The sequence below is a fragment of the Marinobacter sp. C7 genome, from assembly GCF_022343555.1.
Classification (GTDB): Bacteria; Pseudomonadota; Gammaproteobacteria; order Pseudomonadales; family Oleiphilaceae; genus Marinobacter.
The window spans coordinates 1,264,434-1,322,104 of record NZ_JAKQZH010000001.1 but is presented as its reverse complement, the minus strand read 5'-3'; the positions used below and the strand labels follow the sequence as shown (position 1 = coordinate 1,322,104).

49 protein-coding genes and 2 tRNA genes (2 of these 51 cut by a window edge) are annotated in these 57,671 nt (G+C 59.1%); 19 read left to right on the top strand and 32 right to left on the bottom strand.

The genetic code is table 11. The annotated features are described in order from the left end of the window. Window positions 1-1,677, top strand: partial view of a bifunctional aconitate hydratase 2/2-methylisocitrate dehydratase gene (gene acnB / locus MD273_RS06060; protein WP_239036856.1) — the 3' portion only. It extends 918 nt beyond the left edge of the window; 1,677 of the gene's 2,595 nt are visible here — the last part of the coding sequence; its start codon lies off the left edge, out of view; its stop codon occupies window positions 1,675-1,677. Between the two features lie 78 nt (window positions 1,678-1,755). Here acnB and MD273_RS06055 read toward each other — a convergent pair whose 3' ends face one another. The 16 genes from MD273_RS06055 to MD273_RS05980 all read right to left on the bottom strand — a co-directional run bounded on the left by MD273_RS06055 (window position 1,756) and on the right by MD273_RS05980 (window position 19,712). After that, a complete protein-coding gene (locus MD273_RS06055) occupies window positions 1,756-2,502 on the bottom strand; it encodes a sulfite exporter TauE/SafE family protein (RefSeq protein ID WP_239036855.1) in 747 nt (248 codons plus the stop codon). Between the two features lie 13 nt (window positions 2,503-2,515). Continuing rightward, a complete protein-coding gene (locus tag MD273_RS06050) occupies window positions 2,516-4,666 on the bottom strand; it encodes a TRAP transporter permease (RefSeq protein ID WP_239036854.1) in 2,151 nt (716 codons plus the stop codon). 2 nt (window positions 4,667-4,668) lie between these two features. Continuing rightward, on the bottom strand, window positions 4,669-5,679 hold the full coding sequence (locus MD273_RS06045; RefSeq protein WP_239036853.1) for a TAXI family TRAP transporter solute-binding subunit: 1,011 nt from the start codon (window positions 5,677-5,679) through the stop codon (window positions 4,669-4,671). Between the two features lie 187 nt (window positions 5,680-5,866). Next, on the bottom strand, window positions 5,867-7,357 hold the full coding sequence (gene putP / locus MD273_RS06040) for a sodium/proline symporter PutP (RefSeq protein WP_502846047.1): 1,491 nt from the start codon (window positions 7,355-7,357) through the stop codon (window positions 5,867-5,869). Window positions 7,358-7,518: 161 nt separating this feature from the next. Beyond that, window positions 7,519-10,698 carry a bifunctional proline dehydrogenase/L-glutamate gamma-semialdehyde dehydrogenase PutA gene (putA, locus tag MD273_RS06035; RefSeq protein WP_239036851.1) on the bottom strand — a complete coding sequence of 1,060 codons (3,180 nt, stop codon included), beginning with the start codon at window positions 10,696-10,698 and terminating at the stop codon, window positions 7,519-7,521. 184 nt (window positions 10,699-10,882) lie between these two features. Then, window positions 10,883-11,662 (bottom strand): AraC family transcriptional regulator, encoded by a 780-nt coding sequence (locus tag MD273_RS06030; RefSeq protein ID WP_239036850.1) that lies wholly within the window; start codon window positions 11,660-11,662, stop codon window positions 10,883-10,885. Window positions 11,663-11,767: 105 nt separating this feature from the next. Next, window positions 11,768-12,400 (bottom strand): dTMP kinase, encoded by a 633-nt coding sequence (gene tmk / locus MD273_RS06025; protein WP_239036849.1) that lies wholly within the window; start codon window positions 12,398-12,400, stop codon window positions 11,768-11,770. Continuing rightward, window positions 12,397-13,467 (bottom strand): endolytic transglycosylase MltG, encoded by a 1,071-nt coding sequence (mltG, locus tag MD273_RS06020; RefSeq protein ID WP_239036848.1) that lies wholly within the window; start codon window positions 13,465-13,467, stop codon window positions 12,397-12,399. Before mltG ends, tmk begins: the two co-directional genes overlap by 4 nt. Window positions 13,468-13,472: 5 nt before the next feature. Next, the gene (locus MD273_RS06015) at window positions 13,473-14,291 is read right to left on the bottom strand and encodes an aminotransferase class IV (protein ID WP_239036847.1); all 819 of its coding nucleotides are present in this window, start codon (window positions 14,289-14,291) and stop codon (window positions 13,473-13,475) included. A gap of 6 nt (window positions 14,292-14,297) precedes the next feature. After that, window positions 14,298-15,545 carry a beta-ketoacyl-ACP synthase II gene (fabF, locus tag MD273_RS06010; RefSeq protein WP_239036846.1) on the bottom strand — a complete coding sequence of 416 codons (1,248 nt, stop codon included), beginning with the start codon at window positions 15,543-15,545 and terminating at the stop codon, window positions 14,298-14,300. Window positions 15,546-15,676: 131 nt separating this feature from the next. Then, entirely contained in the window at window positions 15,677-15,910 is a 234-nt protein-coding gene (gene acpP / locus MD273_RS06005) for an acyl carrier protein (protein ID WP_008938713.1), read from the bottom strand. A gap of 135 nt (window positions 15,911-16,045) precedes the next feature. Beyond that, on the bottom strand, window positions 16,046-16,789 hold the full coding sequence (fabG, locus tag MD273_RS06000; protein ID WP_239036845.1) for a 3-oxoacyl-ACP reductase FabG: 744 nt from the start codon (window positions 16,787-16,789) through the stop codon (window positions 16,046-16,048). A 15-nt stretch (window positions 16,790-16,804) separates the two neighbouring features. Beyond that, entirely contained in the window at window positions 16,805-17,743 is a 939-nt protein-coding gene (gene fabD / locus MD273_RS05995; RefSeq protein ID WP_239036844.1) for an ACP S-malonyltransferase, read from the bottom strand. A gap of 110 nt (window positions 17,744-17,853) precedes the next feature. Beyond that, entirely contained in the window at window positions 17,854-18,855 is a 1,002-nt protein-coding gene (plsX, locus tag MD273_RS05990) for a phosphate acyltransferase PlsX (protein ID WP_353050296.1), read from the bottom strand. Between the two features lie 44 nt (window positions 18,856-18,899). After that, window positions 18,900-19,079: a 50S ribosomal protein L32 gene (rpmF, locus tag MD273_RS05985; RefSeq protein WP_048495018.1), complete on the bottom strand. Its 180-nt coding sequence runs from the start codon at window positions 19,077-19,079 to the stop codon at window positions 18,900-18,902. Window positions 19,080-19,160: 81 nt separating this feature from the next. Beyond that, on the bottom strand, window positions 19,161-19,712 hold the full coding sequence (locus MD273_RS05980) for a YceD family protein (RefSeq protein ID WP_239036843.1): 552 nt from the start codon (window positions 19,710-19,712) through the stop codon (window positions 19,161-19,163). Window positions 19,713-19,821: 109 nt separating this feature from the next. Between MD273_RS05980 and MD273_RS05975 the strand changes: the two genes are divergently transcribed. Beyond that, complete coding sequence (locus MD273_RS05975; RefSeq protein ID WP_239036842.1) at window positions 19,822-20,415, top strand: Maf family protein; 594 nt, start codon at window positions 19,822-19,824, stop codon at window positions 20,413-20,415. A 7-nt stretch (window positions 20,416-20,422) separates the two neighbouring features. On the opposite strand, the gene MD273_RS05970 is transcribed toward MD273_RS05975, so the two are convergent. The 3 genes from MD273_RS05970 to rluC are packed head-to-tail and all read right to left on the bottom strand — an operon-like array spanning window position 20,423 to window position 23,214. Further along, entirely contained in the window at window positions 20,423-21,463 is a 1,041-nt protein-coding gene (locus MD273_RS05970) for a S49 family peptidase (RefSeq protein WP_239036841.1), read from the bottom strand. A 39-nt stretch (window positions 21,464-21,502) separates the two neighbouring features. Then, window positions 21,503-22,150 (bottom strand): HAD family hydrolase, encoded by a 648-nt coding sequence (locus tag MD273_RS05965; RefSeq protein ID WP_239036840.1) that lies wholly within the window; start codon window positions 22,148-22,150, stop codon window positions 21,503-21,505. Further along, window positions 22,147-23,214, bottom strand: a complete 1,068-nt coding sequence (gene rluC, locus MD273_RS05960; RefSeq protein WP_239036839.1) for a 23S rRNA pseudouridine(955/2504/2580) synthase RluC — start codon at window positions 23,212-23,214, stop codon at window positions 22,147-22,149. Before rluC ends, MD273_RS05965 begins: the two co-directional genes overlap by 4 nt. A 596-nt stretch (window positions 23,215-23,810) precedes the next feature. Here rluC and rne point away from each other — a divergent pair. Together rne and MD273_RS05950 are read left to right on the top strand one after the other, a co-directional pair. Continuing rightward, window positions 23,811-26,954, top strand: a complete 3,144-nt coding sequence (gene rne / locus MD273_RS05955) for a ribonuclease E (RefSeq protein WP_239036838.1) — start codon at window positions 23,811-23,813, stop codon at window positions 26,952-26,954. A gap of 3 nt (window positions 26,955-26,957) precedes the next feature. After that, window positions 26,958-27,500, top strand: coding sequence for a YecA/YgfB family protein (locus MD273_RS05950; protein ID WP_239036837.1), 543 nt, complete (start codon window positions 26,958-26,960; stop codon window positions 27,498-27,500). Here the strand turns inward: MD273_RS05950 and MD273_RS05945 are convergent. After that, the gene (locus MD273_RS05945) at window positions 27,485-28,375 is read right to left on the bottom strand and encodes a PHP domain-containing protein (RefSeq protein WP_239036836.1); all 891 of its coding nucleotides are present in this window, start codon (window positions 28,373-28,375) and stop codon (window positions 27,485-27,487) included. The genes MD273_RS05950 and MD273_RS05945 overlap by 16 nt on opposite strands. A gap of 30 nt (window positions 28,376-28,405) precedes the next feature. Here MD273_RS05945 and MD273_RS05940 point away from each other — a divergent pair, with 30 nt between their 5' ends. Together MD273_RS05940 and MD273_RS05935 are read left to right on the top strand one after the other, a co-directional pair. Further along, complete coding sequence (locus MD273_RS05940; protein WP_239036835.1) at window positions 28,406-28,705, top strand: YciI family protein; 300 nt, start codon at window positions 28,406-28,408, stop codon at window positions 28,703-28,705. A gap of 121 nt (window positions 28,706-28,826) precedes the next feature. After that, a complete protein-coding gene (locus MD273_RS05935; protein WP_239036834.1) occupies window positions 28,827-29,495 on the top strand; it encodes a TIGR04211 family SH3 domain-containing protein in 669 nt (222 codons plus the stop codon). Between the two features lie 78 nt (window positions 29,496-29,573). On the opposite strand, the gene rraA is transcribed toward MD273_RS05935, so the two are convergent. Then, complete coding sequence (rraA, locus tag MD273_RS05930; RefSeq protein ID WP_239036833.1) at window positions 29,574-30,053, bottom strand: ribonuclease E activity regulator RraA; 480 nt, start codon at window positions 30,051-30,053, stop codon at window positions 29,574-29,576. A 31-nt stretch (window positions 30,054-30,084) separates the two neighbouring features. Beyond that, a complete protein-coding gene (ppsA, locus tag MD273_RS05925) occupies window positions 30,085-32,457 on the bottom strand; it encodes a phosphoenolpyruvate synthase (protein WP_239036832.1) in 2,373 nt (790 codons plus the stop codon). A gap of 172 nt (window positions 32,458-32,629) precedes the next feature. On the opposite strand from ppsA, the gene ppsR reads away from it, so the two are divergent. Further along, complete coding sequence (ppsR, locus tag MD273_RS05920; RefSeq protein WP_239036831.1) at window positions 32,630-33,445, top strand: posphoenolpyruvate synthetase regulatory kinase/phosphorylase PpsR; 816 nt, start codon at window positions 32,630-32,632, stop codon at window positions 33,443-33,445. A gap of 197 nt (window positions 33,446-33,642) precedes the next feature. Here ppsR and MD273_RS05915 read toward each other — a convergent pair whose 3' ends face one another. Next, window positions 33,643-36,567, bottom strand: a complete 2,925-nt coding sequence (locus tag MD273_RS05915) for an insulinase family protein (RefSeq protein ID WP_239036830.1) — start codon at window positions 36,565-36,567, stop codon at window positions 33,643-33,645. A gap of 99 nt (window positions 36,568-36,666) precedes the next feature. Here MD273_RS05915 and MD273_RS05910 point away from each other — a divergent pair, with 99 nt between their 5' ends. The 3 genes from MD273_RS05910 to MD273_RS05900 all read left to right on the top strand — a co-directional run bounded on the left by MD273_RS05910 (window position 36,667) and on the right by MD273_RS05900 (window position 39,704). Next, window positions 36,667-37,128 carry a hypothetical protein gene (locus MD273_RS05910; protein WP_239036829.1) on the top strand — a complete coding sequence of 154 codons (462 nt, stop codon included), beginning with the start codon at window positions 36,667-36,669 and terminating at the stop codon, window positions 37,126-37,128. 113 nt (window positions 37,129-37,241) lie between these two features. Further along, window positions 37,242-38,558 (top strand): MORN repeat-containing protein, encoded by a 1,317-nt coding sequence (locus MD273_RS05905; protein WP_239036828.1) that lies wholly within the window; start codon window positions 37,242-37,244, stop codon window positions 38,556-38,558. Between the two features lie 51 nt (window positions 38,559-38,609). Further along, on the top strand, window positions 38,610-39,704 hold the full coding sequence (locus tag MD273_RS05900; RefSeq protein ID WP_239036827.1) for a response regulator: 1,095 nt from the start codon (window positions 38,610-38,612) through the stop codon (window positions 39,702-39,704). Here the strand turns inward: MD273_RS05900 and MD273_RS05895 are convergent. Continuing rightward, window positions 39,664-40,311 (bottom strand): nucleotidyltransferase family protein, encoded by a 648-nt coding sequence (locus tag MD273_RS05895; RefSeq protein WP_353050295.1) that lies wholly within the window; start codon window positions 40,309-40,311, stop codon window positions 39,664-39,666. The two genes, MD273_RS05900 and MD273_RS05895, sit on opposite strands and share 41 nt — an antisense overlap. A gap of 103 nt (window positions 40,312-40,414) precedes the next feature. Between MD273_RS05895 and MD273_RS05890 the strand changes: the two genes are divergently transcribed. After that, window positions 40,415-41,266, top strand: a complete 852-nt coding sequence (locus tag MD273_RS05890) for a 6-carboxytetrahydropterin synthase (protein ID WP_239036825.1) — start codon at window positions 40,415-40,417, stop codon at window positions 41,264-41,266. A 217-nt stretch (window positions 41,267-41,483) separates the two neighbouring features. Here MD273_RS05890 and MD273_RS05885 read toward each other — a convergent pair. The 3 genes from MD273_RS05885 to gltX form a co-directional block, all read right to left on the bottom strand. Then, a tRNA-Glu gene (locus tag MD273_RS05885) sits at window positions 41,484-41,559 on the bottom strand. 7 nt (window positions 41,560-41,566) lie between these two features. After that, window positions 41,567-41,642: transfer RNA gene (locus MD273_RS05880), tRNA-Ala, on the bottom strand. Between the two features lie 116 nt (window positions 41,643-41,758). Continuing rightward, on the bottom strand, window positions 41,759-43,240 hold the full coding sequence (gene gltX, locus MD273_RS05875; protein WP_239036824.1) for a glutamate--tRNA ligase: 1,482 nt from the start codon (window positions 43,238-43,240) through the stop codon (window positions 41,759-41,761). A 146-nt stretch (window positions 43,241-43,386) separates the two neighbouring features. On the opposite strand from gltX, the gene MD273_RS05870 reads away from it, so the two are divergent. After that, window positions 43,387-44,313 carry a zinc ABC transporter substrate-binding protein gene (locus MD273_RS05870; protein ID WP_239036823.1) on the top strand — a complete coding sequence of 309 codons (927 nt, stop codon included), beginning with the start codon at window positions 43,387-43,389 and terminating at the stop codon, window positions 44,311-44,313. On the opposite strand, the gene MD273_RS05865 is transcribed toward MD273_RS05870, so the two are convergent. The 5 genes from MD273_RS05865 to MD273_RS05845 form a co-directional block, all read right to left on the bottom strand. Continuing rightward, window positions 44,290-45,204: an AEC family transporter gene (locus MD273_RS05865; protein WP_239036822.1), complete on the bottom strand. Its 915-nt coding sequence runs from the start codon at window positions 45,202-45,204 to the stop codon at window positions 44,290-44,292. The genes MD273_RS05870 and MD273_RS05865 overlap by 24 nt on opposite strands. A 30-nt stretch (window positions 45,205-45,234) precedes the next feature. Next, window positions 45,235-46,272: a selenide, water dikinase SelD gene (gene selD, locus MD273_RS05860; RefSeq protein ID WP_239036821.1), complete on the bottom strand. Its 1,038-nt coding sequence runs from the start codon at window positions 46,270-46,272 to the stop codon at window positions 45,235-45,237. A gap of 87 nt (window positions 46,273-46,359) precedes the next feature. Further along, window positions 46,360-47,169 carry an SDR family oxidoreductase gene (locus MD273_RS05855; protein WP_239036820.1) on the bottom strand — a complete coding sequence of 270 codons (810 nt, stop codon included), beginning with the start codon at window positions 47,167-47,169 and terminating at the stop codon, window positions 46,360-46,362. Window positions 47,170-47,281: 112 nt separating this feature from the next. After that, complete coding sequence (locus MD273_RS05850) at window positions 47,282-48,964, bottom strand: class I SAM-dependent methyltransferase (RefSeq protein WP_239036819.1); 1,683 nt, start codon at window positions 48,962-48,964, stop codon at window positions 47,282-47,284. Further along, on the bottom strand, window positions 48,961-52,092 hold the full coding sequence (locus MD273_RS05845; RefSeq protein WP_239036818.1) for a DEAD/DEAH box helicase: 3,132 nt from the start codon (window positions 52,090-52,092) through the stop codon (window positions 48,961-48,963). The genes MD273_RS05850 and MD273_RS05845 overlap by 4 nt, the downstream gene beginning before the upstream one ends. 246 nt (window positions 52,093-52,338) lie before the next feature. On the opposite strand from MD273_RS05845, the gene MD273_RS05840 reads away from it, so the two are divergent. The 7 genes from MD273_RS05840 to MD273_RS05810 form a co-directional block, all read left to right on the top strand. Beyond that, on the top strand, window positions 52,339-52,794 hold the full coding sequence (locus MD273_RS05840) for an acyl-CoA thioesterase (protein WP_239036817.1): 456 nt from the start codon (window positions 52,339-52,341) through the stop codon (window positions 52,792-52,794). Between the two features lie 109 nt (window positions 52,795-52,903). Beyond that, window positions 52,904-53,527, top strand: a complete 624-nt coding sequence (locus tag MD273_RS05835) for an HPP family protein (RefSeq protein WP_239036816.1) — start codon at window positions 52,904-52,906, stop codon at window positions 53,525-53,527. A gap of 37 nt (window positions 53,528-53,564) precedes the next feature. Further along, the gene (locus MD273_RS05830) at window positions 53,565-54,590 is read left to right on the top strand and encodes an NAD(P)H-dependent flavin oxidoreductase (protein ID WP_239036815.1); all 1,026 of its coding nucleotides are present in this window, start codon (window positions 53,565-53,567) and stop codon (window positions 54,588-54,590) included. 101 nt (window positions 54,591-54,691) lie between these two features. After that, window positions 54,692-55,726: a tRNA dihydrouridine(20/20a) synthase DusA gene (gene dusA, locus MD273_RS05825; protein WP_239036814.1), complete on the top strand. Its 1,035-nt coding sequence runs from the start codon at window positions 54,692-54,694 to the stop codon at window positions 55,724-55,726. 117 nt (window positions 55,727-55,843) lie between these two features. Then, complete coding sequence (gene tal / locus MD273_RS05820; RefSeq protein ID WP_239036813.1) at window positions 55,844-56,809, top strand: transaldolase; 966 nt, start codon at window positions 55,844-55,846, stop codon at window positions 56,807-56,809. A 27-nt stretch (window positions 56,810-56,836) separates the two neighbouring features. Beyond that, window positions 56,837-57,283 carry a tellurite resistance TerB family protein gene (locus MD273_RS05815; RefSeq protein ID WP_239036812.1) on the top strand — a complete coding sequence of 149 codons (447 nt, stop codon included), beginning with the start codon at window positions 56,837-56,839 and terminating at the stop codon, window positions 57,281-57,283. Between the two features lie 14 nt (window positions 57,284-57,297). After that, window positions 57,298-57,671: the 5' portion of a 3-deoxy-7-phosphoheptulonate synthase gene (locus tag MD273_RS05810; protein ID WP_239036811.1), read on the top strand. It continues 754 nt past the right edge of the window; 374 of the gene's 1,128 nt are visible here — the first part of the coding sequence; it begins with the start codon at window positions 57,298-57,300; its stop codon lies beyond the right edge, outside the window.

Genomic DNA, 57,671 nt, shown 5'->3' with positions numbered 1-57,671 from the left:
ATCGAAATCCGCCCGTACGAAGGCAAGATCCTGAACGAAGCCGGTGAAGTAATCTCCGAGTTCAAGTTCAAGTCCGACGTGATCCTGGACGAAGTACAGGCCGGCGGTCGTATCCCGCTGATCATCGGTCGTGGCCTGACCAACAAGGCTCGCCAGGCCCTGGGCATGGGCGCCACTGACATCTTCCGTCTGCCGAAGGATCCGGAAGCCGGCACCAAAGGCTTCACCCTGGCACAAAAGATGGTCGGCAAGGCCTGTGGCCTCGAAGAAGGCAAAGGCGTTCGTCCGAACACCTACTGCGAGCCGCACATGACCACCGTCGGTTCCCAGGACACCACTGGCCCGATGACCCGTGACGAGCTGAAAGACCTGGCCTGTCTGGGCTTCCAGGCCGACCTGGTGATGCAGTCCTTCTGTCACACCGCCGCCTATCCGAAGCCGGTTGACGTTGAAATGCAGCACACCATGCCGGACTTCATCCGCACCCGTGGCGGTGTTTCCCTGCGTCCGGGCGACGGTATCATCCACTCCTGGCTGAACCGCATGCTGCTGCCGGACACCGTGGGTACCGGTGGTGACTCCCACACCCGTTTCCCGATGGGCATCTCCTTCCCGGCCGGTTCCGGTCTGGTAGCCTTCGCTGCTGCCACCGGTGTTATGCCGCTGGATATGCCGGAATCTGTTCTGGTCCGCTTCAAGGGCGAGATGCAGCCGGGTATCACCCTGCGTGACCTGGTACACGCGATCCCGCTGTATGGCATCAAGCAGGGCATGCTGACCGTCGAGAAGAAGGGCAAGATCAACGAATTCTCCGGCCGCATCCTGGAAATCGAAGGTCTGGAGCACCTGACCGTCGAGCAGGCGTTCGAGCTGTCTGACGCCTCTGCCGAGCGCTCCGCGGCCGGTTGTACCATCAACCTGTCCGAAGAGTCCGTGGCCGAGTACCTGCGCTCCAACATCACCATGCTGCGCTGGATGATTGCCGAAGGTTACGGCGACCCGCGTACCCTGGAGCGTCGCGCCCAGCAGATGGAAGAGTGGCTGAAGGATCCGAAGCTGATGCGTGCCGACAAGGACGCAGAATACGCCCACGTGATCGAGATCGATCTGGCCGATATCAAGGAGCCGATCGTCTGCTGCCCGAACGATCCGGACGACGCCAAGTTCCTGTCCGAAGTGGCTGGCGACAAGGTGGACGAAGTGTTCATCGGTTCCTGCATGACCAACATCGGTCACTTCCGTGCCGCTGGCAAGCTGCTGGAGCAGCACAAGGGCGCCCTGAGCACCCGTCTGTGGATGTCTCCGCCCACCAAGATGGACCAGCAGCAGCTGATGGAAGAAGGTTACTTCAACACCTACGGCACCGCCGGTGTTCGCACCGAGATGCCGGGCTGCTCCCTGTGCATGGGTAACCAGGCCCGTGTCGCAGCCAAGTCCACCGTGCTCTCCACCTCCACCCGTAACTTCCCGAACCGCCTGGGCGATGGTGCCAACGTGTACCTGACCTCCGCGGAACTGGCAGCTGTGGGTGCGGTTCTGGGCAAACTCCCGTCTCCGCAGGAGTATATGGAGTACGCCAAGGACCTGAACAGCATGTCGAAAGAGATCTACCGTTATCTCAACTTCGACCAGATGGAGGAGTACACCAAGAAAGCGTCCGAGGCCAACGTTGCCTAAGTCGCTTCTGGAGTAACCTCCAACAGAAACGCCAGCCCTCGGGCTGGCGTTTTTTTATGACCCGGCTCAAACGCGCGGTCAGTAGAAGACCAGCCGCATCAGGATTGCCGCCACCATCACCAGCGTCAGCCATTTAACCCACTGGGCACCCCGGCTGCTCAGGTTGACCCTCACTGCGAGGAAGGCTCCCGCAACGTTCCCGATGGCCAGTGTCATCCCCATCCCCCACCGCACCTGATCGTTAATCGCAAAGATCAGCAAAGCCGGCACGATATAGAGCAGTGTGATCGCGACCTTAAGCACGTTCACCTGAGGCAGGTCGATTTTAAGAATCCGATACAGTACCACCAGAAACAGGACCCCCACCCCGACCTGTATAAACCCTCCATAAAGGCCGATCAGGAACATCGCCAGTAAAATGAACGGCCCAAGACGATCGGTCGTCAATGGGCGGGTATCCAACGTCGGCTGCGGTAAAAGCATGAACACGGAGGCACCAACCATGGCCACGACCAGCACCAGTTCAAAAACAGCGTCCGGAACCCACGTGGCGATCCACGCACCCAGTAATGATCCGATGATCGCAGGCACCGCCAGATGCAGACTGACCCTGAGATTGCCATGGCCCATCCGGCGAAAGCCGCTGACCGCGGTCGCGCTCTGGAGGGTAATCGCCACCCGGTTCGTGCCATTGGCAACTTGCGGCGGAAGGCCCAGAAACATCAGAAGGGGCAGGGTCAGCATAGAACCACCGGCCGACATCACATTGATAAAGCCGGCGATACCTCCGATGGCCAGAAGAGCCAGCACTTCCGCAATGGTCATGGACGCAGTTCCATCAGGCTTTCGCCGTGGCCGGAATGATTCCCCGGCCCTGGCGGCTGCTCCAGCCAAACACCAGTACGAAAACCACCAGGCCCGCGGCATCCAGCATCACCTGGCCATGGGGCCACAGCATCAACGCCCCGGTCGGGAACATCACCAGCCGCACAGCCGGGTTCAGCGGATGTTCCAGATACCCCTCCAGGCCCGCAATGATGGCGTAGATGCCAAACAGCGCGAAGCAGAACACCCGGATCATCTCGGAGAAGTCCCCGGTAATCAGCGGCGAATAGGCAAACAGCAAAGGCACGATATACAGGCCCTTGGCCAGCTTCCAGGCGGTAAACCCGGTGCGCATCTGCGGTGTGCCGGCAATGGCTGCGGCCGCAAAGGCCGTCAGGCACACGGGCGGGGTGACGTTGGAATCCTGGGACAGCCAGAAAATGATCATGTGTGCCGCCACCAGGGCCATCGACAGGGTCGCCGGTGACAACGCCTGATCCAGCAACTGGCTGCTGAAGGTATCCGATACCACTGACAGCAGCTCCATGGCAGTTGCCCTGTCCATTGGCGCATTGAGCAGCTCCATCCTGTCCGGCGCCGCCAGCATGAAAATGGCCTTCGCCTGTTCGGGCAGATTGCCGGCCATCACCATCTCGAGAAGCTGGCTCTGGGCAATCAGCTGGTAGATGGCCGGAGCCGACAGCGTCGCCAGGACGATGTACGCCGCAGTCACTGGCAGCCCCATACCGAGGATCAGCGAGGCCAGGGCCACCAGGATAATGGTCACCAGCAGACTGCCGCCGGCCCAGTCGGTAATCATCAGCGAGAAGGTATTCCCGATACCGGTGGTGGAGACCACCATCACGATCAGGCCAACGGTGATCAGAAGGATCGCGGTGGTCATGATATTGCGCGCGCCCATGGCCAAAGCGTCCAGAATATCCCGGAAACCCATGGGGTGCTTCGACAACCACGAGGCCACAATCACCGAAAGAATGGCGATACCCGCCGCATAGGTCGGGGTGAAGCCATAGATCAGTGCTGCCACCAGAACCACCAGTGGCAGCAGGAAGTGCCAGCCGTCCCTGAGTACCTCGGCGAGGCGCGGGGCCTCATCGTCCCCGAGCTTGACCGCATGGCTGCGCTTGGCCTCGATACGCACGAACATCGCCACGGACAGGAAATACAGCAACGCCGGCAATGCCGCTACGCCGATGATGGTCAGGTAGGACACCTGGGTGTACGAGGCCATGATGAAGGCCCCCGCCCCCATGACCGGTGGCATCAGCTGCCCGCCGGTGGAAGCTGCCGCCTCGACCCCGGCCGAGAACCGGGCCGGAAAGCCGGATTTGCGCATCAACGGGATGGTAATAACACCGGTGGAAACCGTGTTGGCCACACTGGAGCCGGAAACCGACCCCATCAGGCCCGACGAGAACACCGCCACGAAGCCCGGCCCACCAACAAAGCGCCCGGCCGCACAACGGGCCAGCTCGATGATGAAATCCCCTGCCCCGGACTTCACCAGGAACGCCCCGAACAGGATAAACATGAACACGTAGGTCCAGGAGATACGGGCAATGGAACCGAGCATGCCCTGGCCGCCGATGTAGGAGCGGAACAGTACCGTCTCCCAGGTCAGACCCGGGAAATTGAAAATGCCGTCAACGTATTGGCCCCACCAGGCCACGTAGGTCAGCGCCACGATGCAGAGTAAAGGAATGAACCAGCCCACCGTCCGGCGTGCGAACTCCAGAACCAGCACGACCGCTGTGATCGAAACCAGCCAATCCGTGGTGTTGAAGTTGACGCCACGCTCGTACAGCGCCGTCTCGAAGGCAATCAGGTAGAACGCACAGGTGAGCGCAAGGAGACCGAGAATAACGTCTATCCCGAGCACAAACCGTTGGCCGGTCGCGGATCGGGCCCGGACCATCGGCGTGGTCAGGGTACAGATCAACCCGAACAGTCCGAAGTGCAAGGCCGAGGACCACAACTCGGACAAAGTGGAGATGGTATTGAAATAGAGGTGTGTCAGCGAGGTCAGTATCGCCAGGCCAAAAATCACCGGCCCCAGGAGCCGGTGATCGAGGCGTTCGCTGGCCCCACTGACACTTTCATCCCGGATCCCTTCGAGGGACCCGTCCTTTTCCGTATCAGCCACGGTTACTTCGCGATCAGACGGTCAGGAATGGTCAGCCCCTGCTCCTGGTAGAAGCGGGCGGCGCCCGGATGCAGTGGCATGGGCAAACCGGCAATCGCCTTTTCCAACGCCATGGCCTTGGTTGCAGGATGGATGTTGTTCAGGAACGGCAGGTTCGCATAGATGGTTTTGGTGATCTCGTACACATCCTCCTCGGAAACATCGGCACGGACAGCCAGAATGTTTGGCTGGGCAATGGTGTTAATGTCCTCCTCCTGGTTCGGATAGGTCCCGGCGGGAATGTTGTACGAGCTCCAGAGCTCGAAATCGCTGTTAACCTGGGCCAACTGCTCTTCCGTGAAGCTCAGCGTGGTAATCTCATCACCCAGGTTGGCATAGGCACGGGTAACCGCAGAAGCAGGAACGCCAGCCGGGATGTTCATACCGTCAATATTGCCGTTCTGCAGAGCATCGGCACTGGGGCCATAGCCCAGATACGCCAGATCCATCTTTTCCAGGTCGATCTCGAGATTGCCCAGGATAAAACGCCCCGAGCCCTCGGTGCCGGAATTGCGGGCTCCGATCGAGAAGCTTTCCCCGTAAAGATTGGTCATATCCGAAATGGTGCCGGTCTCGGCCAGTTCCTTCTGTACGACGAAATGCTCGACGTTCTGCCAGAGCATGGAGACCGAACGCAGGTTCTTGTAAGCCTTGGGCACCGGACCGGTACCGTTCCAGGCATAGGCGCCATAGAGCCCCTGCAGAATTCCGAACTGGATCTGCCCCTCATCCATCAGCTTCAGGTTTTCGCCGGAACCTGCGGAGCTGATGGCAGACACCGAAATGCCGGTTTTCGGCTCGAGCTTGACCTTGATAAGGGTGGAAATAGCCACACCCACGGGATAATAGGTTCCACCGGTGGTGGCCGTGCCCATCACATAATTACCCTCTGCGTGGACGCTGACCGGGGAAAAGGACACCGCTGCGGCGGCGGCCAGTCCCATGGCGGATTTCAGGAAGTTTCGCTTGTTCATGAACGGTTGCCCCTTTTCGTTATTTTACGGGTTTGCTCGACTTCAACCTACTCAACATAGTCGCTGGATCACCCCGTTTCCACCCGGAGAGTAAACATAACTTTCTGTTACGGCACAAAAAAAGCCCCCGACACAGGTGCCGGGGGCTTTGCATGTCCGGGATCATGTCCCGGTCACGGATCTTGCCTTACGGCAGGTTGTGATACCGCGCCTTGATGGCCTTATCGAAGCCGGCCAGGATGTCCGCGTGCGGCTTGTCGCCCATCTTGGACACCAGCACGATGGCAATGGTGGCGAAGATGAAGCCCGGAATGATCTCGTAGAGATCCAGGATTCCACCGGACATGTTGCCCCAGACCACAACAGTCACACCACCGACGACGATACCGGCAATGGCACCCGCCTTGGTCATTTCACGCCAGAACAGGGACAGGATCAGGGCCGGGCCGAAGGCGGCACCGAAGCCTGCCCAGGCATAGGACACCAGTTCCAGTACCTTGCTATCCGGGTTCAGGCCCAGGATACAGGCGACAATCGCGATACCAACCACGGCAAAACGGCCCACCCAGACCAGCTCGGCCTGAGACGCGTCCGTGCGGAACAGCGCCTTGTAGAAGTCCTCGGCGAGCGCAGAGGAGGATACCAGCAGCTGGGAGTCAGCCGTACTCATGATGGCCGCCAGGATAGCCGCCAGCAGGATACCCGCAATCACCGGATGGAACAGCGCATCCACCAGCAGCATGAAGGCACGTTCACCGTCTTCCAGCGGAGTGTCGAAGTAGCCGATGGCCGCGAAGCCAACCAGCAGGGCGCCCAGCAGGCCCAGGCCACTCCAGATCACGGCGATACGGCGAGCTGTCGGCACATCGTCTTCGCTGCGGATGGCCTTGAAACGTGCCAGGATGTGCGGCTGACCGAAGTAACCGAGACCCCAACCCAGCAGGGACAGGATAGCCAGGATGCCGAGGGACTCACCGTCTGTGCCCGTGAAGGCACTCAACAGCTCCGGGTTCTTGGCGGACATGGCTGCAGTAGTCGCGTCCCAGCCACCGGCCAGGTTCAGGGCCATGATCGGTACCAACAGCAACGCTGCAAACATCAGCAGGCCCTGCACGACATCGGTCCAGGAAACCGCCAGGAAGCCGCCGAAGAACGTGTAGGAAACCACCGCAATGGTGCCCACCACGACCGCAACGGTGTAATCCAGGCCGAACACGGTTTCAAACAGCTTGCCGCCCGCGACCAGGCCGGAGCTGGTGTAGAACAGGAAGAACAGCAGGATAAAGAACGCACACACGACCCGGAGGATCCGGCTGGTGTCGTTGAACCGGTTCTCGAAGAACGACGGCAGCGTTAGTGAGTCACCGGCAGAGAGCGAGTAGGTGCGCAGGCGACTGGCGACGAACAGCCAGTTCAGCCAGGTACCGACCAGCAGGCCGACGGCAATCCAGATGGCCTCGAAACCCGCGGCGTAGGCATAGCCGGGCAGACCCAGCAGCAACCAGCCACTCATATCCGAGGCACCAGCACTTAGTGCAGAAGGCAGCGGGCCGAGCGAACGGCCGCCGAGAATGTAATCAGAAAGGTTGGAAGTACGCTTCCAGGCCACATAACCAATGCCCAGCATCAGCAGGATGTAGGCGATAAAGGTTATCGTGACCCCTACGTTGTTTCCTATCATTTCGGTTTTCTCCCCGTGCGCTTTTTTGGGTTACTTGTTGTTGACTTGCAACGGCTCTCCTTCTGCACCCTGAGTCCAGGATGAGAGGGACAACCCTGATCCGGGAACGTCACCGCCCGAATTCAGTAAGACATCCGTGTCTTCTGTCTTTTTGATCCTTAAACCTTTTCAATACCCAGCGACAGCAACGAGGCATTCCCCCCGACCGCCGTGGTATTGACCGTCCTTGTGCGCTCTGTTGCAAAGCGCTGCAGGTAATGAGGCCCCCCCGCCTTGGGTCCGGTCCCCGAAAGGCCCTGCCCCCCGAAGGGCTGAACCCCCACCACTGCTCCGATCTGATCGCGGTTGACGTAGGTATTCCCCACTTTCACCCGCTGTTCGATGTACGCGGCGGTAGACTCGCTCCGGCTATGGATGCCCAGCGTCAGTCCGTAACCGCTTTCATTGATTTCACCGATAACCTCATCAAGCCGCTCTGCTTCATAACGTACTACATGAAGAATCGGCCCAAAGTGCTCGTCTTTCAAATATTTTATGCTTTCGATGCCATACGCGGATGGCGCAACGAAGTTTCCCGAACGGCAGACCGAAGGCAAAGGCGACCGGGCAATCAGGCGTGCGGTCCGGTCCAGTTCACCGATATGTGCCTCCAGTGACCGCTTCGCTTCGGCATCAATCACCGGGCCGACATCGGTGCTGTGCAACGCCGGGTTGCCAACGGATAGCTGCTTCATTGCCCCGGCCAGCATGGATTCCATACGATCCGCCACGTCGTTCTGCAAATACAGCACCCGCAGCGCCGAGCAGCGCTGGCCTGCGCTGGCAAAGGCAGACTGCAGAACATCACGCACAACCTGCTCAGGCAGTGCGCTACTGTCCACGATCATGGCGTTCTGACCGCCCGTTTCGGCAATCAGCGGTACGATTGCTCCATCCCGCTGGGCAAGTGTGCGATTCAGCAGGTGGGCAACCTGTGTAGATCCGGTGAAGGCAATGCCGGCAATCCTGGGGTCCGGGGTCAGGACGCCGCCAAGTTCTTCGCCATCACCGGGTAACAGTTGAACTACATCCGGCGGAAAACCCGCCTCCAGCATCAGCTCCACGGCCCGGCATGCAACCAGGCTGGTCTGCTCTGCGGGCTTTGCAATTACCGTGTTGCCGGCTACCAGGGCGGCCATGATCTGGCCGGTGAAAATGGCCAGTGGAAAATTCCAGGGACTGATGCAAAGGAACACGCCCCGACCTTCCATATACAGTTCATTGCTCTCACCGGTCGGGCCGGGCATGGCAATCGGCTTACCAAAGCGGGCACGGCCCTGGATCGCATAATATCGACAGAAATCCACCGCCTCGCGGACCTCGTCGATACCATCCTGAATCGTTTTACCCGCCTCGCGACAGCAGATGGCCACCAGTTCTTCCATGTTCTGTTCGAGCAGGTCCGCATATCTTTCGAGATACCCTGCCCGCTCGCTAACCGATCGCATGCACCAGCCACTGAAACCGGCTTCAGCCACTGCCAGCGCCTCCGCGGCTTGCTCCTTGCTCGCCCACACGACCGATCCGGGACTACTGGCAGAGTCTTGGGGTGAGCGTACCTCTTTGCCTTCCCCCTCCAGAACACGCCTACCATTGATCACAGGTCCGGCATGCCAGTTTGACCCGGCCCAACCGTCCAGACGGCTCAACAGTGGCTCCAGGTGGGCTTCCACACTGGTATTGAGGCCACGGGAATTGATCCGTTCCTCTCCATATATGCGGCCGGGAACGGGAATCCGGTCATTTGCCAGGGCAGCATACTTCTGCAGCTCCTGGACCGGGTTCAGAACCAGGTCCTCCACCGGTGTCCTGGCATCCACCAGCCGGTGGACGAAGGACGAATTTGCACCGTTTTCAAGGAGACGGCGCACCAGATAAGGCAGGAGATCCTTGTGCGCCCCCACCGGCGCATAGATGCGCACCGGAATGTCGTGCTCCCGAAGTATGCTGTTGTACAGGGCATCGCCCATGCCATGCAGGCGCTGGAATTCAAACTCCCGGCCCTTGTCACGGGCCATGGCCAGAGCCGAGGCCACAGTGTGCGCATTATGGCTCGCCAGCTGCGGATAAAGCGCGCCACGGGTATAGTCACTGAGCAGATAGCGCAGGCAGGCCAGATAGGAGGTGTCCGTCGCCTCCTTCCGGGTAAAGACCGGATAACCTTCCAGCCCCCGCTGTTGGCAGATCTTGATCTCGGTATCCCAATAGGCACCTTTGACGAGGCGGATGGGGATCTCGTCGCCCTGCTCTTTCGCCAGTTTCGTCAGCCAGCACAAGGCCGGCAGCGCACGCTTGGAATAGGCCTGTATGACCATGCCAAATCCGCCCCAGCCCTTGACCACTTCGGTGCAATACACTTTCTCGAACAGCTTGAGGGACAGCTCGAGGCGGTCCATCTCCTCGGCATCAATGGTAATCGCCACGTTATTCCGGCGGGCAACACCGATCAGGTCCCGTACGGTCCCGAACAACTCCTCCAGCACCCGGTGTTCCTGAGCGGCTTCGTAGCGGGGATGCAAGGCGGACAGTTTGATTGAGATAGACGGGCGCGGCGCCCCACTGCCGGGCTGGGGGTCACTGCCAACGGCTTCAATCGCGCCAAGATAATCCTTGAGATACCGGCCGGCGTCCTCTTCCGTCAACGCCGCTTCACCGAGCATATCAAAGGAGTAGGTATAGCCCAGCTGACGGTACTCACGGGCATTCCTCAGCGCTTCGTCAATATCCCGGCCGAGCACGAACTGTTTGCCCATAATCGCCATGGCCTTGTACATGGCACTGCGGATAACCGGCTCACCGCTGCGCTTTACCAGGCGCTTCCAGATATTGGAGGGAGAGCCGTCAAGGCGCTTGTCCATCCGGACCACCCGCCCGGTCAGCAACAAGCCCCAGGTCGAGGCATTCACCAGAGTGGACTCGCTGCGGCCTACGTAGCGGTTCCAGTCCGCAGCAGACATCTTGTCCTCGATAAGCGCATCCGCCGTATGCTTGTCCGGGATGCGCATCAGCGCCTCCGCCAGACACATCAGCAGGATCCCCTCTTCGGTGTCGAGGCTGTATTGCTGGAGCAGCGCATCCACCATATGGACCGAATCGTCCTGTTCGCGGACTTTCCGGATCAGGTCGGTCGCAGTCCCGGTCACGGCTCTGTGTTCGGCGGTATCGCTCTGGGCGAGGGGAATCAGCTCTTCAAGGTAGGCAGACTCATCAACGGCATAGTTGGCCGTAAGGGCATGCCAGAAAAACGTTCTCGGCTGCTCCTGAAAGACCGGCTCTAATACCCTGCTCGCTTGAAACATCTGAGCGCCCCTGAAAGAAACCGGTAGTCAAACCGGCCGACTGGTTATCCTTGTTATGAAGATTCCGCTGCGTCCTGACGGCAGTTCATTGAGGGTATAAGTTAGTATTACTACGGATCTACGGCTTACAAAATCCTACGATTCTTTTGTAAAAACGTCCTGAATCCACAATTTTGTGCAAACTTCAGGCAACTTTTTCGCCAAACCGAAGCTTTGAGGGCGTTGTGCCCTTGTGTTTGCGCAACGCGTTGGTGAGGGCGCTCTGGGAGGAGAAGCCGGTCCGGTAACTGACCTCGGATACGGAAAGAGAAGTGGAAACCAGAAGCTGGACGGCCTGGTCAATGCGCGTTTGCAGCAGGAACTGATGGGGGGTGATGCCTGTGACCTCCCGGAACATCTCATGGAACCGGCTGACACTGAGGCACGCCACCCCGGCAAGGTCTTCCACCCGGATCTTGCGGTGAAGGTTTTCCATGATGTAGCGGCGGATGACGTCGGGACTGATGGTGTTCCGGTTGGAAATCACCGTGCGGGACTCGGTCAGTCTCTCTGCCATGCAATGGAGAATGCTGGCCGCCAGATGACGCTTCATGCCATCGTTATCCGGGGCCCGGTCGAACTCCCCGGCCACAAACTGCACAAGCCCCTGAAGCCGGTTATCCATCTCCAGGGTTCGCGGCCGCTCGAACAGGGGCGCCAGCCGCTCATAGTCCCGGTGAGCTGGCGTATTGAGGACCGGTATGTAAGGGTCCAGGTTGATGACCAGGACATGGTTCTGGTTGTCGCCGCAGTAATCATGCCGGGCCTCGGTGGGAACCAGGCAGGCTTTCCAGGTATCCAGGTGGGAGCCGGTGCCATCAACGCTAAGATCAGCCTCACCCCGTACCCCGACAACCACCTGATGGTGCTCATGACGGTGCTGGTGTGATGCAATGGGCAGCTTTAACAGGCGAGCGTCAAGCATGATGACAACCGGTTCTAACTGAGAATATCACTCAATTAAAGCAGATCCGGGCAGAAAGTGCACGAACTGGCCAGTTTGAGGACACAACGCTCCGGGTGGATTGATTCAGTGCGACGCGTTCACCAGGCCCCGGATGAATCCGGTAACCTGCTCACTGACCTCGGCCAGCGGCGCCGAGGCATCGATCAGGTGATAACGCTCCGGTGAGTCTCCGGCCCGCTCGAGATAAGTGGTGCGGATGCGCTCGAAAAACGCCACCGTTTCCTGCTCGAAACGGTCCAGATCACCCCGGTGACGCGCCCGGGCCATTCCGATCTCCACCGGCGCATCCAGAACGATGACGTGATCGGGCCGAATATCACCCTGAACAAGGCTCTCCAATTGGGCAATACGCTCTTTGGCAACTCCACGGCCACCGCCCTGGTATGCAAATGTCGCATCGGTAAAGCGATCGCACAGAACCCACTGCCCCTTCTCCAGGGCTGGCAGGATTCGCGTATGCAGGTGCTGGGCACGGGCCGCGAACATCAGGAGAAGTTCCGTGAGTTCATGAACCGGTTCATCGCGGGGCGCCAGCAACAACTCCCGAATGGACTCGGCCATAGGCGTTCCGCCAGGCTCCCGGGTGACGATGACCTCAACACCCGCAGTGCGCAGCGCCTCTGCAGCTTTGTTCAACTGGGTTGATTTACCAACCCCCTCGGTGCCTTCGAACGTTATGAACTGACCCCGCTTCACTGCGCCTGCTCCTGACTGGGGTCGCCACTATTGTCCGGTGGTGGCGACGAACGGTAGTCGTCACGGCGGTTTAGCTGGAATTCCCGAACCGCCTTCTGGTGCTCCGCGAGTGTACGTGAAAACTTGTGGGTACCGTCTCCCCTGGCGACGAAATACAGCGAATCCCCGTCGTTCGGATGCAGGGCTGCGTGAATTGCTTCCTGGCCCGGCAGGGCGATGGGGGTCGGCGGCAATCCGTCGATCCGGTAGGTGTTGTACGGCGTGTGAGTACGCAGATCCTTACTGCCAATCCGGCCCTGGTACCGGTCGCCCATTCCGTAGATCACGGTGGGATCTGTCTGCAGTCGCATGCCTTTCTGAAGCCGACGGACAAACACCCCCGCAACTTCGTCACGCTCATGGGGTACGCCGGTTTCACGCTCGACAATCGAGGCCATGATCAGCGCCTCATAGGGAGTATCGTAAGGCAGGCCTTCTTCACGGTTTTCCCACTCCTCGGCCAGGACGTCTTCCATCCGGGCGAAGGCACGCTTCAGGAGGTCCAGATCCGACTCACTGCTGGCGAAAAGGTAGGTGTCCGGAAAGAAGCGCCCTTCGGGGTGTTCTCCCTCGGCCCCCAGCGCGGCCATGATTTCCTCGTCGCTCCAGTCCGCGGTTTCCTGACGGAGCCTTTCGGCCCGGGCCAATGCCGCCCGCATATCCTTGAAAGTCCAACCCTCGATGAACTGGATACTCCAATGTTTGATGTCGCCGGCTACCATGGCGTTCACCATGTCCCGCGCCGACATCCCGTCGGTAAATTCATACTCACCGGCCTTGATTCGCGCCTGCGCCGGATTCAGTCGGCCATGGAGCTTCAGCCAGAGGCTTTTCTCAACCAGGCCCTCGGCTTCCAGCTTTTGCGCAACCCGGCTAAAGGCAGCTCCCGAGGGCACCTTGAACAGCACCGGTTCGTCCAGACTGACCGGCTCCTCAAGGGTTTTCAGCCCCTGCCAGACCCACAAGCCGGTGCCAGCTGCGGCCAACACCGTAAGAGATACGCAAATAATCAGTAACTTCTTGAGCAAAAGACTTATTCCAGTGTTTCGAGAGGATCGCAGATTGTCGCAAGTCCCTTGTCGACAGGCAAATCCCGACCATCCAGATTGCGAACCGCGACCACTCCCAGAACGCTGTTCAGAAGATAAAAACCACGAATGTTGGGCGACTCGATGTCCTGACGTATCAAAGGACGCTCAACAACCGTCTCGCCGAGCGAGCGAAGGCGGTCCATTACCCATTGCCTCATGACGCCAGCGACAGCAAGCGAGTCCCGGGGGGGCGTCACCCAGCCCTGGCCGGTATTCAGCAGCAGATTGGTGCGGGTTCCTTCCACCAGATGACCGTCCCTGTCTGACTGCAGGACTTCGAAGACATCCCCGGCAAGCTCTCTGGCTGCCATGACCTGCTCAAGCCTGTTCAGTGACTTGATGCCGGCAAATACCGGATTGACGGTCAGAGGAATGCGGGAGTAATCAACACGGACCCCCTCGGACGACACCCCGGGCGGGGCTGCATTCGCCGATACCAGCAAGTTCGGCGACATATCCGGATCCGGGTGGTAACCACGTCCTCCCGCTCCCCGGGTGACAATCAGCTTCAGAACCCAGGCGGTTCCGGGCCGGGACCGGCCATAATGACTTGCCGCCCGGGCGTAGACATGCTTGATATCGGCATCCGTGACCGCTATACCCAGCTTTTCCGCATCCCTGACCAACCGCTCAAGGTGCTGAGCCACCAGCGTCCCGCGCGCACCCTGCATGAGAATAGTCTCAAACAACCCATCTCCGTAGGCCAGGCCACGATCATTGGCAGGCAGGCCGCCTTCTTCCGCCCAGAACACCTGCACCATGGCCGATCAGCCTTCGTAACGCCGGAAAATCAGAGTTCCGTTGGTACCACCGAACCCGAAGGAATTCGACAGCGCAATCCGAAGATCCGCCTGGCGGCTGGTGTGAGGGACCAGATCAAGATCGCAGCCCTCGTCGGGATGGTCCAGGTTGATGGTCGGCGGAAGGATTCCGTCCCGAAGCGCCAGTACCGAGAATATCGCTTCCACCGCACCCGCTGCGCCGAGCAGATGACCGGTCATGGATTTGGTACTGCTCATGGCCAGCTTGTCGGCGTGGACACCGAAAACGCTCCGGACAGCCCGGACCTCAGCCACATCGCCCACCTGCGTGGATGTGCCATGGGCATTGATATAGTCCACCGCATCCGGATCGAGGCCGGCGTCGCGGATGGCATTACGCATGGACCGGGCCGCGCCCTCACCGCTCTCCGGCGGCGCCGTGATGTGATGAGCATCGTCACTCATACCGAAGCCGATGACTTCACCATAAATGGTGGCACCGCGCTTCTTTGCATGCTCCAGATCTTCAAGGACCAGCACACCGGAGCCGTCACTGAGGACAAAACCGTCCCGATCCCGGTCCCAGGGCCGACTGGCCTTTTCCGGTTCGTCATTCCGGGTCGAGAGGGCCCGGGCCGCGGAGAATGCCGCAACGCCGGTACGGGTTGTCGCCATCTCGGAACCGCCGGCCAGCATCACGTCCGCATCACCGTAGGCAATGGTCCGGGCCGCATAGCCGATGTTGTGAGTCCCTGTGGTGCAGGCGGTCACAATCGAAATATTGGGGCCACGGTAACCGAAACGGATGGCGGCGTTCCCGGACACCATATTGATGACCGAGGCCGGCACAAAGAACGGAGAAACCTTCCGGGGCCCCGCTTTCTCCATCTGGATGACACTTTTCTCGATAAACTCCAGGCCACCGATACCGGAGCCGATGGCAACACCGACCCGCTCCCGGTCGAGGTCGTCGAACTGCTCAAGACCGCTGTCATCAACCGCCTGCTGGGCCGCAATCAGGCCGTAATGGATAAAGGCATCAAGTTTCCGGGCATCCTTGGTGGAAAGGTACTGGCTCATATCCAGATCCTTCACCGCCCCGCCGATACGTGTGTTGTAGCCGGAGGCATCAAACCGGTCGATCATACCGATACCGCTGCGCCCGGCCTTGATGGCATCCCACGAGCCCTGCACATCATTACCCACCGGCGAAAGCATGCCCATACCCGTAATGACAACCCGTCGTTTACTCATATCCCATTACACCTGATCTTGTTCGTGGAAAAACAGAACGCCGACTGAACCTGAATTTCAGCCAATAAAAAAGCCGTCCCTCGATATTTCACAAGGACGGCTTTTTGCCTGGCTTACTTAATCGCTGAGTATCAGGTATGCGCGACGATGTAGTCGATCGCGTCCTGAACAGTGCCCAGCTTTTCAGCCTCTTCGTCAGGAATCTCGGTTTCGAATTCCTCTTCCAGGGCCATAACCAGCTCAACAGTGTCCAGTGAGTCAGCGCCAAGATCCTCTACAAAAGAAGATGTGTTCTGAACTTCGGACTCTTTAACGCCCAACTGTTCACAAACGATCTTCTTCACGCGCTCTTCAACTGTACTCATAATGTCCTCACTTTGTGTGTCAACCAAGCAACTCAAGTGCTGCCAGTTTAGATTAAACCCTACCTGCAAACAAGCAGGGACTCAGTCAAACATGTTGCGCGACAAGGAGTTGCGCAGAAGCCCCGGATTCGGGGCTTATCCCATGTACATTCCGCCGTTCACGTGAATGGTCTCGCCCGTCACGTAACCGGCCGCATCCGACGCCAGGAAAGCCACGACAGCGGCCACTTCCTCCGGCTCACCAAGACGACCTGCAGGTATGATTTCCAGCATAGCCTCGCGCTGCTTGTCGTCCAGTTTTTTGGTCATATCCGTATCGATAAAGCCCGGCGCCACGCAGTTGGCAGTAATGCCGCGGTTCGACATTTCCTTGGCCAGACTGCGGGTAAAGCCTTCAACACCGGCCTTGGCGGCACAGTAGTTGCCCTGCCCCGGGTTACCCATACCGGCAACCACGGAACTGATATTGATGATCCGCCCCCACTTGGCCTTGGCCATGCCACGCAGGACCGCCTTGCTGGTGCGGTATACGCTGGACAGGTTGGTCTCCAGGACCGACGTCCAGTCGTCTTCTTTCAGGCGCATCAGCAGGTTGTCCCGGGTGATGCCGGCATTATTGACCAGAATCTGGGGCGCACCGGATTTTTCGGTCAGCGCCTTGAGGCCCGACTCTATACTTTCCGGGTCCGATACATCCATGACGATGCCGTAACCTTTCAGGTCGGCATCCGCGAACGCCTTCGAAATCGACTCGGCGCCCGCTTCACTGGTGGCGGTACCTACAACCTCGGCGCCCTGCTTGGCGAGCGCCTGGGCAATGGCCTTGCCAATGCCGCGGGTTGCACCGGTCACCAGTGCAACTTTACCTTCCAAAGACATGAAAGACTCCTTTCGTCAGGATTGGCCGAAAGCTTCGAGAGCCTTCGCCAGTGAATCCGGATCCTCGATTCCGTATACCGGGAGGCTACGGTCAATTCGTTTGATCAGTCCGGCCAGAACTTTCCCGGTCCCACACTCAACCGCCATTTCAACGCCCTCAGACACCAGCTGGCGCACGGAATCCGTCCACAACACCGGTGAATAGAGCTGCTTGAGCAGGTTGGCCTTGAGCTTGTCAGCCTCGGTCTCAGCCGACGCGTGGACATTCTGGACCACCGGAATGACAGCATCGTTAAAGCGCACATCATTGAGCGCCTCGGCCAACTCTTCTGCGGCACCTTTCATCAGTGCGCAGTGGGAGGGAACGCTGACCGGCAGGGGCATCGCCTTGCGGGCACCCTGCTCCTTGCAGACCTCAATGGCACGGTCCACGGCCGCAGCCGAACCGGCAATCACGACCTGCCCGGGTGCATTGAAGTTGACGGCAGAGACCACATCACCCTGGGCCGCACTCTCGCAGGCGGCGACCACGTCGGCATCATCCAGGCCGAGAATTGCGGCCATCTTGCCTTCGCCGGCAGGAACCGCCTGCTGCATCAGCTCGCCGCGAAGGCGAACCAGCTTGACAGCCTCGACAAAATCCAGGCTCTCGGCAGCGACCAGGGCGCTGTACTCGCCCAGGCTGTGGCCCGCGACAAAGCTCGGGGCACGACCGCCGGCAACAAACCACTGGCGCCACAGGGCAACACTGGCGGTCAGTAGCGCGGGCTGGGTAACCATGGTCTGGTTGAGCTCCTCGGCCGGTCCTTTCTGACACAGATGCCAGAGATCGTAACCGAGCACGTTGGAGGCTTCAGCGAAGGTCTTGTTGATGATGGGCCAGGCTTCGGCAGCGTCACTGAGCATGCCAACAGACTGGGATCCTTGTCCGGGAAAAATAAAGGCTGATTTCATAGCGCGAATCTTATCGTCATTGAAGGGTTTCGGGAGATTAGCCAATAGTACAAGTTAGGCCAATTATCCGCGAATGCACGGCTGATCAGGGACAGACTTTAGTCTCAGGCTCAGAGCATGAGATCGTCCAGCCTTTCGTTGATACGGCGGGGAACTTCCAGTTGCACTTCCCTGACCGCCTGGCGGATGGCAGCCAGCATGGCCCTCTCATTGGCATTGCCGTGACTCTTGATGACCACGCCCTGAAGGCCCAGCAGGCTGGCGCCGTTGTGACGGGAAGGGTCCATCAACTGCAGGAGCCGGCCGATAATCGGACGGGCCAGCAGACCAACAAAACGACCGTACAAGGAGCGGGTAAACGCCTGCTCCATCAACTCGATCAACAGACCGGCTACGCCCTCGCCGGTTTTCAACGCAATATTGCCGACGAAACCATCACAGACCACGACATCCGCTACATCCCGGAACAGATCGCTGCCTTCAACATAGCCGATGTAATTGATGGTGTCGCACTGGGCCAGCATGTGGGATGCAAGGCGAACCTGCTCGTTGCCCTTGATCTCCTCCTCGCCGACATTGAGCAGGGCAACCCTTGGTTCGGTCTGGTTACATATCGCCGAGGCCATGAGCGAGCCCATGAGGGCGTACTGATAGAGGTTTTCAGCCGTGGAGTCGACATTGGCGCCCAGATCCAGAACATGGCACTTGCCGCGCAGGGAAGGGATCAGTTTGGCAATGGCCGGGCGCTCAATCCCCGGGTACATTCGTATGATAGAACGGCCGAACGCCATCAGCGCTCCGGTATTACCGGCACTGACACACCCCTGGGCCTCGCCATCCCGAACCAGTCCGAGGGCCACCGCCATGGAAGAGTTCTTCTTGTGGCGCAAGGCATGGGAGGGGCGCTCGTTCATGCGGACAACATCGGCCGCCTCAACCACCCGGATGCGGGCATGCCCCTCACGCAAAAAAGCCTCGAGCTCACTCCGGATTCCCACCAGAATGATGCTCAAGGCTTCGTTTTCTCGCACCGCTTCCAGTGCCGCAGACGCGACGACAGCCGGCCCACGGTCACCGCTCATAGCGTCAATGGCAATGGTAACCGGGTTCACGGCACTTTCACCTGACACTTGGGCGGTGACTGAATGCAACGAGCTTACTCGTCGCGGGCTTCGATTACCTGCTTACCGCGGTAAAAGCCATCCGGCGACACGTGGTGACGACGATGAACTTCACCGGTGGTTGCGTCTGTGGACAGAGCGGCAGTGCTCAGAGCGTCGTGAGAACGGCGCATGCCACGCTTGGAACGGGTCTTACGGTTTTGCTGTACAGCCATGATTATGCTCCTGACCTGTTAACGTAAAAATAACGTGTGTTCATTGTAACGCGCCGACTCCCGATCGGAGGCTGCGCCCGGTTAATGCTTCGTCTTGAGGTCCGCCAGCACACTGAACGGATTCTCTTTTCCTGACTTTTCCGGCTCCGCCGGCGCGCCATCGGGCTCGAGAGCTTCCAGATCATCCCGGGCCGGACACTCATTCCGGTCGTGCAGCGGGAACGGCGGCAGAACCAGCAAAAGCTCGTCCTCCACCATGGTCCAGAGATCCGCACTGAACTCATCGGTCAGGAACGGCTCAAGGTCCTTCGGCAGTTGTTGCGCCTGTTCGTCGCTGGTTACGAGCCCCAGCACAAACCGGGAGGTCAGTGTTGTGGCCATTGGCCCCATACACCGCTGACACTCCAGGGTCGCCGGCGCTTCCAGCTCACCGGAGACGATACGACGACGTTCTCTGTCCCTGGAAAAAGACAGCCTGACGCAGCACACAGCACCGTCACCAAGACCCAGAACCGATTCCCGGAAACGAGCCAAAGCACTGAGAGGAATTTCTCCCTCCAGCACGCTGTTCTGTTCCGCCAACTTGTAAGGGTCAACGGATTTGGGCAACTCGGCGTTCGACGCTTTCGACATAGGCGCGCAATTTTAGGGGCGAGGCCCGCGCGTGTCAAAGACTTCGTTGCCAATTCCCGACGGGTTACCATGGGAAATACGGGTATTTAACCACAAAAGGAACTCGGCAATGACCAAACGCCTGCTACTGGCCTCCTCGTCACCCTACCGCAAGGCCTTACTGAAGCGGCTGACCCTGCCTTTCACGACCGCCAGCCCGGACATTGACGAAACGCCCCTGCCTGGGGAGTCCGCGGAGGACCTTGCCCTGCGACTCGCCGAGAACAAGGCCCGGGCACTGGCAGCCAGACATCCCGACCACTGGATCATCGGCTCCGACCAGGTCGCCTGCCTGCCGGACGGCACGCTGCTGCACAAACCCGGCGATCACGCCCAGGCGGTTCAGCAGCTACAGCAGAGCAGCGGGCACAGAGTAGTGTTTCTCACCGGCCTGTGCCTCCTGGACACCGATAGCGGCGAGTGCCAACGAATCTGCGAGCCCTTCACAGCCCATTTCCGGACACTATCCACCGAGGAAATCGAGAGCTACCTTGAGCGGGAGCAACCCTATGACTGCGCCGGGAGTTTCAAGATGGAAGGCCTGGGCATCACCCTGTTCGACCGGCTGGAGGGGAGAGACCCCAACAGCCTCGTCGGCTTGCCTCTGATCGCCCTCAACGGGATGCTCCGGAACTGGGGATGCAATCCACTGCTTGAGAGCTGACCAGCCGTCAACGCAATTCCAGACGGGATTCGAGCAACTGCGCGGCAAAGCCCTCGCCGAAAGCAACACCCAGCTGGTCAACCAGACCCTGCAGCGGCGACCTGCGATGACTGTAATCCACCAGCTTTTCGGCACCGACAACGTCCCGGGCAACAGAGGAGGCGCTGCCAAGGCCATCGATCAGCCCCAACTCCATTGCCTGCTCACCGCTCCAGACCAGGCCGCTGAACAGCCGCTCATCGTCGGCAAGGCGATCACCCCGACCTCGTTTCACCGCCTCAATAAACTGGCGGTGGGTATTCTCGAGCACCGAACTCCAGAACTGCACCTCCTCCTGATCCTCCGGCGAGAAGGGATCCAGGAAGGCCTTGTTGTCGCCGGCCGTATACAGCCGGCGCTCAACGCCAACCTTGTCCATGACCTCGGTAAAACCGAAACCACCGGCAATTACGCCGATGGAGCCCACCAGACTGGCGCGGTTGGCATAGATTTCGTCCGCTGCCGCCGCAATGTAGTAAGCACCCGAGGCGCCAATGTCTGAAATGACCGCGTAGACTTTCTTGTCCGGATATTCTTCCCGAAGCCGCTTGATTTCATCGTACACATAACCCGACTGGACCGGACTTCCTCCGCCGCTGTTGATTCGCAACACCACAGCCTTCGACGATTCGGCCTCGAATGCCGAACGCAACGCTCCCACAATATTGTCGGCACTTGCCAGCTCGTCAGAGGCGATGGTGCCATTGATCTCGATCACCGCAGTATGGGCGCCAGTCACAGAGTCCAGCCCCTCTCCGAGCGGAAACCGGATCAGAAACAGCAGCAGGAACAGATAACCAAAAGTCAGGAACTTGAAGAAGATTCCCCAACGACGACTGCGACGCTGCTCCGCCTGGAGCGACATGACCAGCTTCTCGATGAGCCTCCAGTCGCGATTACTCTCCGGCGGCATGGACGGCCCCTTCCTGCCCAACCACGAACGACCAGAGGGTTTCTCGGCTGGCTCATCACCCCATTCCGGCGATTTGTCAGAATCCCACTCACTCATGCATACATCCTGTCAGCAACTGCATTGGCGACACCGGGCTCAGAGCCCCAGCACGCGACGAAGATCCGGCACCGATTCAACTATGGCATGGGGATCGTAGCCCCCCAACACGTCCCGCTTGTGCACCCCCCACTCGACACCAATCGAGGGCATGCCAATACGTCGAGCCATCTCAAGATCATAGCGGGTATCGCCGATCATCACCGCCTCGGTCGGCTCGATGCGGTAAAATTCCAGTATTTCCTTCAACATGGCCGGGTCCGGCTTGGATCGGGTCTCATCGGCGCAACGGGTGATTTCAAAGTGCTCACCCAGACCACTGGTGACCAGCGCGCTCTCAAGGCCCCGGCGACTCTTGCCGGTAGCCACTGAACAGCTGCGCCCGAATTCCCGCAGATCAGCAACCAGCTCGGCCATGCCTTCAAAGACATTCTGGGGCGTGGTCACTTTGCTGAAGAAGTAACGGGCGTAACCTTCCCGAATGCTGTTCATCTCGTCCCGGGAGATGCCCGGATACAGTTTTTCGAGAGCCTCAACCATGCCCAGGCCGATGATGTCCCGATATGCCTCACGCTCCAGCTCGGGATAGCCCAGCTCGGTAGCCGCCTGATGCAGACTGTCAGCAATGTGGTCAACCGAATCCACCAGGGTGCCGTCCCAGTCAAATATCACTACTTTTACTTTCATTTCTCTGATCCTGATTTGCGCGCCCCGAGAATCCGGAGCACGCGGTCAAAAGCTTCGTCGTATGGGGCCTCGAGCCTCATTGGCTCATCGGTACCCGGAAGACGGAATTCCAGGGCCCTGGCATGCAGCATCAGTCGCTGCCCCCCTATGGAACGAAAGGCCTTCATGCTCACCTCATCCATATACTTGTCATCGCCCGCGATCGGATGACCCACCCAGGCACTGTGCACCCGGATCTGATGGGTCCGACCGGTCACCGGCGAGGCCTCAACCAGGGTATACCCCTGGAACCGCTCCAGGCTCCGGAAAGTGGTCAGCGATGCCTTGCCCGCGCTGTCGACCCGAACCCGACGTTCTCCATTGGGCATCTCGTAGCGCAACAGAGGCTCATCGACCCGACCCACATCATCCGGCCAACTTCCGGCGACGAGCGCGTGATAGAACTTGCGCACGCGCTTCTGCCGTAACTCATCCTGCAGATAGCGCAGGGCGGAGCGTTTTTTGGCAATCATCACCAGCCCGGAAGTGTCCCTGTCCAGCCGGTGCACCAGCTCAAGAAAACGACTGCCAGGCCTGGCCGACCGGAGCACTTCGATAAGACCAAAACTCAATCCGCTACCGCCATGAACCGCAATACCCGAGGGTTTGTTCACCACCAGCATCTGGTCGTTCTCAAAAATGACCGCCGCTTCCATCACGCCCTGCACCCGGCTTCCGGGCTTCACCTGCTCCGGCTTCTCCTTGCGCACAATCGGCGGGATGCGGACAGTATCGCCAGCGCGCAACCGGGTATCCGGCTTCACCCTGCCCTTGTTGACCCGCACTTCGCCCTTGCGAACAATCCGGTAAATAATGCTTTTCGGCACACCTCGCAATCGCGAGAGCAGGAAATTATCCACTCGCTGGTCGTCGTTATCCTCATCCACGGTGACCCACTGGACACCCTGACGCACCTCCTGCGTGGGTCCCGAAGACTGCGAGACCGCCCCCTCTCTCCTGGCCGGCGGCCCGGGCGGGCGCTTGCTGCGTCTGGCGTATTTTTTCGCATCAGGCTTGCGTGACATGGAATTCCTTGCGGACAACGCGTTTGGAGGATTGAACAGCCACCGCAATACTGTTATATTCCGGCGTGCTCTGCCGTTTGTCTACGGCCTGGCTTACTCCAGCCAGAAGCCGGAGCGGCAGAAGTATACCGACACTATCAGAGAGTTTGAACGCCGGCGCCCGAACAGATAGCGGGAACGGCGCAGGAAATGCTTTCGGATTACGCGTCCGCAGACCGATGAAAGGCTGCCAGGATGTCCCGAAAGAACAGGAACCGTGCGGAAAACCGACGGGCGACATCGCGAAGAATCATTGCCACGCAAGGCCGGGCCGTCCAGCTTACCAATACGACGTGAGACCCAGGCACCTGTGTGAACCTGAAAACGGATAACATGCGTCAACAGACATTCACCCTAAACGACCTCTCCCTGCCAACAGGCAGCATGACCGTCGGCGGTGGTATTGAACCAACAGAATCGCGCCCCATAAGGGTCTGATTCGGTCTGGCCGCCGGCTGCCTCAGTTGTAACAGGCCCGCGGCACGCACGTTTCGCTTCGCTGATGCGAATCCCCCCGGTTTTCTGTCAAAACCAAACGACAGGAACCCTTTCTTTCCATGAAAAGAATGCTCATTAATGCAACTCATCCTGAAGAGTTGCGCGTAGCTCTGGTCGATGGCCAGCGTCTGTTCGACCTTGATATCGAATCCAGCTCCCGCGAGCAGAAGAAAGCCAACATCTACAAAGGCCGGATCACCCGTGTGGAGCCCAGCCTGGAAGCCGCCTTCGTCGACTTCGGCGCCGAGCGCCACGGCTTCCTGCCCCTGAAGGAAATCTCCAAGGAATACTTCAAGAAATCCCCGGGACAGATCGAGGGCAAGATCAACATCAAGGATGTGGTCTCCGAAGGCCAGGAGGTCATTGTCCAGGTCGACAAGGAAGAGCGTGGCAACAAGGGCGCCGCCCTGACTACGTTTATCTCCCTGGCTGGCCGGTACCTTGTGCTGATGCCCAACAACCCCCGCGCCGGTGGCATTTCACGTCGCATCGAAGGTGAGGAGCGGGCCCAGCTCAAGGAAGCCATGAGCGATGTCCAGGTCCCCAAGACCATGGGTATCATTGTCCGTACTGCCGGCATCGGCCGCACCACCGAAGAGCTCCAGTGGGACCTCGACTACCTGGTGCAATTCTGGGAAGCGATTACCCAGGCCGCCGGTGAACGGAAGGCCCCCTTCCTGATTCACCAGGAAAGCAACGTCATTATCCGCGCGGTACGCGATTATCTCCGCCAGGACATCGGCGAAGTGCTGATCGACGCCAGCAACGTGTACGAGGACGTACTGAACTTCGTCCGCGCCGTAATGCCGACTTTCGAGAACAAGATCAAGCTGTACAAGGACGAGATTCCGCTGTTCAGCCGTTACCAGATCGAAGGTCAGATCGAAACCGCCTTCCAGCGGGAGGTGAAGCTGCCTTCCGGTGGCTCCATCGTGATCGACCCAACTGAGGCACTGGTATCGATCGACATCAACTCCTCACGCGCCACCAAAGGCCAGGACATCGAGGAGACCGCGCTGCAGACCAACCTGGAAGCAGCAGAGGAGATCGCACGTCAACTTCGATTGCGGGATATGGGCGGTCTGATCGTGATCGATTTCATCGACATGACCCCGGCCAAGCATCAGCGCGAAGTGGAACAGAAGATGCGCGAAGCTCTGGAGATCGACCGGGCTCGTGTCCAGGTCGGCAAGATCTCCCGCTTTGGCCTGCTGGAAATGTCGCGGCAGCGCCTGCGCCCGTCCCTCGGCGAAACCCGCAGCGAGGTCTGCCCGCGCTGCGAAGGCCAGGGTACCATCCGTGGCATTGAATCGCTGGCGCTGAGCATCATGCGCCTGATCTACGAGGAGTCGTCCAAAGAGAAGACCGGCGAAGTCCGGGCCATTGTCCCGGTATCCGTAGCCACCTTCCTGCTGAACGAGAAGCGCAAACAGCTGGCCGACATCGAGTCGCGCCAGAACGTCCAGGTCGTGGTGGTTCCCGTGCCGCACATGGAAACCCCCCACTTCGAGATCCTGCGCATCCGTCAGGACGAAACCACACCCGAGCATATCTCCAGCCATCAGGTAGCCCAGGAATACAGCGAGCGCGAAGAGGAAATCTTTGAAGCGCCCACCGCGGAAAAACCGGTACGCGAACAGGCTGCCGTCAAGGCGATCCGTCCGTCGGCGCCGGCTCCGGCACCGACGCCCACAGTGGCCGAGGCTGCCGCCCAGGAAGAGGGCCTGTTCCGTAAGCTGGGTCGCAAGATTGCCTGCTTCTTTGGCGGCAAGAGTGAACAGGGCGAAGACCGTGAGCAGAACAAACGCCCCCAGCGCCAGGATCGCAGAACCCAGGATCGTCGCAAGTCCCGGGTAGCCCGGGATGACCAGCGCTCCGGTGGAAACCGCAGTGGTGATCGACGCCAGGGCGGACAACAACAGGCCCGTGGCGATGATTCCCGTAACCGTGGTCGCGGCCGCAGTGATGACCAGAGCCGAGGAGGCCGCCAGGGCAGCGACAAGGGTCAGGACAAGGGTGCCGAGGGGCGCAAGGGTCGCGGCCAGGGTCGCAACCGTCCGCAGCGGGACCAGAAAGACAGCCGCGAGCAGAAGGATAATCGCGGCCAGAAGGAGCAACAACAGGGCAAAGAGCAGAAGGATCAACAACAGCCCAAAGAGCAGAAAGACACTGGCCAGAAGGGCTCCGGCGGTGATAAGCCGCGCAAGCCGCGCCGTCAGCGCAACCGCGATGGTTCTCCGGCCGAGGCACCGTCAAGCACGCCGGCGGACCGCAAAGCTGCTCGCAGTGACAAGCACCAGAAGGATACTCAGCCCGAGAAAACCGCTGAGCCGGAAAAGAAGGCAGCAAGCACTGCAGACAAGGGCGCTGAGCGCAAGGCCGAGACAAAGCCCTCTGCCCCGGAAAAAACTCCGGAGAGCAAGCAGGAACCCCGTCCGGCCGCAGACGTAGCTACTGAAAAAGCCGAGGCTCAGCAAGCGCCCGCCAAGGCGGAGGAAGGCAAGAAACCCAAGCCCGAAGCCGCGCCCCGGAAGGCCGAAAAAGCCCAGAAGGCAGAAAAGGCAGATCAGGGAGAGAAAGTCGCCAAGACCGAGCAGCCCGCAAAAGCAGAGCCGACTGAAAAGGCTCAACAGCCGGAGAACAAACCGGCCGAGAAAGAGGCCGAGAAGTCTGCCAAGGCCGAAGCCGAGGCTCCAAAGCAGGAGTCGCCCAAGGCCGGGGAGTCCAAGCCGGAGGCCTCCAAAGCCAAAACAGCGAAAGACGAGGCGCCCAAGCCGGAACCTGCCAAGGTAGAGCCGGCCAAAACCGAGGAAACCAAGGCGGAACCGGCAAAGCCTTCGCAACCTGAGGCGGAAAAGCAAACACAGGCAGAAGGTCCCAAGTCGGAAGGGCAAACCACCGCCCCGAAGAAAGAGACCCCGCAACCGGAAAAGGCCGAGACTCCGAAAACAGCACCTGAAGCTAGAGAGCCCGAGCCAAAGTCCGCCAGCAAGCCTGAAGCGGAAAAGCCCACGGAAGACCAGGCCGCGGCGCAGAGCGCCCCGGAACCCAAGGCCTCCGAAGCGCCTCGCATTTTCCAGGGCGAAAGCGGAAAGCCGGAACTGGACCTCCCGGTAACGCCGGGCCGGGCCTATAATGATCCTCGTGAGGTTCGACGCCGTCAGCGCGCCGCTGAAGAAGCCCAGAAAGCCGGGAGTAACTGATAAATGCTATCCAATTCCGACATAGAAGCGCTGGAAGACATCCTGTTTGCGGAGCCCTGGGGCGATGAGGCCCTGGATTTTTTCGGCCTCCACGGCGTGGTTTGCGCCAGCGTCGTCGGCCCGGTGGAGCTGAGTGCGGAAGAAATCTTCCGCCTCGCAACCGGCACCGATCAGGTGCCCGGCGGAGAGATCCCTGAGGTTTTCCGCCGCAGCGTTGCGCAGCTGGCAAAGGACATGGCCCACGCTCTTGATATGGGCCAGGCCCTGGAACTGCCAGAGCCGGAAGATGGCGACCCGATGAACGCCCTGGAGAACTGGTGCGCGGGATTCGTGGACACGTTCCTGGAACACGAGGAAGAGTGGCTGGAGGCCGCCAGCGAGGAGGAAACCGCAGATCTCATGGTTCCCATGCTGACGTTATCCGGTCTGTTTGACGACGAAGACTTCCAGAAGGTCCGCAACAGTGACAAGCTGTCGCGTCAGATGGCCGACGCCATCCCCGACTCGCTGACCGATCTTTACCTGCTGTTTCACGCCCCGGACTGACCCGGGGCTGCAACACCTGCAGGTTCACTGAAATGATGCCAGACCGGCTCCAGCCCGTCTGGCATTTTCATGATATTCCCCAACTCACACCACGGGGCGCCGGGAAAGTGGAAATCGCTGCCCTGGGAGGCCCACATTCCGTTTCGCCGGCACAGCTCGGCCAGAAAACCGAGATCGCCACTGGACTGACCGGATGTGGATACCTCTATACCCTTCCCCCCGGCTTTTCGAAACTCGGCTGTCAGCTCCCGCAGCTTGGTAGCGGTCAACCTGTATTTGCGCGGATGCGCCAGCACCGCAATGCCACCGGCTTCGGTGATCCATCGCACCACCTCCGGCAGCTCCGGCCAGTAGGCGCGCACGTCGCCGGCCTTTCCGGCCCCCAGATGCCGCTTGAATGCCTGGGCAACATTACGGACAACCCCTGCCTCCATCAGCACTTCGGCAAAGTGCGGCCGCCCCGGCACATCCCCACCGGCCTTCCCTGTCGCCCGTTCCAGCAGGTCCGGCACCCGTAAACGATCCAGCCGCTCGGCAATCATGGCCGCCCTCGCCCGCCGGTTGTCCGTTTGCTGCCGGACCCGGTCGGTGAACAGAGGGTCTTCCCGGTCAAAGTCCAGACCGACGACATGAATCGTCCGGCCTTTCCAAAGGCAGGACAGTTCAATGCCGGAGACCAGCGTAATCCCCGCGTGTTCCGCTGCCCGTGCCGCTTCGGCCAGACCATTCAGGGTGTCGTGATCGGTCAGGGCCAGGTGCGTCACCCCCTTTTCTGCAGCACGAGCAACAACATCGGAAGGCGCCAGGGCACCATCAGAAGCCGTGCTGTGGCAATGCAGATCAATGCACAAATGCAGGGGTTGGGGTATAGTCACAAAAAATCCTTAACCGGTTGAGAGAGCTTCATGTATTACGCCATTATCAGTGAAGATATCGAAAACAGCCTCGCCCTTCGACAGTCTGCGCGCCCGGCCCACCTTGAGCGCCTGCAGGCGTTGAAAGCGGAGGGGCGTTTGCTTGTTGCCGGGCCAAACCCGGCCATTGACACGCCCGAGCCCGGAGAAGCGGGGTTTACGGGGAGTCTTGTCGTTGCCGAATTTGACTCACTTGAGGCGGCTCAGGCCTGGGCGGATACCGACCCCTACATCGAGGCCGGCGTGTACCAGAAAGTGACGGTCAAGCCCTTCAAGGCCGTGCTGCCCTGAGTCGCCAGGCTGCGCATGAGTTTATTGTAATGGTGGCCTGCTTGAACAGCAGGTCATCTGTGACAAAATTGCGTCTTTAATCTCTGGTGTTTTTCACTATTCAATTCTGGGAATGTATTCCGTGACGCCTTTTCGCCTGATCATCAGTCTGTTGTTCATCGTATCATCTATCGCAGCGGCCCAGGCCAGAACCGTCTGGGTTGATGACAAACTTTACCTGCCGGTCCGCTCAGGCGCGGGGACCCAGTACAGAATCATTGAAAATGCCCTGCCCAGCGGCACCCCCCTGGAAGTACTGGAAGCCGGCGACAATTACACCCGGGTCCGCACTCCCAAGGGAACCGAGGGGTGGGTGGCGAGCCAGTACCTGAGCAATGCCCCCATCGCGGCAGACCGCCTGCAGGCCGCCAACCGGGAACTTGAGCAGACCAAAACCGAACTCGCCAAGACCAAGGAGCAGCTCTCCCGGGTCACAGAGCAACGCAATGCCCTGGAAAGTGCCGAATCCAACCTGTCCAGCCGTTCGCAGGAGTTGCAGGAAGAGCTGCAGCGAATCAAGAGCATTGCCGCCGACTCCATCAACCTGGAGCGCCGCAATCGGGAATTGAACGCAGAAAACCAGAAGCTCCGTAACGACCTGGAAGTTCTGACCGCCGAAAATGAGCGGCTGGAGGCAAGCAAAGAGTCCGATTTCATGCTGCTTGGAGCCGGACTTGTCTTCGGGGGTGTCCTGCTGGCACTGATCATTCCCATGCTCAAGCCGACCCGCAAGACCGACAACTGGGCCTGACCTTTTCTCTCAGGCCAATACCTCCGGACAAAAAAAGGGCGGCCCGCGGGCCGCCCTTCTTCGTTCCTCACCGCCGGATCAGACCAGCGGCTTCTCGGAGACGATGATGCCGTTGTTGTCGGCATACACGTAATGCCCCGGGTGGAACGTCACGCCGTGGAAGGTGACAGGAATGTTCAGGTCACCGATACCGCGCTTCTCGGTTTTCCGGGGCACGGTTCCCAGCGCCTGAACACCCAGGTTGGTCTGACCGATCTCGTCCACATCACGGATGCAGCCATAGATGATCAGGCCGGCCCAGCCATTACTGGCAGCCTTCTCTGCCAGCATATCGCCCAGCAGCGCGTTACGCTTTGAGGCACCGCCATCAACCACCATGACGCGGCCATGTCCCGGCTGCCCCACCTGCTCCTTGACCACGGAGTTGTCCTCGAAGCACTTGACGGTAACAATCTCACCGCCAAAGTTCTTCACGCCGCCGTAGTTGTTGAAGCCGGGCTCGACCACCTGGACTTCCGGGAACTCGTCACACAGATCCGGGGTAATGATCTCTGCCATGTTGTCACTCTCCTTTATCCGGATAATGAAATCAGTCGATCTTTTCGTCGGCCAGGAAGAACCAGGTATCCAGAACCGAATCCGGGTTGAGGGACACGGAATCAATGCCCTGGTCCATCAGCCATTTGGCCAGATCCGGGTGGTCCGACGGCCCCTGGCCGCAGATACCGATGTACTTGCCGGCCTTCTTGCAGGCCTGGATGGCGTTGGACAACAACGCCTTGACCGCGTCGTTCCGCTCATCAAACAGGTGGGCAATGATGCCAGAGTCGCGGTCCAGGCCCAGGGTCAGCTGGGTGAGATCGTTGGAACCAATGGAGAAGCCGTCAAAGTGCTCAAGGAACTGGTCCGCCAGCAGGGCGTTGGCCGGGAGCTCGCACATCATGATCACCCGCAGGCCATTGTCGCCACGCTTCAGGCCATTTTCTGCCAACAGATTGACCACCTGCTCCGCTTCGCCGACGGTCCGCACAAACGGCACCATCACTTCGACGTTGGTCAGGCCCATCTCATTGCGTACTTTCTTCAGGGCGCGACACTCGAGCTCGAAGCAGTCCCGGAAGGTATCGGAGATGTAGCGGGAAGCACCCCGGAAACCCAGCATCGGGTTTTCTTCGTCCGGCTCGTACAGGGTACCGCCGATCAGGTTGGCATACTCGTTGGACTTGAAGTCAGACAGCCGAACGATCACTTTCTTCGGCGCAAACGCCGCCGCCAGGGTGGAGATGCCCTCAACCAGCTTGTCCACGTAGAAATCGACCGGTGACGAGTAGCCGGAAATGCGCTTCTCTACGGTCTGCTTGATATCCCGGGGCAGACCCTCAAAGTTCAGCAGTGCCTTCGGGTGGACGCCGATCATCCGGTTGATGATGAACTCCAGGCGGGCCAGGCCAACGCCTTCGTTGGGCAGGGCCTGGAAATCGAAGGCCCGGTCCGGGTTGCCCACGTTCATCATGATCTTGAACGGGATGTTGGGCATGGAATCCACGGTATTCTCGCGCAGCTCGAAATCCAGTGCGCCCTCGTAAATCATGCCGGTGTCACCCTCGGCGCAGGAGACCGTCACTTCCTGGCCGTCTCTGAGGACCTCGGTGGCATCACCGCAGCCCACCACGGCCGGAATACCCAGTTCCCGGGCGATGATCGCTGCGTGACAGGTCCGGCCACCACGATCTGTGACGATGGCGGAGGCACGCTTCATGACCGGCTCCCAGTCCGGGTCGGTCATGTCGGTTACCAGAACGTCACCCGCCTGCACACGATCCATCTCGTTGATGCTGGTGATAATTTTCACCGGACCACTACCGATCTTGTGACCGATACTGCGACCTTCCACCAGCACCTTGCCGGTTTCTTTCAGCAGGTACCGCTCCATCACGTTGGCGGCCGCGCGACTCTTCACGGTCTCCGGGCGCGCCTGGACGATGTAGATCCGGCCGTCATCGCCATCTTTCGCCCACTCGATGTCCATCGGACGGTCGTAGTGCTTCTCGATGATCATGGCCTGCTTGGCCAGTTCTTCCACCTCGGCATCGGAGATGGAGAACCGGTTACGATCCTCATGATCCACCTTGACGGTTTCAACATACTCACCTTCACCCGGGCTGGAATGGTAGACCATCTTGATGGCCTTGCTGCCGAGGTTGCGACGCAGTACCGATGGACGGCCGGCTTCCAGCGTCGGCTTATGAACGTAGAATTCGTCCGGGTTCACCGCTCCCTGGACCACGGTTTCACCCAGGCCATAGGAGGAAGTAATAAAGACGACGTCTCGGAAACCGGACTCGGTATCCAGGGTGAACATGACCCCACTGGCAGCCGTCTCACTGCGCACCATTTTCTGGATACCGGCGGACAGGGCCACCAACTTGTGATCAAAACCGTGGTGTACGCGGTAGGAAATGGCCCGGTCATTGAACAGGGAGGCAAATACCTCCTTGACCGCGCGGCGCACCTGCTCCAGGCCAACCACGTTCAGGAAGGTTTCCTGCTGGCCGGCGAACGAGGCGTCCGGCAAATCTTCTGCAGTGGCCGAGGACCGCACGGCAACCGCCATGTGCTCGTTGCCATCCTGAAGCTTGGCATAGGCCTCCTCCAGAGGCTTCTCAAGGACGTCAGGCAAGTCGGTATCGATAACCCACTGGCGAATCTGGGCGCCGACGCGAGCCAGTTCGTTTACATCGTTAACGTCCAGCTTCTCAAGGGCATCATCGATCTTGTCCTTGAGACCGTCGGTCGCCAGGAACTCACGGTACGCGTGAGCCGTCGTGGCAAAGCCGCCGGGAACGGTGACACCTGCGTTGGCCAGATTACTGATCATTTCGCCCAGGGAGGCGTTCTTTCCGCCTACCCGGTCGACATCAGACATTCCGAGGTGATCAAACCAGATGATGTAATCTTCCAAAGCGCGTCTCCCTTAGAGTCTGTGAAGCAAAGAGCAAAACCGGGCCAGCGATATTCAGCGGCAAATGCAGGCAATATCCACTGCGGAGTCTCGAACTTGGCGTGTATGATACTGTAACCTGCGGAAATTACCTAGGGCACTCCCAGCCAGATTTGGAACCGGACATTACATCATGAGACGTACTGCCTTCTTTATTTCCGATGGCACCGGCCTGACCGCCGAAGCCCTCGGCCACGCTCTTTTGGCCCAATTCGAGAAAATCGACTTCGAACGGGTAACCGTTCCCTACATCGATGACGAGGACAAAGCCCGGGCCATGGTAACCCGTATAAACAAGGCCTCCGAAACCGATGGCGAGCGGCCATTGGTGTTCGACACCATTGTCGACAGCGACATCCGGGACATCATCTCCCGCGCCGACGGCTTCATGATCGACATCTTCGGCACCTTCCTGAATCCACTGGAACAGGAACTGAATGCCTCCTCCTCTTACACCGTAGGCAAGAGTCACTCCATAAACAACGAAGGCAGTTACGAGCGCCGGATCAATGCGGTCAACTTTGCACTGGACAACGACGATGGCGCCCGGACCCGCCATTACGATGAAGCGGACCTGATCCTCATCGGCGCCTCCCGCAGTGGCAAAACGCCCACTTGTCTCTATCTGGCACTGCAGTATGGCGTGAAAGCGGCGAACTACCCGATTACCGAGGAAGACCTGGCAGACCAGCGCATGCCCAAAGCCCTGCGCCCACATCGGGAGAAACTGTTCGGCCTGACCATTGAACCGGAGCGCCTGGCCACCATCCGTAATGAACGGCGGCCCAATTCACGCTACTCGTCCATCCAGCAGTGCATGCACGAAATCGAAGAGATTGAACTGATGTACCGGCGGGAGCGGATTCCCTACCTGAATACCACGGCGTATTCGGTGGAAGAGATTTCGACGAGAATCATGGTGACCACCGGGCTGAAGCGCCATCGGTGATGAGACAGGGGCTGAGGTGAAGGCGGGGTCAGATGAAAGCCTTCATCTGACCCCGTTTTAGGCCGCCAATCCGGAGTTCGGACGCGAAGTAAAGTTGGGGTCAGATGAAAGCTTTCATCTGACCCCGTTTTAGCGGCGCAACTCCGAGATCGCGTCCAAAGCCGGGGTCAGAAGAAGGCTTTCTTCTGACCCCATTTTTACAACTCCTGAATGTCCAGCCCCAGCTCAGTCACCATCTCCCGGTTATCAGAGCTGGTCACCACCGCCGTGCTGGCCTTCTCCGGCACCAGCCAGGTGCTTGCCACCCGCTTGAGATCATCCATGGTCACAGCCAGAACCCGCTCGCGGAACCGGGCGCGTTGCTCTGAGGACCGTCCGAACAGCTTGTTGTGGAACGCATGCCGCGCGGCACCCGCCGGCGACCGCGGGCGGTCGAGCTGGCCGATAACGCCGAGGATGGACTCCTCCAGCTCCTGATACTCGTGATCGGTTTCCTGCAACCAGTCCAGCGCCTTGTCGAAGTCATTCAGGGTATCGCCCAGACGGGGATCCCGGTAGGAGAAGAACCGGAACACGCCATTGACGCTGTCCTGACCGGCGCCACCACCGTAGGCGCCGCCCTTTTCCCGGATGGCACGGTGCAGGTAGCCATTACGCAGGAACCCGCCCAGTACGGTCAGCGCCGCGGCATCGGGATGGTCCACGGGTACGGTCCGATAGGCCTTGGCACAGAAGTTGACCTGTGTGGAGGTCAGCCACGCTTCGCGGGTGGTGTACTCCACCGGCTCCATACGCCAGGTCTCGGCGCTGCCAGCAGGCTCGCCTTGCCAGCAGGATTTGAGGTCATCCACCATCGCGGGCAACTGGTCGCCTTCCCCGATGACCAGGAACTGACGCTGCTGATTGCGGATTTTTTCATGCAAGGCGGCCAGTCGCCCACAGAAAGCATCCAGTTCCGCCGGATCGTTCAGTGCCTCATCCAGTTGCTTGGTCCCCCGGATGCCCGCCAGGCCACCAAGCCGGTAAGCCAGCCAGGCGCCCGCACTCAACCCCTGGGACGCGGCACCCATGGCCAGGGCGTGGCCACTGCCGGTTACAGCCTGAACCCTACGGGCCCGGATCTGGGCAATGATTTCCCGGATACGGTCTTTCTCGTCAAACCGGGCCCCGGTGTACACGTCGTGTAGCAACTGCGTGAGATTGCCGCGATTACGAGCCAACGCCTTGCCACTGAAAATCAGGTAGCCGGAGACATCCTGTACGTCATCAATCTTGCCCTTGGCAGTAAACGACGCGCCGATGCCACCGGATTCAGCGGAGATCCGGTCCTGCATCTGCAGGTAATCCAGTTCGCCACACCCGACTTCCGAGATCAGTGTGGTGTAGTAAGGCAGGAACAGGAGATCTTCCTCGGTCAGGGTGGGAACCGGCACCACCACCTGTTCATAAACCAGACCGTTGGTGCCCCGGGCATAGACCGTAGCGGAAATATCCCCGTCATAGCGGCTCTCCGGCTCGGGCATCTGCAGGGGCACGTCTGACAGGTCGACCTTGGGCAGAATGGAATCGTCGTCCTTACGCATCTGGCGCTCTTCCAGCGCCCGGGCGCGATCCACAATCTGCTGCTTCTCTTCCTCCGTCAGACTGGCCTTACGCCGGGCCAGTGCCTCGCGAATCGACTGTTGACGCCGGGACTCCAGTTTCTCGTCCGGACGCAGTGTCAGCGTGACCCGGTGCGGATTCTCCAGTAATTTCCGGCGGATCAGTCCCGGTACGTATTCCGGATCCTTGATCTTCTCCCGCAGGGTTGCCAGCACCGGCTCCAGATCCAGCAGTTCTACCGGATCGCCGCCGTGGACCATGGGAGCAATGGCACTCATGATCAGTTGCAGGCCATAGGGAAACTGGTCACCCGCGATCTCGCGCTGGTGCAATTCAAGCTGGTGCAGGATGGCTCCCAGGCGCTCCTCGCTGACCCCCTCTTCAACCACTTTCTGCAGGGTGTTCTCGATCAGCGCCTCAAGTTCCTTGTGCTTGTCCGGCTCACTGCCCTCGATACCACAGACGAAGGTCATCTCCCGGTTGGAATCCTCCAGGCCGCACATGGGCGACGGTGCATGGCCGAGATCCGTGGTTTCCAGCGCCCGCATCAGCGGGGAGGCACTGTTCTCCAGAAGCACGGCAGACAGCAGCTGCCCTTCCATGTTCTCCAACAGGTCAAAACTGTGACCGAGCAGCCAGCCCATCACGATATGGGTCTTGTTCCCGGTACCCTCGCCCTCGTTGACGGCATAGGCCTGCTCCACCCGGACCGGACTGAACATCCGCTTCTCGTCACGTACCGGAAGCTCGATCTCGAGCTTGTCGAACCGCTTGAGCGCCAGCTCCTCGAAACGCTCGTGATGCTCATGGGCCGGAATATTGCCGTAGGTGGCGAAAATCGCGTTACTGGGGTGATAGTGATGACGATAGAAGTTCACCAGGTCGTCGTAGCCCAGATCAACGATGTGATCCGGCTCACCGCCACTGTTGTAATGGTACGTGGTGGTCGGGAACAGGTGGCTGCTGAGGTTCTGCCACAGCTGTGACGTCGGCGCGCTCATGGCGCCCTTCATTTCGTTATAGACCACTCCGCGATAGACCAGATCGGTGCCGGGGTCGTCCGGCTTGTCGAATTCCAGCCGGTGCCCTTCCTGGGCGAAATCCAGCGGGTCCAGCTTGGAGAAGAACACCGAATCCAGGTACACCGACAGGAGGTTGTCGAAGTCCTTGCGGTTCATGCTGGCAAACGGATACGCGGTCCAGTCACTGCTGGTAAATGCGTTCATGAAAGTGTTGAGTGACCGGCGGATCATCATGAAAAACGGATCCCGGACCGGGTACTTCTCGCTGCCGCACAAGGCAGTATGTTCCAGGATATGGGCCACGCCGGTGGAATCCATCGGGAAGGTCCGCAAGGCAACGAAGAACACGTTCTCGTCATTATCTGCCGCCAAATGGAGGTGGCGGGCACCGGTCTTCTTGTGACGATACTCTTCAACTTCCAGGTTGAGGGTATCGATCCGGTGACTGCGTAGCTTCTCAAAGGCCGGATGGGTTGCGTTCTCGATCACTGCAGCCATTCAATCTATCCTGTCTTTAAACAAATGGAGACTTGTAGGGTAACACGTAGTATCGATTATCATGCACAGTCCAGAAGCGATAAGGTAGTCCCGCAAGCCATGACCAAGCCTGCCGAAGAAACCGCAAACCTCGAGGCCCCGGAAGTAGCCGCCTACTGGGCGGAACGGCGCCGCTACATCAAGCGCATCCGCAAGGTGCCCGAGATCCGTCAGAAGTTCTGGCGGGAGGTCGGCATCTATCTGCTGCGGCGCCTGCTCTGGTCCTTCGGCTTCTTCCCCATCATGATTGCCTTCTGGGTTCCCTTTGTATTGTCCAGCTTCAACCCGGTGGCCATGGCCGCCGACCTGATTCCCCTGCTACAGGATTTTGTCAATTCCAATCCGGAAGTACAGGCGACCACCGTCAGTTCAGTGCTGATCGCCTGGGCCTCAATCGGCTTCTTTTTCCTGGTCTTCGACTTTGTCCTGACTCCATTCAGATCGCCCTACGAATACGAAGCCGATGTCTACATGAGATCATGGGAGCAGCTCAACCATGACCAGCTTCCGGACAAAGTGTGATTTGACCGGCATTCTGGATAAGTTCAGACACTTTCTGTTACATAAGGTTGCAGTCAGTGGTTAAGATCAGGAGGTAATCAGGATTCGGTAAGACAGGATCAAGAGGTTCCTCCATGGTCGATTTCAGACCACTGCTGTTCATTAATGCACTGGCGCTCATGCTCCTGGTGACCGCAGGCTTTGCCTCTGTTCGAAGCACTCACGACCTGCCGGACCTGCCACACTCATCCTCGCCTTCCGAAACTGACAACACCGCGGTCACCGCAACCCCGGCCCCAGCGGCGCCCCCGGAGCCGGAACAACGACCACAGCCGGCACCTCCGGAGGAAGCACCGACACGTGCCGCCGTGGCAGAACCCTTTACCATACCTCCCATGCCTGAAGATGCCACGGTAACCGCCATGGCCGAGCCGGCCGGGGCTCTCCAGCCGGCCCGGGGTAGCGGGACGGCTCCAGCTAATGCTTCCAAGCCTGAACCTGAACCACAATCCGAGCCTACCACCGGATTGCTGGTGCTCCGCTCCAACGTCGTAGATGACCGGGTTACCATAAACGGCAAGGAGTACGGGGCTACCCGACTCGATCTGGAGCTCGAGCCCGGCAAATATGCTGTCACCATCAGTAAACCCGGCTATCAGCCATGGGAAAGCAGCATTGCCCTCGGCGCCGGCGAGGAGCGAACCCTGGTCGGCAAGCTGGAGGCCTACACCACCGTCAACTACCGCAACGGCACCTGGATTGGCGGCGTCAAGACCGGCGATGGCACCTATCAGGACAAAGACGGCATGCGCTACGAGGGACACTTCGTCAACGGCAAGTTCCACGGCAAGGGGACGGCCTGGTACCCAGACGGCAGCCGGTACGAAGGCGACTGGATTGAGGGACAACGTCAGGGCGAAGGCCTCTGGCGGGACCCGGCGGGCGCCGAATACACCGGCCAGTTCGTCGCTGACCGATTCGAAGGCAAGGGAACCTTGACCCGAGCGAATGGAGACATCCTCACCGGCGTCTGGGCCGGGGGACGGCTGAACGGTCATGGTTCCCTGACCACCGCCGACGGTATGCTGTATGTCGGTGGTTTCCGGGACAACGAGTTCCATGGCACCGGCGCCCTCACCTATCCGGACGGCCGGGCCTACGAGGGTGAGTTTTCCAACGGTGCATTCCACGGATCGGGCGCCGAGATCTTTGCCGACGGCAAGAAATACGAAGGGCAATACATGGAAGGAACGTTCCACGGTAAGGGACTGCTGCGTAACCCCAACGGCAGCTCGATCGAGGCCACCTTCCGGCATGGCGAACCCTATGGACAGGTTCGTCTGACCACGGCGGCCGGCGAGGTATTCACCGCCCGCACCACGGAACCCGGCGTGTGCTATCGGGAGAAGAGTTATCGGGCCACCCAATGCCCCCAACTGGAAGGCTGGTGAGCTCCGGCCCGAAAACCCACGCACTCGCAGTAACAGGTTGAGGTAAGGACCATGTCAATCAAGAACGCTCTGCTGGTAGATGATTCCAAGGTAGCCCGGTTTGCCCTGAGCAAACTCCTGGAAAGCCGGGATATGCAGGTCAATATGGCCAGTTCGGCCGAGGAAGCTCTGGAATTCCTGAACAGCCGTGAGCGTCCGGATGTGATTTTCATGGATCACCTGATGCCCGGCATGAACGGCGTGGAGGCGACCCGCGCCATCAAGGGTAACCCGGACACCGCCGATATTCCGATCATCATGTGCACCTCGAGAAAATCACCCTCCTTTACCGAGGAAGCGAAAAACTTCGGGGTCTACAACATCCTCACCAAACCTCCCCAGACCGACGGGCTGGGCGAGGTTCTGGACCAGCTGGCCAGCGATGTCAGCAACGGCAACCTGCCGGAGCCGGTATTCAGGGAACCACCCCGGCAGAGGGACGATGAAATTCTGGAAATTCCTGAAGAGGCGGCTGTCCGGCTATCTCCCAAATCCGAGCCTGAACCGGGTGTAAACGGCCATGGTTCAGCCAATGTTGTCCCCCTCACCAGCGAACTGATCGAACAGATCGCACGTTCGGCGGTAAAGACCCACATCAATAACCGCCTTCACGAGCTGCTCAGCGACCTCTTTGACGAACAGTTTGATCATCTGAAGCGTGCGCTGGATGAAGCCCGAAGCAAACAGGAAGCTGCCATCGATGAAAAACTGGGCGATCTTTCGGACCTGATCGAGCAGCGGACCCGGCACCTGCGGGATGACGTGGCCGCCGAGGTCAACCTGAACATGGCTCGCGAGATGGCCGACCTGAAAAGGGAACTCAAGCGGAATTCCGGGTTTACCAGCGCGCACATGGATGAGCTCAAGGACCACATCACCAGCGTGCAGACCATCGATACCGAGTTCTGGCAAACCCTGCAGTCCGAGGCGATCCAGCAGGCCCACGAAATCTCCCGTGAAACCTCGGAAGACATCGCTCAACGGACCATTGATCTTTACGTTGCCCAGCAGCGCGCTGCCAATTCCCGGGTTTATACCCTTGGGCTGGCTGTCAGTCTGGGCATCTTTAGCGTCGGTATCGCCTGGTTGTCGGGGCTGTTTGGCTGATCCTGGCGCGGACACGCCGCCAGTCCGCGAGCGTGTCGACATCGTCATGGACCCCTTCCACCGGCACCTGCGTCGCACCAACCTCTGTGAGCAGCCTGCCCGCGCCCCGATCTCCTTCCAGGGCCAGCACTTCCGGCCAAAGCCAACGCGGAAGATAAGCCGGGACACCGGCCCTGCCGCCGTAATCTGCCGCTATCGGCTGGTCGGGGACCTGCCGTGCCGCCTGCCCCATTGCCCGCAACGCCTCTGCATCCAGCAATGGCTGATCTGCCAGCAGCACAAAGGCTCCTTTCACCTGCGGTCCCAGACTCTCAACGCCCGTTGCAAGCGATGCGGACAACCCCTGGTCCCACGCCTCACAGGAGAGCCAGACCGAGGGCTGGGTACGGCACCGGAAACGGATCAGGGGGTACCACGCGCCGGTGACCACGCGGATATCCCGGCCAAGCATCCTGGCCTGCTGTAGCGCCTGATCCAGCAGAGTTCTGCCGCATGGCATTGTGAGCAAGGCTTTGGAGCGACCGAGACGGGTTGACGCCCCGGCAGCAAGTACAATAACGGCGAACCCCGGGTCTTCCGGGTGACAGCTGAATGTTCTGATAAGCACCCCGATAGCGATATCCAATGGCAGGAAGGCACCGGCACACTGCCGGAACTGCCGATTTTTGCTAGAATCCGCCCATCACTCAATCATACCCTCCGGACTCCCGATGAATCACCTGTTTGTCGACAACCTTACCGTCATCGATTTCGCCTATCTGGACGCCACGCGCGGGCTGGTGGGCGAGAGCTGGATTGCCGACGTCGTGCTCGGCGGGGAGCTGGACGAACAGGGCATGGTATTCGACTTCAGCAACGTCAAACGCACCATCAAACGTGTGATTGATGAGCGCGTTGACCATCGCCTGGTCATCCCCCGAGGTTACCAGGGCCTGATATGGGACGAGGACGAGCCGGATACGTTCACCTGGAAGCTCACCGATGGCAGCCAGATTGTCCATCGATCCCCCGATGAGGCCGTGGTGTGGCTGTCCGCCGAACACGTAGTGCCCTCCGCGGTGGCCCGTCTGCTGGAACACGAACTGATGGAAGTGTTACCCGCCAACGTCACCTCGGTGACCATCAACCTGCGTGAAGAAGTGATCGAGGGCGCCTACTACCACTACGTCCATGGCCTGAAAAAACACCTGGGCAACTGCCAGCGCATCGCCCACGGCCACCGCTCCCCGATCCGGATTGACCGCAACGGCCACCGGGACTACGACCTGGAGCGGCGCTGGGCAACTCTTTGGCGCGATATTTACGTGGGTTCCGAAGAAGACGTGGTGCGCCGGTACGTTGGCCAGGACGGCGTTCGCTACGTGACCTTCGAGTACGAAGCCAACCAGGGCGAATTCGCCCTCACCCTGCCCGAGGAGCGGGTGTACATGCTGGATACCGATACCACCGTCGAACTGATCGCCGCGCATATGGCGGACAAGCTGAAAGTGGAGTTTCCGACGGATGCGATTCGGGTGAAGGCCTATGAGGGGGTCGGAAAAGGGGCCATTGCCGAGCGCTGAATGGCGAAGTCGGGGTCAGATGAAAAAAGAGGGCCGTCGAAATCGCCGGCCCTCTTTTTTCATCTGACCCCATTCTCACAACAGAGCCCGAATCAGACTCAGGGGTCAGAAGAACGCTTTCTTCTGACCCCATCTTCACTTTCTCACAGACACAAAAAAACCGCCCGAAGGCGGTTTTTTTGCTGGCTTCCCGGTGGACTAAACCGTGAAACCAAATTGGCGTCCCCTAGGGGGTTCGAACCCCTGTTGCCGCCGTGAAAGGGCGGAGTCCTAGGCCACTAGACGAAGGGGACTAGAAATTGGTGGAGCCAGGCGGGATCGAACCGCCGACCTCAACACTGCCAGTGTTGCGCTCTCCCAGCTGAGCTATGGCCCCTCAACGGCTGCGTATATTAAGGATCCACCCTGGGGGCGTCAACACTTAAAAACACTTTTTTTTCAGTTTTCTGAACATCCCTGTCCAGATCGATTACTTCTTCGCCAAACCGGTTATTACGCACCCAGCGCGGCGTATTCCTTCTCCACTTTCTTGGTTTCTTTCTTGGAGAAACCGCCCAGAACCTCGAGGGCATGGCGCAACCGTGAACGGGTCATGTCCGGTCCAAGCAGGGCCATGGAATCCATAACAGACCAGGAGTTCGGGGTACCGGCAATCGCCACAAAGATCGGGAACATGAAATCGCCCATCTTCAGCTCCATTGCCTTGGCCAGGCCCTTGATGTCGGCAAAGATGTTTTCCTTGCTCCAGTGCCGCTCGGCCTCCAGCTTCCAGAGTGCGAACTGGAGCACTCGCTTGATCTGGGCCTCCTCCAGTTTGTTGTGGGCGAAGTCCTCCGGGGTCAGGTTGAGCATGCCCGAGAACATGAACTGGGACATGGGTACCACGTCGGAGAATACTTCCGCCCTGCCCTGCACATGCGGCACCAGAGCCTTTAGGGCATCCTCGTTGAACCACCACTGGCGCATGCGTTCCATGAACTGTTCTTCGTTCAGCTCTTCACGGAGCCAGTGACCGTTGAGCCAGCGCAGCTTCTCGACGTCAAAGACCGGACCACCGAGGGACACCCGCTGGATATCGAAGTTTTCGATCATCTCGTCCAGGGTGAACTTTTCCCGCTCATCGGGCATGGACCAGCCCATGCGGCCCAGGTAGTTGGTCACCGCCTCCGGCAGGAAACCCATGCGCTCATAGAAATTGATGCTGGTGGGGTTCTTGCGCTTCGACAGCTTGCTCTTGTCCGGGTTACGCAGCAGTGGCAGGTGGCACAGCACCGGCATGTCCCAGCCAAAGTATTGGTAAAGGAGCTTGTGCTTGGGTGCAGAGTTGATCCATTCCTCACCACGAAGTACATGGGTAATACCCATCAGGTAATCATCCACCACATTGGCGAGATGGTAAGTGGGCATGCCGTCGGACTTGAGCAGGATCTGGCAGTCGACCTGGCTCCAGTCGATCTCGATGGTGCCGCGCAGCATGTCATCGATCTCACAGACACCCTCATCCGGCACTTTCATTCGGATAACGTATTTTTCCCCGGCGTCGAGACGGCGCTGCACCTCCTCCTGAGACAACTCCAGGTCACCCTTGATGCCCGGGTTCATCCCCTTCGCTTTGCGCTCCTCCCGGATCGCATCCAGCTCCTCCGGTGTGCGGAAGCAGTAGAAGGCGTGCCCGGCCGTTACCAGATCCTCGGCATACTGGGCATACATGTGCTTGCGCTCGGACTGGCGGTAGGGGCCGTGGGGACCACCCACATCGGGGCCTTCATCCCAGTTCAGCCCCAACCAGCGCAGTGCCTGCAGGATATCCCGTTCGGATTCTGCAGTACTGCGCGCCTGGTCCGTGTCTTCGATGCGCAGAATGAACTGCCCACCGTGCTGACGGGCAAAGCACAGATTGAACAGGGCCACGTAGGCGGTACCAACGTGTGGATCTCCGGTAGGGGATGGAGCAATTCGGGTACGTACAGTCATAAACCTTCCTGAAATGTCGGTGGCCATTTGATAAAGCCGGCATTATACCGGCACGCCACCGATTTCGCATGATCATCCCATTGGCGGCCCGGGCCTATTTGTTATATTATAACATTTCAATCAGCACAGCTTCAGGAAGCCCGACAATGTCACTCTTGTCCCGTGTGGGTCGATCCCTCGCACCTGCTCTCTTCACCGCCACTGTTATCACAGCCACGCCCGCAAACGCCGAGGTGAAGGTGGTCACCTCCATCAAACCGGTGGAACTGCTGGTTCGAGCCGTAGCCACCGAGGACGTCCAGGTCACGACCCTGGTACCGCCGGGATCCAGTCCTCACAACTACACCATGCGTCCATCCCAGCGGCGCGCGCTGGAGAATGCGGACCTGATCTTCTGGGTGGGCCCGGAGATGGAATCCTTCCTGATCCGTCTGCTATCGGCAGACGATTTCCGGGGGCGCACCATCGCGCTCTCCGGAGAGGAAATTGACGGGGATGAACATCACGAAGAACAGGAGCACGATCACGGCCATGACCATGGCGAAGGCGAGGACCCGCATCTCTGGGTAGATCCGATGCGGGGTCTGGAGATGGCCCGGGATATTGCACAGGCACTGGTAATACAGGGAGGCGTTAACCAGCAGGCGATCAACCAGAATATGGCTGCGTTTGAAGCCGCACTGACTGAGCGGGAAGCGTCGATTCGCGAGCAGCTGGCGCCGGCTCGAGAGATCGACGTCTTTGCCTATCACAACGCCCTCACCCGCTTCGCGGAGCATTATGAGCTGGATCTGGCTGGCGTGCTGACTCTCAATCCGGAGCTTTCCCCGGGAGCCCGGCATGTCGCAGAGGTACAGAATAAGCTGCGCGAGGCCAGCCACCCGTGCCTGCTGACCGAACCCCAGTTCAACCGACAGTGGTGGCGGTCCATCACCGAGGGCCTGAACGTGACCTTCAGCACCTGGGATCCTCTGGCAATGGACATCGACGCCAACAGGACCGGCTATCTCGACTTCCAGCAATCCGTTGCCGATGCCGTACTCAAATGCCTACCAGAGGATACTCAGCATTAACGGAATGGAGGCCATGGCCAGCAGGGTCTGGCCGCTGATGATGCCCGCCATCAGTGGCGCGTCCCCGCCCAGCTGCCGGGCCAGGATGTAGGCAGAGGTGGCAGTGGGCAATGTTGCCAGCAGCACCGCCACCTGAACCATCAGGCCGTCGAGGCCCAGCATCCAGGCGAGCCCTGCCGCCATCAGCGGAAACGCCAGCAGCTTCAGCGCCGAGGACACCAGGAACGGCATCGATGCCCCACGCAAGGCAGTCAGCTGCAGCCCGGCGCCGACGGTCATCAGGCCCATGGGCAACGCGAGATTGCTTAATGGCTGCAGGATCCCCGCCAGCAGCGGGTGAAAACCGATCTGGAAATAACTCCACACCACCCCGATCACCGAGCCGACAATCAGCGGGTTGGTGACGATGGCCTTCAGGACCTGACTGAACCGAACCTTGTCCTGATCCGCCACCAGGGTAAACATCAGAATGCAGAGCAGATTCAGCAGCGGCACCATGACCGCAACCGCGATGGCGGTCAGGGAGAGGCCGTCATCGCCCAACAGCATGCCACCGGCCGCAAGGCCGACGTAGGAATTGAACCGGATAGCCCCCTGGTACACCGAGGAAAAAACCGGGCCGCTCCAACGCCAGATCAGCTGAGCCAAGACCAGCGCCAGCGTCATCGCCAGTAACATGCAGGAAATCAGCAGGGCAATCTCACCGTAGGCGGATGGGGGCAACCTCGCCTGGCCCAGCTTGAACACCAGCATGGCCGGAAACAGCACGTAGTAGGTAAACCGTTCCGCCTGGGGCCAGAACTCGCCACCGGGGAAATCCCAACGCCGGAAAAGATGGCCGAGCATGATCAGCACAAACACCGGCACCAGGGCCTGCACCATCACTGGCATATCAACCGCTCCACTGCGTGCATCCGGCCATCAGTCCTCAACCACCACCAGGCTCTCCGCCGAACCGGCCGCGTCCAGCCGGCCCAATGGGGCCAGCTCCAGCCCCTGCTCACGAGCTGCAGCCTCGAAAGCCGCACGGCTATTCTCGGCCACACAGACCATCAGGCCACCGCTGGTTTGGGGGTCGCAGAACACCAGTTTGTCGGCGTCCGTCATGCCATCGATAGCCTTGCCAAATGCGGCAGCGTTGCGGTGGGTACCACCGGGAATGCAGTCTGCGTCGATATAGGGCTGCAGGTTGGGCAATACCGGAATTGCCCCGCGGTTTACGGTAGCCCGAAGGCCACTGCCCCGGCAGATTTCCAGCAGATGTCCGGCCAGGCCGAAGCCGGTTACATCGGTCATGGCATGGACGCCCTCGACTTGCGCGAAGGCTTCGCCGACCCGGTTCAGGGTCGCCATGTTCTTGACCGCAACCGCAAGATCCTCCGCACTGACCTTTCCTTTCTTGGATGCACTGGTGAGGATCCCGACGCCCAGCGGCTTGGTCAGATACAGCAGGTCGCCAGCTTTTGCCGTGTCATTACGAATAATACGATCCACCGCCACCTGGCCCGTCACCGCCAGCCCGAAGATCGGCTCGGGCGAATCGATGCTGTGACCACCGGCCAGGGCAATGCCCGCCTCGGCACACACCGCCCGGCCACCCTCGATCACCTGGGCGGCGATCTCCGGCGCCAGTTCGTTCACCGGCCAACCCAGAATGGCAATAGCCATCACCGGCCTACCGCCCATGGCGTAGACATCGCTGATGGCATTGGCGGCGGCAATCCGCCCGAAATCGAACGGATCATCCACCACCGGCATGAAGAAATCGGTGGTGCTGATCACGCCAAGCCCATGGCCCACGTCCGCCACGGCGGCGTCATCCCGGCTACTGTTACCTACCAGCAGGCGCGGGTCCTTGAACTCGGGAACATCGGTGTGAAGGATGCGATCCAGTACATCGGGAGCAATCTTGCAGCCACAGCCCGCGCCGTGGCTGAATTCGGTCAGTCGGATAGCCAAGGTAGTTTCCTATTCTTTTGCACGAAAATAAAAGTCTTCAGGAAATACGCGCAAGTCTACCCGTCGGCCGGGTTTGCATCCATCTCTTCACTGACTGACCAGAAAATCCGCCAGGCGGCGGGTCAGGAAGCCCGGCAGCAGCTTGTTGGTGAACCACAGGCTGCGGGCCCGCTTGCCGGGAATGATCAGGAACCGGCGCTGATCAATCCCCCGGCGGATCTGCGCAACCGCGTGCTCCACCGGCAAAGTGCCCGCCATCAGCTTGAGCGATTCGGTCTGTTTTGGCCGGCTTTTGCGCTCCTCCACCACCATCGGCGTTTCCACCTCGGGTGGACAGACCAGAGACACATCGATACCCCGGGGCGCAAGCTCAATACGCAATACCTCCGCCAGACCAACCACGGCATACTTCGAAGCACAGTACGCTGAATACCCGTAACAGCCAACGAGTCCGGCCATGGAAGCCACAAACACCAGCTGGGAACCGGAGTTCAGATGGGGCAACACCCCGACTGCCACATGCCGCGACCCAAGCAGGTTGATGTTGATCAGTCGGGTGTAGGCATCATCGTCGATCTCATCAAACGGCGCTGCAATGCAGATACCGGCGCAATGGATAACCACGTCCGGCCCCTGCTCCGCCGCAGCCCCGGAGAACACCTCCCGGACCGAGGCGGGATCACTGACGTCCAGGGCAAAGGCGCGGACCGGGCCAGCGCCGGGGATGGCGGAAAGCTCGGTAACGGCAGTGTCAGTTGGCTGAATATCAAACAGAGTAACCGCGCAGCCGGATCGGGCATAATCCCGCGCAAGCTGGAGGCCGATGCCGCTGGCGCCGCCAGTGATGTAAACCTGTCTGGGAGAGCTGGATGATTCGATTTTGCGGGACTGGCTCATGCGGGGGACGATCTCCGTTCTGGTTATTGTTCCCTTTAGCTTAGCCAGCCATCCCGGAAGAGCCTATGCCTTCATTGACGGAGCGCGAAGTGGCCGAGCAGCCAATCAGCGCTCAAAGACCAAGCCACTCAGCCAGCTGAAGGTTGGTTTTTAACCGCAGACGCTGCTGCAACATACCTTCGAATACGCCGTCGAGGCTACGACTCTCACCCAGCAACGGAAGCGCCGCTTCCGCCTCCGAGTAAAATTGCTGCTCCCGTTCTGTTCCGACAATGGCATGCTCCCACCACTCGATAACCCTGGGCCGTGCCTGTTTCAACAGGGAATCCGCCGGGAGCCTCTCGGACTTCGCAGCATTGGCCGTGTGGGAAGCAGGTAGCAGATTCCACAGGTCGTTATTGTTCCAGCGGGACCAGGGAAAGCAGTGGTCAATGTCGTAGCGGCTCCGGGAAAGATCTCTGGCGGTCCACACACACTCCACTGGCCCGGTCGACAGCTGTTGCTCCACCAGTTTACGCACCACCGAGGTATCGCGCCGCCCTTCTACCCACTGCAGCGCCTTGTGATAAGTCTCCGACGAGTAGCGGGCCTCCCAGCTGCCCATCAGGTTGATCCACTCATTCACGATCGCCGGCTCTACCCAGCAGGCATAACGGCTGAAGGTATCCCAGAGCATGGCCGGTACGCGGAACCGCCCGAAACGGGCCAGGGTTTCTTTATCCAGCCGTACCGTCTCGCTGCGAATGGTCAGTCGGCTTTTGCTGCCCTCGAAAATCTGCCGATTGGTCCCTGGCCAAGTAGTGTATTTTGCAGGATTATCTAGGATGTTAGACACTGCCTGCTTGATAGCCCGCATAACCACCGGCGCAACCTCCGCCGACAGCGAAAGCCCCACACGGAAATCCAGCGGCGACAACTTGGCCAGCTCGTAAAAATCATCCCCCGCAAAGCCCAGCCCACGGGAACCCGGCGCCTGCCGCAAGTGATGCTTCAAGACCAACGGGTGATACAGCATGATCCAGAACAGACCCACTGCCCCCAGCGGCAGTTCCACCCAGTCATCCGACCGGTTCAGCACCAGCCCCGGCGCACTGTCGGCCATACGCACCAGCGTTCGCAGCAGCCCGAGCTTGTAGGTGGAGAATTTGTTGTCGTTGATGATGATATGTCGCAACGTGGGCAACGCCCCGGTGCCGTCATCCGGCAGACGATATACGGCGGTTTCCCACCACACATCCGCCCGTTTGAGTTCATCGGCACGGTGTATATCCGGTAACGGTACCGGCATAACCGCACGATGGCGGGCAAAACTGTCCAGCTCCGCTTTGGTGACTTCGTAGAACTTCCGCTCACCATCCCCCGGCCCGTGGCGCAGAGTGATCACCAACATGCCGGAGGGCGCCAACAGCTCCGTCAGAATTCGGAACGCCCGCTCGCGGGAACTGGGCGGAAGGTGCATCCAGACGGCAGACACCAGAATGAGATCAAACCGGTAGCTGAGCTTGCGGATTTCACTCAGGTCCGGCAGGGAATCATCCACCCACTGGATACTCCGGTGTGCTGTTGCCGCCTCGCCCAGGCGTCGCAACTCGCAAGCCGGCTCCACCGCCACAACATCCCAACCTCGCTCCGCCAGGGCCAGTGCATCGCGGCCGCTGCCGGCACCTACGTCCAGAGCAAGACCGGATTTCTTGTCCAGCAGGGGAAACCAGTCACCGTGGACCTGCTCGAAGGTCAGGGACTGGTATTGGTTGAAGAATTTTTGGGCGTTTTTGTGGTATGGGGCGTAAGTCATGCTACCGCTAACTTTGCAGCCTGTTGCCACATAAAGTTTGGCATAGGTGTACGGAGTTTCCACGTAATGCTCATAGGCTGTGAACCAGTGTGGGACACATAGTCGACCTCGCCGTAATTCACAAAGCCCATCGTGCGGCCGTATTCATCTTTGGTTTGCTCCCTCACAAACAGGAACAGTCGCTTGTTATTGAAGCCGTGCTCAAGATAGTCCTTTCCTTTCCCGCGGTCGGGCCGGGAGCTGTTTTGCGACTGCCAATGAAACAATTGCTCGTTTATGGCGTAGTCGTGATACATGGTGGTCGGTGAAAACTGCTTTTCGTTTTTGTCTAACGTGACAAACAATAGCTCGACATTCTGATCTTGAATCACAAAAACGCCCTCTCTTGACGGGGGCTGGTGATCGAATGTCATTGCACCAAATCCAACCAGAATTTGCTCTCGAGAATAACGCGCATGCAGGCGCAACGGGACTTGCTGCAAATCCGGCATAACTGGCTGCTCGTGCTTGGTCTGCGCCAGCTTCCAATCGAGGACATCAGACAACTCTTGCTCGAGCCCTAATTTCTTGAGTTTGGCCAAGCTCTGGGAAAGTGACTGAAACCCCAATTCAAATCCAGCTTTTTGCCAGAAATCGTAATGACACATCAGCGCCCGACGACTATCTTCCTGATCCCAAACAAAGCCCGCCTGGCACAACCTTTTAAGGAAAAGTAGGTATTTGTGATCGTCACAAATCAAAATCCGATTGAAGATCCCCTTTTTCGCTAGTTTGAACCGCGACTCATCATCAACTTCTTCATCTTTGGCTCTACTAACCAGCTCAGACCAACTGCCTCGCTTATACAGCTCATTGAGATCAATGTGTGGATGCTGAGTTAGAAAGTTCTTCAGTGTCAGCGGCTGTGTTGAATGCTGAGGAAACTGGCGAACCAGCGAAACCAGACGCTTCAGCGTCAGAGTGGCCTGCCGGATGTTAGTGAGCACCATCTCCTGGGTTTTCTTGGTCAGTTCAATCCGGCAACCCAGTGGCGCATGAGGGAAACCTTGTTTCAGTTCGTCGCTTATCGAACGTTCAGACTTACCCACTAGCGCTCTGAATTTATTCGCAAAATCATACTCTGGCCGGGAATTACCGACGAAATCCAGTACCGTGCAACAATCTTTGCCGTCGGCCAACCGAAGACCGCGGCCAAGCTGCTGCAAGAAAATGGTCAAGCTCTCCGTGGGACGGAGAAACAGCAGAGTATCCACTTCCGGAATGTCGATGCCTTCGTTGAAGATATCGACCACACACAACACGTTGATCTTCCCGGACCGAATGGCTTGCTGCTTTTGCTGACGTTCATGGCTGTTGTCACTGGTCAGCACATCAGCCTTGATACCATGAAGCAGGAGCTGCTGAACCATAAAATTCGCGTGATCGCGGCTCACACAGAATGCCAGCGCCTTCATGGCGCCTATATCGGTGACGATTTCCCGCAAACTGCGCAGTATCTTTTTTACTCGGTCATGGTTGTGCGTGTACAAGTTGGTTAGCTGAACGGGATCGTAACGACCACGATTCCACGGAATGGTGCGAAGATCAGTGTCGTCATCGACTCCAAAGTATTGGAATGGGCAAAGGTGGCGACGGTTGATTGCTTCTGGCAAGCGAAGCTCTGCCGCAATGACGCCACCAAAGTCGCCGAGAATATCGCCACCATCGTGCCGCTCCGGTGTTGCCGTCAGCCCCAGCAGGATTGAAGGCGAGAAATGCTCGAGGACTGATCGATAACTTGATGCGGCGATATGGTGCACCTCATCGATCACAATGTAGTCGTAGTAGTCCGGCGTCAGTTTGAGCTGATCCAGCTGGTTGTTTAACGTCTGGATGGATACGAACAACTGGCGGTAGTGATCAGGCAGTTGTCCTCCGACCCATAGCTCGCCAAAAGCGCTGTTTCTGAGTACGCCCCTGTATGCTTCACGGGCCTGTCGCAAGATTTCCTCCCGATGGGCAACGAAGAGGAAATTGGCGTTGGGTTTCGCTTTCAGAAATCGGTGGAAATCGAAGGCCGAAATCAGCGTCTTGCCGGTACCTGTGGCTGCTACGATGAGGTTCTGATAACGCCGGTGCACGTCCCGTTCTACGGAAAGCTGCTCCAGAATGTCCTTCTGATGTGGAAACGGCGTAATATCAAAAAAATGCACCGCGCCAGCATCATCCCATCCTTTCTGCTGCTTCAGTGCACGCTTGAGTTTCTCAGCGCTTTCCGCCTGGCCATCAAACTGCTCAAATTCGTCTGAAGCCCAATAGGTTTCAAAGGTGCTGAGGGACTTGTTGATAATGTGCGGAATTTCCTGAGACGTGATCTTCAGATTCCACTCAAGGCCATTGGTCAACGCCGAGCGGGAGAGGTTTGATGATCCGATATAGCCGGTGTGAAAGCCCGAATTTCTGAGGAACAAATAGCTCTTGGCGTGCAGCCTCTCGCGCTCGGTGTTGTAGCTCAGCCTCACTTCGGTGTTCGGCAAGCTGGCCAAATACTCAACCGCCCTCGCATCGGTCGCGCCCATGTAGGATGTGGTGATGATTTTCAGCTCGCGACCACTGGCGGTAAAGGCTTCCAGCTCTTTCCTGAAAATACGAATCCCGGCCCACTTGATGAACGACACCAGCCAGTAAATCGTGTCCGCTGAAAGGATTTCTCTTTTCAATTCGGACTCAAGTGACAGGCCGGCATTACTTCCCGAGAACAACTCACTCTGGGTAAGTCCCGTGAGAGGGTAAATATCTTCTACGTATTGCTTGAGGTTAGCTGCAACAGGGTTATCCAGCTCATACAGAGCGGTCAGAATCTTTCCCTGGCTATCAAGAAGATTCTCTTCCAGAAATCCGTCGTCCTGGATCTGCCCTTTCAACCAGATTAGCAGTTGGTTGGAGAACTTGATCTGCTTTTGCAGCCGGTCGTCGCCCGAGGGCACTGACTCAATGGCGAACTCAAGAATATTTGACAGGAAACGAGACAACCAAATCGACGCTTCCGCGCTGCTGAGGCGGCGTTCGCCAACGTAGAACCTTTCCCGATCCAGGCGGCTCTCGACGAGCTTTGTGATTAGCTGTTCGTAAATTCCGGTTTGCTGCATCAGTTATGCTCCATGCTGATGCAACTCACCACAGACCTCATCGATGGCGATATCAAGAACGGCTTCAACAAACGCTTTGGCGTTGTTTTCGTAATAGCCTCGCGTATCGGACATGGGACAGTTTCCTTACTACTAATTCGTTCCGCATTATTACGAACCAGGTTACCAGTAGGTCCTGAGATGGCCAAGTTGCATCAACTCGGGAATCGGTTAGCCTTGAACCTCATTCAACCGCACTAGTGAACCATGACTGAAAACAACAACTCCCCTTTCAAATTCCGCTTCCGAGTCCGCTACGGCGAATGCGACGCCCAGGGCGTCGTCTTCAACGCCCGCTATGCGGATTTCGTGGATATTTCCGTCAACGAATACATCAGGGCCGTGTTCGGTGATTACCAGCGCCTGCTGGACCAGGATCTGGACGTCCAGGTAGTGAGCCTCACAGTGAACTGGAAAGCGCCTGCGCGGTTTGATGATGTGCTGGAGGCAAGGATTCGCACCGGGCGCATCGGCAACACGTCGTTCACCCTGCATCTGGAGTTCTATCGCTACGGGGATGGCCAGTTTATTGCTGATGCTGACATTACCGATGTGATGATCCGCTCATCGAGCATGTCCAAGGTGGCCATTCCGGATCATATCCGGGCACAGTTGGAGCAAGGCGCACCGGGGGTGCTGATCAGCCACGCAGGGGAAGAATAAGTTTCCCGAGTCGTTAAGCATTATCGATAATACCTGTTTGCCTTGATATTCCTCATTGTTTAGGATCTCGCGCCTTTCAATGCACCAATTCAGGGCAACCGGAAGGTCTATGGGACTCAGGAACGAGCAGCTGCGCTGGCAACTGGCTAAGGGGCTGGTTCAGGCCTTACACCTGGAACGACTCGCAAGCCGTTACAGTCGAACCACCGTGATGGCAGTGTTCAACCTGATCAATGGCGGTCTCAGCATCGCGTTGGTGTCGTTCGTGGCCCTGGTGACGCAGGAAGCCTTCATCTTCCCCTCCCTTGGTGCCACCGCCTTCATCCTGTTCTATGTCCCGCTTGCCCAGCCCGCTTCCCCGAGGAACACGCTTTGCGGGCATCTGATCGGAGCACTGGCCGGACTGCTCAGCCTGTACCTCTTCGGCCTGCAGGGACACGCTTCCGCCTTCACGACCGGCGTCGATCTGGCCCGGGTGGGAGCTGCGTCGCTCTCGCTGGGCCTGACGGGGTGCCTGATGGTGCTGCTGCGGGTGGCGCACCCGCCCGCCGGTGCAACGGCTCTGATTGTGTCCCTGGGACTGATGCCGGATCCTGCCCAACTGCCTATACTTATGGCCGGCGTCGCCCTGCTACTCGTTCATGCCTTTATGATGAACCGCCTCGCCGGCATTCCTTATCCGGTATGGTCGACCAGTACCGCAGCACAGGCAACGAGAATGTCATTGCAGTGAGGCCTTGAGGATCGGGGCCAAAGAACGGGAACAGATTATGCTGAACTTTTTCGGAACCGAATTTCCCATCATCCAGGCACCCATGGCCGGCGTTCAGGATCACAGGCTGGCCGCCGCCGTCTCGAATTCCGGTGGCCTGGGCTCTCTTCCCTGCGCCATGTTGGGCGCGGAGGCGCTGCGATCGGAACTTGAAGCCCTGAAAGCTGCCACCGACCGACCTTTCAACCTCAACTTCTTTGCCCACACGCCGCCAAAAGCGGATGCGGACGGCGAGCGGAGATGGCGCCAGTCACTGGCGCCCTATTATCAGGAATTCGGCATCGATCCTGATTCCATAACGTCAGGGCCGGGCCGGATGCCGTTCAATGAAGAAGCCGCCGCCTTGGTGGAGGAGTTCCGTCCGGCAGTGGTGAGTTTCCATTTCGGGTTGCCGGAACCTGCCCTGGTTGAACGGGTGCACAAAGCGGGCGCCAGGATCCTGTCGACTGCGACCACGGTGGAGGAAGCACTCTGGCTGGAGCAGCATGGTGCTGACGCCATTATTGCCCAGGGCCTTGAAGCCGGTGGCCACCGCGGTATTTTCCTGACCAGGGACATGACCACGCAGATGGGCACCTTTGCCCTGTTGCCCCAGATCGTAGCCGCTGTGAAGGTGCCGGTCATTGCCGCCGGTGGCATTGCCGATGCGCAGTGTGTGAAAGCTGCACTCGATCTCGGAGCAATCGCAGCCCAGGTCGGCACGGCATTCCTGCTTTGCCCGGAGGCCACCACCAAACCGGTTCACCGTGACGCGCTAAAAAGCTCTCAAGCCCGGCATACCGCAATCACCAATCTGTTCTCCGGCGGGCCAGCCCGGGGCATCGTGAACCGTGTCATAAGGGAGCTGGGCCCTGTTTCCCCGGAGGCTCCTGCCTTTCCTCTCGCAACCAGTGCCATTGCGCCACTTCGGGCTGCCGCTGAGGCAACCGGCTCCGGAGACTTTTCACCCTTGTGGTGTGGGCAGAACGCCTCGGGATGCCGGGAGAAGCCGGCAGCCGAGGTTCTGGAAGGACTTGTGCGCTGAGACTTCGCCAAAGCCTTACGGCAAACAGCCTGCCAACCCTGTTAAACTATGGCGCTCAGATTCTCGTACTGACAACTGTTTTCCGTAGATAGGTTACCGAAATGTCCGCAACTCCCACATTGGATGCCGTTCGCCAAAACTCCGGCCTGTCCCGCCGTTTCTGCGTGGCACCAATGATGGACTGGACCACGCCGCACTTCCGCTACCTGGCGCGGATCCTGAGCCGGCGTGCCCTGCTGTATACGGAGATGGTGACCACCGGTGCCTTGATCCACGGCGATACCGAACGCTTCCTGCGCCATGATCCTTCCGAGTATCCGCTGGCGCTGCAGCTTGGCGGCAGCGATCCGGGCGAGCTGGCCCATTGCGCAAAGCTCGCTGAGCAGTTCGGTTTCGACGAGGTGAACCTGAATGTTGGCTGCCCCAGTGACCGGGTACAGAACAACATGATCGGCGCCTGCCTGATGGGCCATCCGGACAAGGTCGCCGAAGGTGTGGCGGCGATGATTGACGCCACCGACCTGCCGGTCACCGTCAAGCACCGCATCGGCATCAACGGCCGGGAGTCCTGGGACGAACTGTGCGAGTTCATCGAGAAAGTCTCCGCCGCAGGCTGCCAGACCTTTATCGTACATGCCCGTATCGCGATCCTCGAAGGCCTGAGCCCCAAGGAGAACCGCGACATCCCGCCGCTGAAGTACGACTGGGTCTACCGGTTGAAAGAGCGTTACCCGCACCTGGAGATCATCATCAACGGCGGTATCAAGAGTTTCGAGGAATGCCACGAGCATATGCGCCACACCGATGGTGTAATGCTGGGTCGCGAGGCCTACCACAACCCCTGGCTGCTCGCCGGCGTGGACACGGAGTTCTTTGGTGAACCCTGCCCTGTGGCAAACCGACATGAGGCACTGAGAGCGATGTTCCCGTTCATCCAGCAGGAGCTGGACCGGGGCGTCTATCTCACCCATATTTCCCGGCATATCATGGGGCTGTTCCATGGCATGCCCGGTGGCCGCCAGTTCCGGCGCCATATCAGTGAAAATGCCCACAAGCCCGGCAGTGGCCTCGAGGTCATCCAGGCGGCCCTGGCCAAGGTCCGGTTGCCTGAGCCGGAGACTGTTGCCGAAAGCTGACCCAATCCTAACCTTTTGTTGTCTTGTTCCTGTCAGAACACCCCGTTATTGTAGGGAAAACACCGGCACCCCGGAGATGGATGCCTGATACAACGTACAACCGGGACGACAGGACGAATGACCAGCAAGCTTGACCAACTGAAGACCATGACCACCGTGGTCGCCGACACGGGCGATATCGATGCCATCGCCCGTTGGCGCCCCGAAGATGCCACCACCAATCCGTCACTGCTTCTGAAGGCAGCAGCTTCCGAGGCCTATCGCCCGATGCTGGACAAAGCCGTGGCTGAAGCCCGGCGGCACGGTGGTTCCGATGCGGAACAGCTTACGGTAGCCACCGACATGCTGGCTGTTCTGGCGGGCAAGGAGATTCTGGGCCTGATTCCGGGCCTGGTATCCACGGAAGTGGACGCCCGTTTGTCGTTCGACACTGCCGGCACCCTGGAGCGGGCCCGTCGTCTCGTGGAGCTCTATGACCGCCAGGGTGTGGATACCAGCCGGGTGCTGATCAAGATCGCCTCTACCTGGGAGGGCATCCGCGCCGCCGAGCAGTTGGAGAAGGAAGGGATCCGCTGCAACCTGACCCTGCTGTTCTCTTTCATCCAAGCCGCCGCCTGCGCCCAGGCCGGTGCACACCTGATTTCGCCGTTCGTCGGCCGCATTCTGGACTGGCACCTGGCCAACAGCGGGCGCGACAGCTATCCGGCCGAGGAAGATCCCGGCGTGCTTTCAGTAACCCGCATCTATAATTACTACAAGGCCAACGGCTTCAACACCGTGGTTATGGGAGCCAGTTTCCGTAACACCGGTGAGATCGAGATGCTGGCCGGTTGTGACAAACTGACCATCAGCCCGGCCCTGCTGCAGAATCTTCAGGATGACTCCGGTGCTCTCAACCGCCAGTTACACCCGGACAACGCAAACTCCAACGACCGGTTCGGTTCCATCGACGAAAAACTTTTCCGTTGGGAGTCCAACGAGGATGCGATGGCCACCGAGAAACTCGCTGATGGCATTCGCCGGTTCACGGCCGATCAGATCGAACTGGAAAACAGGGTGCGCCAACTGGCCAGGGCCGCCTGAGTCACTCAAGAAAAGAAGTAACCAACGATGATCGAGCGCCTGAAGAAACTGTTTGCTGTTCCCGAATCCGAGCCGGTCAAACCGGACGCCCACCAGCTCGCGGTCGCCGCCACGGCGTTGATGGTGCAGTTATCCAGGGTGGATAACGATGAGGACGAGCGGGAGCTGAAAACCATTGTCGACTGTGCCGTCAAGGCCCATCAGGTGACACGGGAAGAGGCGGAGGAAATCCTCCAGGATGCCCTCGCCCATGCCGAAGATGCCACCTCCCTGTATGAGTTTACCGGCCAGATCAACGATCACCTGGACCAGGAGCAGAAACAGGTCCTGCTGGAGAGCATCTGGCACGTGGCCCTGGCCGACGGGCGCATCGACAAGTACGAAGAACACCTTATTCGCCGTATGGCAGACCTGCTTCATCTTAACCACAGGGAATACATGCAGGCGCGGCACCGGGCCGAAGGGGCCGGTTAATACAAGGAGATACCATGCTAGCGATTCTTCACCCCAATACGGCGCTGGACAGCGATGCCTACCGGCAGACCATGCACTACCTGGAGAACCTGCCGAACGTGTCGCTGCGTGTGCACGAGGTTCAGGGCGCCAGTCAGCGTCTGACGGAGATCTACCTGCTGGGCGATACCAAATCCCTGGACAAGGAAGAAATTGAAGCCCTGCCCGCCGTGGAGCGGGCCATTCGCATTTCCGAGGATTACCGGATTCTGGGGCGACACCGGGATGACCTGCGCCAGAGCGGCTTCAACTACAACGGTGTGGACTTCAACCAGGAAAACCTCAACATCTTCGCCGGCCTGTGTGCCGTGGATGTGCCTGAGCATGTCGAGATGATGATGCAGGCGCT

Bases quoted from the DNA above. Each gene is read 5' to 3' on its own strand.
- MD273_RS06055 (WP_239036855.1), bottom strand. From the start codon at position 2,502: ATGACCATTGCGGAAGTGCTGGCTCTTCTGGCCATCGGAGGTATCGCC.
- MD273_RS06045 (WP_239036853.1), bottom strand. From the start codon at position 5,679: ATGAACAAGCGAAACTTCCTGAAATCCGCCATGGGACTGGCCGCCGCC.
- putA (WP_239036851.1), bottom strand. From the start codon at position 10,698: ATGTTTCAAGCGAGCAGGGTATTAGAGCCGGTCTTTCAGGAGCAGCCG.
- MD273_RS06030 (WP_239036850.1), bottom strand. From the start codon at position 11,662: ATGCTTGACGCTCGCCTGTTAAAGCTGCCCATTGCATCACACCAGCAC.
- MD273_RS06015 (WP_239036847.1), bottom strand. From the start codon at position 14,291: ATGGTGCAGGTGTTCTGGGCGGAAGAAGGCGGCCTGCCTGCCAATGAT.
- fabF (WP_239036846.1), bottom strand. From the start codon at position 15,545: ATGAGTAAACGACGGGTTGTCATTACGGGTATGGGCATGCTTTCGCCG.
- acpP (WP_008938713.1), bottom strand. From the start codon at position 15,910: ATGAGTACAGTTGAAGAGCGCGTGAAGAAGATCGTTTGTGAACAGTTG.
- fabG (WP_239036845.1), bottom strand. From the start codon at position 16,789: ATGTCTTTGGAAGGTAAAGTTGCACTGGTGACCGGTGCAACCCGCGGC.
- fabD (WP_239036844.1), bottom strand. From the start codon at position 17,743: ATGAAATCAGCCTTTATTTTTCCCGGACAAGGATCCCAGTCTGTTGGC.
- rpmF (WP_048495018.1), bottom strand. From the start codon at position 19,079: ATGGCTGTACAGCAAAACCGTAAGACCCGTTCCAAGCGTGGCATGCGC.
- MD273_RS05980 (WP_239036843.1), bottom strand. From the start codon at position 19,712: ATGTCGAAAGCGTCGAACGCCGAGTTGCCCAAATCCGTTGACCCTTAC.
- MD273_RS05975 (WP_239036842.1), top strand. From the start codon at position 19,822: ATGACCAAACGCCTGCTACTGGCCTCCTCGTCACCCTACCGCAAGGCC.
- MD273_RS05970 (WP_239036841.1), bottom strand. From the start codon at position 21,463: ATGAGTGAGTGGGATTCTGACAAATCGCCGGAATGGGGTGATGAGCCA.
- MD273_RS05965 (WP_239036840.1), bottom strand. From the start codon at position 22,150: ATGAAAGTAAAAGTAGTGATATTTGACTGGGACGGCACCCTGGTGGAT.
- rluC (WP_239036839.1), bottom strand. From the start codon at position 23,214: ATGTCACGCAAGCCTGATGCGAAAAAATACGCCAGACGCAGCAAGCGC.
- rne (WP_239036838.1), top strand. From the start codon at position 23,811: ATGAAAAGAATGCTCATTAATGCAACTCATCCTGAAGAGTTGCGCGTA.
- MD273_RS05950 (WP_239036837.1), top strand. From the start codon at position 26,958: ATGCTATCCAATTCCGACATAGAAGCGCTGGAAGACATCCTGTTTGCG.
- MD273_RS05940 (WP_239036835.1), top strand. From the start codon at position 28,406: ATGTATTACGCCATTATCAGTGAAGATATCGAAAACAGCCTCGCCCTT.
- rraA (WP_239036833.1), bottom strand. From the start codon at position 30,053: ATGGCAGAGATCATTACCCCGGATCTGTGTGACGAGTTCCCGGAAGTC.
- ppsR (WP_239036831.1), top strand. From the start codon at position 32,630: ATGAGACGTACTGCCTTCTTTATTTCCGATGGCACCGGCCTGACCGCC.
- MD273_RS05915 (WP_239036830.1), bottom strand. From the start codon at position 36,567: ATGGCTGCAGTGATCGAGAACGCAACCCATCCGGCCTTTGAGAAGCTA.
- MD273_RS05910 (WP_239036829.1), top strand. From the start codon at position 36,667: ATGACCAAGCCTGCCGAAGAAACCGCAAACCTCGAGGCCCCGGAAGTA.
- MD273_RS05905 (WP_239036828.1), top strand. From the start codon at position 37,242: ATGGTCGATTTCAGACCACTGCTGTTCATTAATGCACTGGCGCTCATG.
- MD273_RS05900 (WP_239036827.1), top strand. From the start codon at position 38,610: ATGTCAATCAAGAACGCTCTGCTGGTAGATGATTCCAAGGTAGCCCGG.
- MD273_RS05890 (WP_239036825.1), top strand. From the start codon at position 40,415: ATGAATCACCTGTTTGTCGACAACCTTACCGTCATCGATTTCGCCTAT.
- gltX (WP_239036824.1), bottom strand. From the start codon at position 43,240: ATGACTGTACGTACCCGAATTGCTCCATCCCCTACCGGAGATCCACAC.
- MD273_RS05870 (WP_239036823.1), top strand. From the start codon at position 43,387: ATGTCACTCTTGTCCCGTGTGGGTCGATCCCTCGCACCTGCTCTCTTC.
- MD273_RS05865 (WP_239036822.1), bottom strand. From the start codon at position 45,204: ATGCCAGTGATGGTGCAGGCCCTGGTGCCGGTGTTTGTGCTGATCATG.
- MD273_RS05855 (WP_239036820.1), bottom strand. From the start codon at position 47,169: ATGAGCCAGTCCCGCAAAATCGAATCATCCAGCTCTCCCAGACAGGTT.
- MD273_RS05850 (WP_239036819.1), bottom strand. From the start codon at position 48,964: ATGACTTACGCCCCATACCACAAAAACGCCCAAAAATTCTTCAACCAA.
- MD273_RS05845 (WP_239036818.1), bottom strand. From the start codon at position 52,092: ATGCAGCAAACCGGAATTTACGAACAGCTAATCACAAAGCTCGTCGAG.
- MD273_RS05840 (WP_239036817.1), top strand. From the start codon at position 52,339: ATGACTGAAAACAACAACTCCCCTTTCAAATTCCGCTTCCGAGTCCGC.
- MD273_RS05835 (WP_239036816.1), top strand. From the start codon at position 52,904: ATGGGACTCAGGAACGAGCAGCTGCGCTGGCAACTGGCTAAGGGGCTG.
- MD273_RS05830 (WP_239036815.1), top strand. From the start codon at position 53,565: ATGCTGAACTTTTTCGGAACCGAATTTCCCATCATCCAGGCACCCATG.
- dusA (WP_239036814.1), top strand. From the start codon at position 54,692: ATGTCCGCAACTCCCACATTGGATGCCGTTCGCCAAAACTCCGGCCTG.
- tal (WP_239036813.1), top strand. From the start codon at position 55,844: ATGACCAGCAAGCTTGACCAACTGAAGACCATGACCACCGTGGTCGCC.
- MD273_RS05815 (WP_239036812.1), top strand. From the start codon at position 56,837: ATGATCGAGCGCCTGAAGAAACTGTTTGCTGTTCCCGAATCCGAGCCG.